46 protein-coding genes and 2 tRNA genes (1 of these 48 running past the window's edge) are annotated in these 57,671 nt (G+C 60.9%); 25 read left to right on the top strand and 23 right to left on the bottom strand.

The annotated features are described in order from the left end of the window. Positions 1 to 576 precede the first annotated feature (576 nt). Both ASD50_RS06390 and ASD50_RS06395 read right to left on the bottom strand, forming a co-directional pair. Positions 577 to 786 (bottom strand): DUF1737 domain-containing protein, encoded by a 210-nt coding sequence (locus ASD50_RS06390; RefSeq protein WP_056237635.1) that lies wholly within the window; start codon positions 784 to 786, stop codon positions 577 to 579. A 43-nt stretch (positions 787 to 829) separates the two neighbouring features. Further along, entirely contained in the window at positions 830 to 1,729 is a 900-nt protein-coding gene (locus ASD50_RS06395) for an HpcH/HpaI aldolase/citrate lyase family protein (protein WP_082549539.1), read from the bottom strand. Between the two features lie 93 nt (positions 1,730 to 1,822). On the opposite strand from ASD50_RS06395, the gene ASD50_RS06400 reads away from it, so the two are divergent. Then, a complete protein-coding gene (locus ASD50_RS06400) occupies positions 1,823 to 2,992 on the top strand; it encodes an NAD(P)/FAD-dependent oxidoreductase (RefSeq protein ID WP_056237638.1) in 1,170 nt (389 codons plus the stop codon). Positions 2,993 to 3,005: 13 nt separating this feature from the next. Here ASD50_RS06400 and ASD50_RS06405 read toward each other — a convergent pair whose 3' ends face one another. Continuing rightward, positions 3,006 to 3,428, bottom strand: coding sequence for a metallopeptidase family protein (locus ASD50_RS06405; RefSeq protein WP_056237643.1), 423 nt, complete (start codon positions 3,426 to 3,428; stop codon positions 3,006 to 3,008). Between the two features lie 184 nt (positions 3,429 to 3,612). Here ASD50_RS06405 and ASD50_RS23785 point away from each other — a divergent pair, with 184 nt between their 5' ends. From ASD50_RS23785 to ASD50_RS06420, 3 genes are read left to right on the top strand one after another with little or no spacing between them, the layout of a single operon-like run. Beyond that, positions 3,613 to 4,668 (top strand): ImuA family protein, encoded by a 1,056-nt coding sequence (locus ASD50_RS23785; RefSeq protein WP_056237646.1) that lies wholly within the window; start codon positions 3,613 to 3,615, stop codon positions 4,666 to 4,668. Further along, positions 4,610 to 6,058: a DNA polymerase Y family protein gene (locus ASD50_RS06415; RefSeq protein ID WP_056237648.1), complete on the top strand. Its 1,449-nt coding sequence runs from the start codon at positions 4,610 to 4,612 to the stop codon at positions 6,056 to 6,058. The genes ASD50_RS23785 and ASD50_RS06415 overlap by 59 nt, the downstream gene beginning before the upstream one ends. Beyond that, positions 6,055 to 9,420, top strand: coding sequence for an error-prone DNA polymerase (locus tag ASD50_RS06420; RefSeq protein ID WP_056237652.1), 3,366 nt, complete (start codon positions 6,055 to 6,057; stop codon positions 9,418 to 9,420). The genes ASD50_RS06415 and ASD50_RS06420 overlap by 4 nt, the downstream gene beginning before the upstream one ends. A 10-nt stretch (positions 9,421 to 9,430) precedes the next feature. Here the strand turns inward: ASD50_RS06420 and ASD50_RS06425 are convergent, their stop codons facing one another. The 4 genes from ASD50_RS06425 to ASD50_RS06440 form a co-directional block, all read right to left on the bottom strand. Then, positions 9,431 to 9,637, bottom strand: a complete 207-nt coding sequence (locus tag ASD50_RS06425; protein WP_056237657.1) for a Trm112 family protein — start codon at positions 9,635 to 9,637, stop codon at positions 9,431 to 9,433. Between the two features lie 13 nt (positions 9,638 to 9,650). Next, positions 9,651 to 10,322, bottom strand: a complete 672-nt coding sequence (locus ASD50_RS06430; protein WP_056237660.1) for an LON peptidase substrate-binding domain-containing protein — start codon at positions 10,320 to 10,322, stop codon at positions 9,651 to 9,653. Positions 10,323 to 10,468: 146 nt separating this feature from the next. After that, positions 10,469 to 11,449 carry a thioredoxin gene (gene trxA, locus ASD50_RS06435; RefSeq protein WP_056237662.1) on the bottom strand — a complete coding sequence of 327 codons (981 nt, stop codon included), beginning with the start codon at positions 11,447 to 11,449 and terminating at the stop codon, positions 10,469 to 10,471. A 78-nt stretch (positions 11,450 to 11,527) separates the two neighbouring features. Beyond that, a complete protein-coding gene (locus ASD50_RS06440; RefSeq protein WP_056237664.1) occupies positions 11,528 to 12,025 on the bottom strand; it encodes a prolyl-tRNA synthetase associated domain-containing protein in 498 nt (165 codons plus the stop codon). Between the two features lie 209 nt (positions 12,026 to 12,234). On the opposite strand from ASD50_RS06440, the gene ASD50_RS06445 reads away from it, so the two are divergent. After that, a tRNA-Gly gene (locus tag ASD50_RS06445) sits at positions 12,235 to 12,309 on the top strand. 91 nt (positions 12,310 to 12,400) lie between these two features. On the opposite strand, the gene ASD50_RS06450 is transcribed toward ASD50_RS06445, so the two are convergent. Next, complete coding sequence (locus tag ASD50_RS06450; RefSeq protein ID WP_056237666.1) at positions 12,401 to 13,873, bottom strand: aminotransferase class V-fold PLP-dependent enzyme; 1,473 nt, start codon at positions 13,871 to 13,873, stop codon at positions 12,401 to 12,403. 102 nt (positions 13,874 to 13,975) lie between these two features. Between ASD50_RS06450 and ASD50_RS06455 the strand changes: the two genes are divergently transcribed. The 9 genes from ASD50_RS06455 to ASD50_RS06495 all read left to right on the top strand — a co-directional run bounded on the left by ASD50_RS06455 (position 13,976) and on the right by ASD50_RS06495 (position 24,222). Continuing rightward, a complete protein-coding gene (locus ASD50_RS06455; RefSeq protein ID WP_056237670.1) occupies positions 13,976 to 14,446 on the top strand; it encodes an Lrp/AsnC family transcriptional regulator in 471 nt (156 codons plus the stop codon). A gap of 641 nt (positions 14,447 to 15,087) precedes the next feature. Beyond that, positions 15,088 to 18,306, top strand: coding sequence for a helicase-related protein (locus ASD50_RS06460; protein WP_056237674.1), 3,219 nt, complete (start codon positions 15,088 to 15,090; stop codon positions 18,304 to 18,306). 39 nt (positions 18,307 to 18,345) lie between these two features. Continuing rightward, on the top strand, positions 18,346 to 18,729 hold the full coding sequence (locus ASD50_RS06465) for an RNA-binding S4 domain-containing protein (protein WP_056237677.1): 384 nt from the start codon (positions 18,346 to 18,348) through the stop codon (positions 18,727 to 18,729). Between the two features lie 154 nt (positions 18,730 to 18,883). Then, complete coding sequence (fdxA, locus tag ASD50_RS06470; protein WP_056238703.1) at positions 18,884 to 19,222, top strand: ferredoxin FdxA; 339 nt, start codon at positions 18,884 to 18,886, stop codon at positions 19,220 to 19,222. Positions 19,223 to 19,578: 356 nt separating this feature from the next. Next, entirely contained in the window at positions 19,579 to 20,160 is a 582-nt protein-coding gene (locus tag ASD50_RS06475; RefSeq protein WP_056237683.1) for a CarD family transcriptional regulator, read from the top strand. 318 nt (positions 20,161 to 20,478) lie between these two features. Continuing rightward, the gene (gene alr, locus ASD50_RS06480; RefSeq protein WP_056237686.1) at positions 20,479 to 21,612 is read left to right on the top strand and encodes an alanine racemase; all 1,134 of its coding nucleotides are present in this window, start codon (positions 20,479 to 20,481) and stop codon (positions 21,610 to 21,612) included. A 339-nt stretch (positions 21,613 to 21,951) separates the two neighbouring features. After that, a complete protein-coding gene (rnk, locus tag ASD50_RS06485) occupies positions 21,952 to 22,371 on the top strand; it encodes a nucleoside diphosphate kinase regulator (protein ID WP_056237690.1) in 420 nt (139 codons plus the stop codon). Positions 22,372 to 22,386: 15 nt separating this feature from the next. Further along, positions 22,387 to 22,947 (top strand): hypothetical protein, encoded by a 561-nt coding sequence (locus ASD50_RS06490; protein WP_056237693.1) that lies wholly within the window; start codon positions 22,387 to 22,389, stop codon positions 22,945 to 22,947. Positions 22,948 to 22,968: 21 nt separating this feature from the next. Further along, positions 22,969 to 24,222 (top strand): D-amino acid dehydrogenase, encoded by a 1,254-nt coding sequence (locus ASD50_RS06495; protein WP_056237696.1) that lies wholly within the window; start codon positions 22,969 to 22,971, stop codon positions 24,220 to 24,222. Positions 24,223 to 24,285: 63 nt separating this feature from the next. Here the strand turns inward: ASD50_RS06495 and msrB are convergent, their stop codons facing one another. From msrB to ASD50_RS06520, 5 genes are all read right to left on the bottom strand, one after another. Continuing rightward, on the bottom strand, positions 24,286 to 24,687 hold the full coding sequence (msrB, locus tag ASD50_RS06500) for a peptide-methionine (R)-S-oxide reductase MsrB (protein ID WP_056237703.1): 402 nt from the start codon (positions 24,685 to 24,687) through the stop codon (positions 24,286 to 24,288). 83 nt (positions 24,688 to 24,770) lie between these two features. Beyond that, positions 24,771 to 25,961 carry a vWA domain-containing protein gene (locus tag ASD50_RS06505; RefSeq protein ID WP_056237706.1) on the bottom strand — a complete coding sequence of 397 codons (1,191 nt, stop codon included), beginning with the start codon at positions 25,959 to 25,961 and terminating at the stop codon, positions 24,771 to 24,773. Between the two features lie 486 nt (positions 25,962 to 26,447). Then, entirely contained in the window at positions 26,448 to 26,894 is a 447-nt protein-coding gene (locus ASD50_RS06510; protein ID WP_056237711.1) for a GNAT family N-acetyltransferase, read from the bottom strand. Positions 26,895 to 28,268: 1,374 nt separating this feature from the next. Next, positions 28,269 to 29,375, bottom strand: a complete 1,107-nt coding sequence (locus ASD50_RS06515; RefSeq protein WP_056237713.1) for a CobW family GTP-binding protein — start codon at positions 29,373 to 29,375, stop codon at positions 28,269 to 28,271. 11 nt (positions 29,376 to 29,386) lie between these two features. Beyond that, positions 29,387 to 30,502 (bottom strand): D-alanyl-D-alanine carboxypeptidase family protein, encoded by a 1,116-nt coding sequence (locus tag ASD50_RS06520; protein ID WP_056237717.1) that lies wholly within the window; start codon positions 30,500 to 30,502, stop codon positions 29,387 to 29,389. A gap of 203 nt (positions 30,503 to 30,705) precedes the next feature. Here ASD50_RS06520 and ASD50_RS06525 point away from each other — a divergent pair, with 203 nt between their 5' ends. Then, positions 30,706 to 31,869: a M20 aminoacylase family protein gene (locus ASD50_RS06525; protein WP_056237720.1), complete on the top strand. Its 1,164-nt coding sequence runs from the start codon at positions 30,706 to 30,708 to the stop codon at positions 31,867 to 31,869. A gap of 101 nt (positions 31,870 to 31,970) precedes the next feature. Beyond that, positions 31,971 to 32,047 (top strand) — tRNA-Arg (locus tag ASD50_RS06530). Between the two features lie 424 nt (positions 32,048 to 32,471). Here ASD50_RS06530 and ASD50_RS06535 read toward each other — a convergent pair. Further along, a complete protein-coding gene (locus ASD50_RS06535; RefSeq protein ID WP_056237723.1) occupies positions 32,472 to 33,920 on the bottom strand; it encodes a recombinase family protein in 1,449 nt (482 codons plus the stop codon). A 126-nt stretch (positions 33,921 to 34,046) separates the two neighbouring features. Beyond that, a complete protein-coding gene (gene ribD, locus ASD50_RS22330; RefSeq protein WP_082549514.1) occupies positions 34,047 to 34,955 on the bottom strand; it encodes a bifunctional diaminohydroxyphosphoribosylaminopyrimidine deaminase/5-amino-6-(5-phosphoribosylamino)uracil reductase RibD in 909 nt (302 codons plus the stop codon). A 778-nt stretch (positions 34,956 to 35,733) separates the two neighbouring features. On the opposite strand from ribD, the gene ASD50_RS06540 reads away from it, so the two are divergent. Then, positions 35,734 to 36,771, top strand: coding sequence for a sugar-binding transcriptional regulator (locus ASD50_RS06540; protein ID WP_056237728.1), 1,038 nt, complete (start codon positions 35,734 to 35,736; stop codon positions 36,769 to 36,771). 8 nt (positions 36,772 to 36,779) lie between these two features. On the opposite strand, the gene ASD50_RS06545 is transcribed toward ASD50_RS06540, so the two are convergent. The 5 genes from ASD50_RS06545 to ASD50_RS06565 form a co-directional block, all read right to left on the bottom strand. Then, complete coding sequence (locus ASD50_RS06545) at positions 36,780 to 38,324, bottom strand: FGGY-family carbohydrate kinase (protein ID WP_056237733.1); 1,545 nt, start codon at positions 38,322 to 38,324, stop codon at positions 36,780 to 36,782. Between the two features lie 52 nt (positions 38,325 to 38,376). Next, the gene (locus ASD50_RS06550) at positions 38,377 to 39,351 is read right to left on the bottom strand and encodes an ABC transporter permease (protein WP_162251991.1); all 975 of its coding nucleotides are present in this window, start codon (positions 39,349 to 39,351) and stop codon (positions 38,377 to 38,379) included. A 122-nt stretch (positions 39,352 to 39,473) separates the two neighbouring features. Then, a complete protein-coding gene (locus ASD50_RS06555) occupies positions 39,474 to 40,988 on the bottom strand; it encodes a sugar ABC transporter ATP-binding protein (RefSeq protein ID WP_056237743.1) in 1,515 nt (504 codons plus the stop codon). 216 nt (positions 40,989 to 41,204) lie between these two features. Then, a complete protein-coding gene (locus ASD50_RS06560) occupies positions 41,205 to 42,194 on the bottom strand; it encodes a sugar ABC transporter substrate-binding protein (RefSeq protein ID WP_056237747.1) in 990 nt (329 codons plus the stop codon). 79 nt (positions 42,195 to 42,273) lie between these two features. Continuing rightward, complete coding sequence (locus ASD50_RS06565) at positions 42,274 to 42,888, bottom strand: glucose-6-phosphate isomerase family protein (RefSeq protein ID WP_082549516.1); 615 nt, start codon at positions 42,886 to 42,888, stop codon at positions 42,274 to 42,276. Between the two features lie 562 nt (positions 42,889 to 43,450). On the opposite strand from ASD50_RS06565, the gene ASD50_RS06570 reads away from it, so the two are divergent. Then, on the top strand, positions 43,451 to 45,562 hold the full coding sequence (locus tag ASD50_RS06570; RefSeq protein WP_056237757.1) for a TonB-dependent receptor domain-containing protein: 2,112 nt from the start codon (positions 43,451 to 43,453) through the stop codon (positions 45,560 to 45,562). A 138-nt stretch (positions 45,563 to 45,700) separates the two neighbouring features. Beyond that, positions 45,701 to 47,431 (top strand): ABC transporter ATP-binding protein/permease, encoded by a 1,731-nt coding sequence (locus ASD50_RS06575; RefSeq protein WP_056237760.1) that lies wholly within the window; start codon positions 45,701 to 45,703, stop codon positions 47,429 to 47,431. A 182-nt stretch (positions 47,432 to 47,613) separates the two neighbouring features. Here the strand turns inward: ASD50_RS06575 and ASD50_RS23790 are convergent, their stop codons facing one another. The 3 genes from ASD50_RS23790 to ASD50_RS06590 form a co-directional block, all read right to left on the bottom strand. Then, a complete protein-coding gene (locus ASD50_RS23790) occupies positions 47,614 to 48,015 on the bottom strand; it encodes a hypothetical protein (protein ID WP_244484450.1) in 402 nt (133 codons plus the stop codon). A gap of 405 nt (positions 48,016 to 48,420) precedes the next feature. Next, positions 48,421 to 49,935, bottom strand: a complete 1,515-nt coding sequence (locus tag ASD50_RS06585) for a malonate--CoA ligase (RefSeq protein WP_056237768.1) — start codon at positions 49,933 to 49,935, stop codon at positions 48,421 to 48,423. Further along, on the bottom strand, positions 49,932 to 51,254 hold the full coding sequence (locus tag ASD50_RS06590; protein WP_244484451.1) for a malonyl-CoA decarboxylase: 1,323 nt from the start codon (positions 51,252 to 51,254) through the stop codon (positions 49,932 to 49,934). Before ASD50_RS06590 ends, ASD50_RS06585 begins: the two co-directional genes overlap by 4 nt. Before the next feature lie 567 nt (positions 51,255 to 51,821). Between ASD50_RS06590 and ASD50_RS06595 the strand changes: the two genes are divergently transcribed. From ASD50_RS06595 to ASD50_RS06620, 6 genes are all read left to right on the top strand, one after another. Beyond that, entirely contained in the window at positions 51,822 to 52,550 is a 729-nt protein-coding gene (locus tag ASD50_RS06595; protein WP_244484452.1) for an ABC transporter ATP-binding protein, read from the top strand. Next, on the top strand, positions 52,550 to 53,443 hold the full coding sequence (locus ASD50_RS06600) for a branched-chain amino acid ABC transporter permease (protein ID WP_056237774.1): 894 nt from the start codon (positions 52,550 to 52,552) through the stop codon (positions 53,441 to 53,443). Before ASD50_RS06595 ends, ASD50_RS06600 begins: the two co-directional genes overlap by 1 nt. After that, the gene (locus ASD50_RS06605) at positions 53,440 to 54,516 is read left to right on the top strand and encodes a branched-chain amino acid ABC transporter permease (RefSeq protein ID WP_056237780.1); all 1,077 of its coding nucleotides are present in this window, start codon (positions 53,440 to 53,442) and stop codon (positions 54,514 to 54,516) included. Before ASD50_RS06600 ends, ASD50_RS06605 begins: the two co-directional genes overlap by 4 nt. 49 nt (positions 54,517 to 54,565) lie before the next feature. Beyond that, a complete protein-coding gene (locus ASD50_RS06610) occupies positions 54,566 to 55,759 on the top strand; it encodes an ABC transporter substrate-binding protein (RefSeq protein ID WP_056237785.1) in 1,194 nt (397 codons plus the stop codon). A gap of 155 nt (positions 55,760 to 55,914) precedes the next feature. Beyond that, on the top strand, positions 55,915 to 56,619 hold the full coding sequence (locus tag ASD50_RS06615; RefSeq protein ID WP_056237787.1) for an ABC transporter ATP-binding protein: 705 nt from the start codon (positions 55,915 to 55,917) through the stop codon (positions 56,617 to 56,619). Positions 56,620 to 56,638: 19 nt separating this feature from the next. Beyond that, positions 56,639 to 57,671 carry the 5' portion of an amidohydrolase family protein gene (locus ASD50_RS06620; protein ID WP_056237791.1) on the top strand. It continues 230 nt past the right edge of the window, so 1,033 of the gene's 1,263 nt are visible here — the first part of the coding sequence; its start codon is at positions 56,639 to 56,641; its stop codon lies beyond the right edge, outside the window.

A 57,671-nucleotide genomic window follows, 5' to 3' on the forward strand; every position in this document is an offset into this window, starting at 1 on the left:
CACCCCCCTCTGGCCTGCCGGCCATCTCCCCCTCAAGGGGGGAGATCGGCAGCTTCAAGCTACAGCCTCCTCTGTCATTTCAGTGCCGGATGAAAGCATGGCAATCTTGGTAATCTCCCCCCCTTGAGGGGGAGATGGCCGGTAGGCCAGAGGGGGGTGTTGGTCCTGCGAGGTTGGGCTCAATAGTGGACAAATCCGCTCGCATCGCCTCAATAACCCCTTGATCCCGCTCACTTCCCAAAAAACTCCCGACTCCACTTATCCACCTCCTCCGCACCTTGCCCCATACTCATGCCATCGCCCTTGCGGGAGACCTGGTGCGCACCGGGTATCAGGGAAGGGCGTCGGTGCCGGATTGGTCGCATGACGGTGTGCGGCTGAAGCGGGCCGCATTGGACGGCAGCGCCCCCTCAGGGAGGCAAGACCACCGGACGGGCGGCCGCAAGGCCGCACTACTTACCTAAACGAGCGACCGAACGGCCGCCCATCCTCCCGACCTGTGCTTCAACGGCAAAGGTCAGTTCTTTGACAATGGCCAGACGCGAAAGCGGGTGTGGCAATGAATAGCTACGCCCCTTACCAATCGCTGAGCTTGGTCTCTCCGGCCACGTAGTCCTGGCCATCGATGTCCTTCACCACGGCCTGGCCGCAGCGCATGATTTTTTCCTTCTTGTCATAGGCATAGGTCGGCGAACCATAGAGGTGCCAGCCCTTGTTCAGCGCCGCTGTCACCTTGTGGCAGAAAGTGGCGTCGTCGATGGCGGTAAGGAAACGGTAGAGTCTCATGTCTTTTCCCTGATGGAAATGGATAGGGACGTCGCTGCGATGATCATGCGCCGATGCCGGCGGCTTTCGCCAGCAGTTTTTCGGCCTGTGCAAGATGCAGCCGTTCGATCATCCTGCCGCCCAGCACGACCACGCCCTTGCCGGCATTTTCGGGCAAGGCGAAGGTTTCGGCAATTGCCTTGGCTTCCACCAGCGCAGCGGCGGAAGGCGAAAAGGCCGCGTTGGCCGCTTCGATCTGCGCCGGATGGATGACCGTCTTGCCGTCAAAGCCCATGGCCGCCGCTTCCCCGCATTCGCGGGCGAAGCCGACGGCATCGCTGAAATGGTTGAACACGCCATCGACGACGTCGATCCCGCCGGCACGGGCCGCCAGCACGATCTGCATCAGCCACGGCACCAGATAGCGCCGGTCGGGCATGGCCTGGATGCCGGTTTCCTTGACCAGATCGTTCGTTCCGGCAACGAAACAGCTCAACCGCGAGGCGGGGTCGCGGCCAAGCTCGGCGATGGCTCCGATGTTCATCAGCGCCTTCGGCGTTTCGACCATCGCCCACAGCTTGACCTCGTCCGGCGCGAAGGCATCGTCGAGGGCATCGCCGGCTTCAAGGATATCGCGGGCGGTATCGACCTTGGGCAACAGGATGGCATCCGGCTCGCAGGCGGCAGCGGCGGCAAGGTCGTCGGACCCCCACTGGCCGCTCAATGCGTTGATGCGCACCACCATTTCGCAACGGCGCTCAGGCCGATTGGCCAGGATGCCGGCAAGCTTTTCGCGCGCCGCCACCTTCTCGGAAGGAAGCACCGCATCCTCCAGGTCGATGATCACGGCATCGCAGGCGAGCGTGGCGATCTTGGCCAGCGCCTTGTCATTCGAGGCGGGAACGTAAAGAACGGAACGGCGCGGACGGATCGGGTTCTCAATCATAGTAGGGTTTTGGGACATCTGGTCTTCTTGCCCGGCAAAGCTGGCCCTTGCAAGAGCTTGCAGCAAAGTGGCGAAAGCTGTTTCATCAGTGGCATAAACGGGTCCAGCGGCATGGCGAACTACGATATAGTGATCATCGGCGGCGCAATCGTCGGTGCCTCGCTGGCCTATTATCTCCGCGACGAGGGCTTTTCCGGCTCCATCGCGCTTGTCGAGCGCGATCCGCAATTCACCCATTCGGCGACGACGCTTTCGGCGGCCTCCATCCGCCAGCAGTTTTCGATCCCCGAAAACATCCGCCTGTCGCAGTTCACGCTGAAGCTGTTCCGGCGGCTGAAGGAAGAATTCGGCCCCGATGCCGAGATCGATTTCCACGAAGGCGGCTATCTCATCCTCGCCAGCGAAACCGGCCTGCCCGTGCTCAAGGCCAATCATGACACGCAGGTCGCCGAAGGCGCCGAGATCGTGCTGGAAGATGCGGCGGCGCTGACGAGCCGTTTTTCGTGGCTGTCAGGCGAGGGCATCAGCGGCGGCGCCTATGGCGTGAGCGGCGAAGGCTGGTTCGACGCCCATGCCTACCTGCACCTGTTCCGCAAGGCGCTGCGCAACAGGAAGGTCGATTTCATCACCGCTTCCGTCACCGCGATCGCCCGGCAAGGCAACCGCGTAACCGGGGTGACGCTGGACAATGGTGAAACCTTGGAAGCAGGCATCGTCGTCAACGCGGCTGGGCCGAATGCCGGCAAGGTCGCGGCATTGGCCGGGCTGGAACTGCCGGTCGAGCCGCGCAAGCGCAACGTCTTCGTGTTCGAGGCGCGCGACCGTTTCGCCGACATGCCGTTGATCGTCGATCCAAGCGGCATCTGGTGGCGGCCGGAGGGCTCGGTCTACATCACCGGCGGGGCGGAATCGGAAGACGGCGAGCAGGCGGCCGATCCGTCCGACTTCGAGCCGGAATGGGGCCTGTTCGAAAACGAGATCTGGCCGGTGCTGGCCACCCGCGTGCCGGCCTTCGAGGCGATCAAGATGACCCGCGCCTGGGCCGGCCACTACGACTACAACACGCTCGACCAGAATGCGGTCATCGGCCCGCATCCGGAAGTCGGCAACTTCATTTTCGCCAACGGCTTTTCCGGTCACGGCCTGCAGCAGGCGCCGGCAGTCGGCAAGGCTCTCGCGGAACTGATCATCACGGGCAGCTATCGCACGCTCGACTGCTCGGCCTTCGCCTATCAGCGAGTCGCGGAAGGCCGGGCGTTCCGGGAACTGAACGTGATTTAGGGCTTTGGAGGCGCTATCCCGCAGCCGTTTCGATGCGCTCCATGTCGTCATCCGAAAGGCCGAAATGATGGCCGACCTCGTGGATAAGGACGTGGTTGACGATATCGCCCAACGCTTCCTCGTTCTCGGCCCAGTAGTCGAGGATGGCGCGCCGGTAAAGCGTGACGCGGTTCGGGCCTTCGCCGGTCGCCGGGTTCCAGCGTTCGGCGATGCCGCGCCCCTCGAACAGGCCAAGCAGGTCGAACGGCGTCTCGAGCGACAGGTCGTCCATGATCTCGTCGGTCGGGAACTCAGCGATCTGGATGACGATCTCGCCGGTCAGCTTGCGGAATTCTTCCGGCAGGTGCGCGTAAGCCTCCAGCGCCAGCAACTCCAGCTCTTCGATGGAAGGCGAAAGCTCGCCGTGCCAGTTGCGGGTCTTGTAGATGCGGGCCATTCTGTATCCTTTGCCCGGGGCATATAGGCTTTTGCGTGGCACTCGGCAAACGGCAACCTCGCCCACGGACATGGCCCTTCCGACTTCAGAGGAATAAATTCCGCACCGCCCTGCTTGACTCTTTCTCCAAGCTCTGGAATCCATAAGAACATAACAAGAACAATTGCTCTGGAAATGGATCGTCATGACGGCAAGCGTCACGGCGCGGGAAACCGTTTTTTCCCTGCGCCACCAGATAGCCAGGATTGAAGGAACGCTGCCGGATCGCTTCGATGCTCCGGCCGGCGCACCTTGCAGCATATCCGGCCCCACCGATCAGATTCTTGTACGGCGAAGCGGTTCGGCGGGCGGCGAAGCCCTGTTAACAACCGGCGTAGCGAGCCTTGATGACACATTGGGCGGCGGGCTTTTGAAAGCCGCGCTGACCGAAATCCATGGCCCTGAAACACGCGATGCCGGTGCTGTTGCAGGCTTCGCCCTGGCGCTCTTGGGCAGGCTGGTCAATTGCGATCCGGCTGCTGGCCCCGCGCTATGGATCGGCACGGCGCAAGCCTGGCAGGAGGGCGGCTTTCCCTACGCCAGGGGCTTGCAAGACCTGTTCGACATCGTTCCGCAAAGCCTCCTCTTTTGCGAGGTGCCCAAGCTAACCGATGCTCTTTGGGTGGCAGAGGAAGCAGCACGGCTCACCACGCTCTCGGCAGTGGTGTTGGAAATCCGCGGCAATCCGCAGCGTCTCGACCTCACCGCAAGCCGCAGGCTTCACGCCAGAGCGCAGCAAGCCGCAAAGCCGGTTCTCTTGCTGCGCCAGGCAGCATTGGCGGAGCCGACGGCCGCTCCCATCCGGCTGATTGTCGAGCCGGCGGTTTCGGCATTGCGCAGCACGCTGGCTGGCCCTCTCGATGGATCGATCGGCCGGCCGGCCTTTGCGGTTTCGGTGAGCAAGAGCCGTACGGGCCGATGGGGAAAATTCATATTGGAGTGGAACCCCGATGAACACTCATTCGACGAGAGATGCGGCGATGAAAGATACGCTACCGAAAGATCCGGCGTTAGGATGCGGCACGGGAAAAGGGCAGAGAATTCTGTCTCTGTGGTTTCCCTACCTCGCTGCGGAGCGGATATGGCGGCAGCGCCTGGGGCGCGCCTGGCGGTCTCGACCACTGGTCCCGCACCCGCCACTGGTGCTCAGCCATCGTCAACAGAACGCTCAACGCATCGCCGCGCTCGACGAGCAGGCTGAGGCGCTTGGGCTGAAGCGCGGTATGGGATTGGCCGATGCGCGTGCCATGCACCCCACGATCGATGTGGTTGAAGCTGACCCCCAAGCAGAACTCAGCCTGCTCGAAGGTCTGGCCGACTGGTGCGACCGTTACACCCCGCTGGTGTCCCTTGACGGCCAGGACGGCTTGTTTCTCGACATCACCGGCTGCGCGCACCTGTTCGGCGGCGAGCGTGCGATGCTGGAGGATATGTCCTCGCGCTTCTTCCAGCAGGGCTTTGATGTCCGCATCGGCATTGCCTCGACAGCCGGCACTGCCTGGGCGGCAGCACGCTTTGCAAGTGAACGCATCGTTGCCTCCGGTGGCGAAGCAACCTTGCTAGCCCCCTTGCCGTTATCTGCCCTGCGCATCGAGCCTGCAATCCGCACCAGTCTGGAGAGCGTCGGTCTATGGAGCGTCGGGGCAATCATGGCCCTGCCGCGCGCACCGCTCATGCGCCGCTTCGGCTCGAAGCTTCTTCTGCATCTGGACAGGGCGCTGGGGCGTCTGGAGGAACCGATATCTCCGCGCATGCCGGTCCCAACTCTCTCCGCCGAACGCCATCTCGCCGAGCCGGTTATGCTGACCGAGGACATAGAGCTATTGGTGAAAGCTCTCGCTGCAACGTTGCGAGCCGATCTGGAACGACGTGGCGAAGGCGCGCGTGAGTTCGAGCTTTTGCTGTTCCGGGTGGATGGCGCGATCACGCGGTTAAGGATGCGCACATCGCAACCGGTTCGGGAACCGCAACTGGTTCACAAGCTATTCCACGAAAGGCTGATCGCGGTCGGTGATGGCTTTGACGCCGGTTACGGTTTCGACCTTGTGCGGCTGTGCATCCTGACAAGCGCCGCATATGAAACCAGCCAGATCGACCTTGCGGGGGAAATACAAGACGAGGCTGCGAGCATTGCCATGTTCACGGACCGGATCAACGCAAGGTTAGGGCAAGGCACCATTCTGCAAGCCATTACAGTGGCGAGCCACTGTCCTGAGCAAGCGGTGGCAATGGTTCCTTTCGAAGCGTCCGGAAAATCGGCAGCCGGGTCGCGTAGCCCCGCAATGCCCCATCTTCCCTCGTTGCAACGCCCCATCCGTCTTTTCCGCGCCCCCGAGCCGATTGACGTGCCGGCCACTGAAATGCCGGAAGGCCCGCCACGGCAGTTCCGCTGGCGACGCGCCCTGCATAAAGTCGCCCGCGCCGAAGGGCCGGAACGCATCGCTTCGGAATGGTGGCTTCGGGAAGCACCGACGCGCGACTACTTCCGGATCGAGGATGTCGACGGCCGCCGCTACTGGCTCTATCGCCAAGGTCTCTATGATGGCGTTGAACCTACGCCGCGCTGGTTCATGCATGGGATATTCGCATGAACGCACGCGTCACCCCTGCCTATATCGAGTTCGGTGTCCAATCGAATTTCTCATTCCTGCGCGGCGCCTCGAGGCCCGAGGAACTGGTGCTGGCGTCCTGCCTTCTCGGCCATGCCGGCATGGGTCTCGCCGACCGCAATACGGTCGCCGGCGTGGTGCGTGCATGGAACCAGTCGAAACATATAAAGCTGACGCCTGACACGAAAGAAATCCAATATCCCTACCATCCGGGCTGCAGGCTGGTCTTTACTGACGGCACCCCCGACATTCTCGCTTATCCACGGGATCGCAAGGGATGGGGCCATCTGTGCCGCATGCTGACCCAAGCCAATCTGCGTGAGGAAGCTGAAAAGGGCGCCACACTTCTTCGTCTGGACGACCTGCTGGAATGGGGCGGGCACATGTCGCTTGCTGTCCTGCCGGAACTGGTCACGGCGACGGACGACCTTGCCTTGCTGCAACGGCTGAAGGAGTGCTTCGGCAAGGCGCTACGGCTGGCTGTCGCACCCGACTATCGGGGAAATGATCGCTTCCGTATCGAACAGGCAGCCGCCGTCGCCACTGCCGCCAAACTGCCGTTGATGGCGACGAACGACGTGCTCTATCACGCGCCGGAGCGTCGCTCCCTGCAGGACGTGATCACCGCGATCCGGCTGAACACGCCCGTCACCGAGGCGGGATTGGAACTTGAAGCCAATGCCGAGCGTCACCTGAAGCTGCCGGGAGAAATGGCGAGGCTTTTCCGTCGGCACCCGCAGGCGCTGGCCGAAACGCTGCGCTTTGCTGGAGAACTGTCCTTTTCGCTGGCTCAACTTCAATACAATTACCCCGACGAGCCCACGCAATCAGGCCTCGGGCCACAGGAAGAATTGGAGAGACTGGCATGGGAGGGTGCGGCCAGGCGCTTTCCAACGGGAACCGAAGTCGACGTACAAAAACGCATCCGGGAGGAACTGGCCCTCATCAAGCGGCTGAATTACGCGCGCTATTTCCTGACCGTTCACGACATCGTCCAGTTTGCGCGCAGCAAGGACATCCTCTGCCAAGGCCGCGGCTCCGCCGCCAACTCGGTCGTCTGCTACTGCATCGGCATTACCGAGGTGGGGCCAAGGGAAATCAATTCCCTGTTCGAGCGCTTCATTTCCGAGGAAAGAAATGAACCACCGGACATCGACGTCGATTTCGAGCATGAACGGCGTGAAGAAGTCATGCAGTATATCTATTCGAAATACAGCGCCAAGCGCACGGCGCTGGCCGCCGCCGTCGTCAGCTATCGGGGGCGCTCGGCGCTTCGCGAAGTGGCCAAGGCGATGGGCCTGTCGGAAGATGTACGCAGCGCCTTGTCCGGATCCATCTGGGGCTGGTATTCCGCCACGCTCGGCGAAAGAGAAACCAAGGCAGGCGGCCTTGACCAGGCGGATCCTTTGACCAGGCACGTCCTCACCCATGCCAATCAGATCATGGGCTTTCCCCGCCATCTGTCCCAGCATGTCGGCGGCTTCGTCATCACCAGGGACCGGCTCGACGAGATCGTACCCATCGTCAAGACGGCGATGGATGAACGCAAGATGGTTGAATGGGACAAGGATGATCTGGATGCCGTGAAGATCCTGAAAGTGGATGTTCTGGCGCTCGGCATGCTCTCCTGCCTGAAGCGCACCTTCAAGCTCCTGAACCAGCACTATGATACAAGGGACGAAAAGAGCGGACGTCCCATTGTCGATCTCGATACGATCCCCAAGGAGGATGCCCGGGTCTACGATATGATCTGCCGTGCCGACACGCTGGGCGTGTTCCAGATCGAATCCCGGGCCCAGATGTCGATGCTGCCGCGCCTCAAGCCGAGAGAATTCTACGATCTCGTCATTGAGGTTGCGATCGTGCGCCCCGGCCCGATCCAGGGTGACATGGTGCATCCCTATCTGCGGCGGCGAGAAGAAAAAGAGAAAGTCGAGTACCCAAAACCCGAACTCGAACAGATCCTTGGCAAGACAAAAGGTGTGCCGCTTTTCCAGGAGCAGGCGATGCGGCTTGCGGTGGTCGCCGGCGGCTTCAAGCCGGGCGAAGCCGACGAACTGCGCCGGGCAATGGCGACATTCAAGCGCAATGGCACGATAGAAAAATACAGAAGCCGGATGATCAGCGGGATGATGGCGCGCGGCTACGAGCAGGAGTTTGCCGAGCGCTGTTTCAAGCAGATCGAGGGCTTCGGCGATTACGGTTTTCCCGAAAGCCATGCCGCTTCCTTCGCGCTGTTGGTCTATGCCTCCTGCTGGTTCAAGACCTTCTATCCGGATGTGTTCTGCGCCGCGATCCTGAATTCGCAGCCAATGGGTTTTTACCAACCGGCCCAGCTCGCGCGCGATGCAAGCGACCATGGCGTCGAGATCCGCGAGGTCGATATCAATTTTTCCCGCTGGGATTGCCTACTTGAAAAAGCTCCGTTCGACCCTGGGCGCATTCTCAAGCGCCATGCCGAAATGCGCGGGGTTATCCGCACCTGCCATGCCGTCCGCCTCGGCTTCCGGCAGATCAAAGGCCTTTCGCTGGATCGCATGGAAATCTTTTGCGCGAGGCGTGGCGAAGGGTACCAATCGGTGCGCGATGTCTGGCTGCGTTCCGGCCTTGATGTCGATGAGATCGAGAAGCTGGCCGAGGCAGATGCCTTCCGCTCCATTGGCCTCGACCGCCGGTCGGCACTTTGGGCGGTGCGGGCGTTGGATCGCAAAAGCGCCGTCGAAAAGCTGCCGCTGTTCGATCGGCCGACTGTGAACCTGCCCGACCTGGAGCCCAAGGCGACCTTGCCCGAAATGCCTTTGGGCCAACATGTCATCCATGACTACCGGTCTCTCGGCCTGTCGTTGAAGGCTCATCCGGTCGCCTTCGTACGCAAGCAACTGAACGAGGCAGGCGTCACGCCGAACGCTGTCCTGACATCCGTTCCCGACGGCCGGCGCGTCTCAGTTGCAGGGCTCGTGCTGGTGCGTCAGAGACCGGGCAAGGGCAACGCCATTTTCCTGACTCTGGAAGATGAAGACGCCGTCGCCAACGTCATCGTCTGGCCACGCATATTCGACCGCTATCGACCCGTCATCATGGGCTCGCGCTTCGTGCGCGTTACCGGCAAACTTCAATCGGAATCGGACGTCATCCATATCGTTGCCGACCGCATCGATGATCTCTCACCCTGGCTGGCGACACTGCTGGAAGAAAACCGGAAGACGTCGTTTCCTTCAAACGCAGCCCTGCCTTGGAAGAAACGTCAAGGTGAACCGGATCGAAACGTTCCACCTCACCGGGATCGCGAAGCGATGGCTCGCAAGGCGCGAAACGTCATGCCGAAAGGACGAAACTTCCAATGACGCATCGCGTTTACTTTTTCTCGAGCGAAACCGAACGCGCCTCCGAAGGCAGCATGATCGGAATACCGTCCCTGACCGGATAGGCAAGCTGCGCCAGCCTGGACACCAGTTCGCTGCGCTCCGGGTCCCAGCTCAACGGTCCCTTGGTCAGAGGGCAGGCAAGCAGTTCCAAAAGCTTGGGATCGACCTGCGATTTGCGTTCGCTACGTTCCGCCATGCGATCCTCCAGCCTATTGCAGGCTTGATCCAAATTCCTCATTGTCGCGAGCCAGCGCCATTTCGGTGATGGCAATCAGCGTCTCGGCCCGCGTCTTCAGGTCCGCAGCCTCAAGCAGCGCCTGTTTTTCTGCCGGTCCGTAGGGCGCCATCATCGACAGTGCATTGACCAAAATCGCATCGCCGGCGCGACTGACGCTTTCCCAATCGGCCTCGAGATCATTGGCCTGCAGGTAGGCTCGAAAGGCCTTGAGTAGTGCAGGACGGTTCACCTCGCTCGCTGCCCGGTCCTCGTCGAGATCGGCAAGGAAGGGCGTGACCCGACACTGGCGAAACGGCGTCTTCACGACAAGCTCGTGCACTATCCTGAAGCGGCACACTCCTTGCAGCGCAATCAGATAGCGGCCATCGCCACTTTCGGCGAGAGAGGTGAGACGCCCGAAACAGCCGACGCTGCAGAGCTCTGGCGTTGCTTCATCGCGAAGCGCCCCGTCAAGACGAGGTTGTATAAGACCTACCAACCGGTCGGAGGCGATGGCGTGGTCGATCATCTGCAGGTAGCGCGGCTCGAAGATGTTGAGCGGCAACCTGCCGCCTGGCAGCAGCAACACGCCTTCCAGCGGAAACACGGGAACGGTATGCGGCAAATCCGCTTCGCTCCGATAACGTGCGTTTCCTACCTGCATGTCGTGTCTCCGCTGTGCGCTTACGCCAGCGCCTTGCCATTTGGCTCAATCTGGTGCGCCAGCGCCGGATGTATCCGAACACCAGCAAATCATCAGACGAGGCGAAAATACAATCCCGCCTCAGGTTTGCCCCATGCAGGGCCAGCCTAGGAGAAAAGCAGCGATGACAGCTTCCGCCGCGCCGACAAGGTCGCTTCGTCGGCCATGCCCCAGGCTTCAAAGAATTGCAGTAACTGGGCCCGCGCTCCGTCGTCATTCCAGGTCCGGTCAGCCTTGACGATGGCAAGCAGGCTATCGGCCGCCTTGTCCCGGTCACCCTTCGCATTCTGGATCATGGCGAGATCAAAGCGTGCCTGATGATCCTTCGGGTTTTGCTCCAGCCGCCTTTCCAGTTCCGCCGGATTACCAAGATTGGCAGCCTGGGCCGCCAACGTCATTTTCGCCCGCAAGGCAGCAAGCTCGGGCGCATCGCGCTTGTCTTCCGGCGCACGCTCCAGAACGGCCTCTGCGCCCATAGCATCGCCAGCCTCGAAAAGCAGATCGCCCAACGCGGCAATGGCTTCAACTGTTTCGGGCGCCTGTTGGAGCACGGCATCATAGATGTCTGCTGCGGTTTGCAGATCACCCGAACTGCGTGCTTCTGCAGCGGCGGCAAGCGCCTCGGCTATCCCTGCCTTTCCGTCGTCACCTTTGCCGCCGACTTTGTCGATGAAGTCACGGATCTGGCTTTCAGGAATAGCACCCATGAACCCGTCGACTGGTTGCCCATCCTTGAAGGCAATGATCGCTGGAATCGACTGGATGCCAAGCTGGCCGGCAACTGAGGGGTGCTCGTCGATGTTCATCTTGACAAGCTTGACCTTGCCACCAGCGGCCTTGACCGCTTTTTCCAACAGCGGAGTGAGTTGCTTGCAAGGGCCGCACCAAGGTGCCCAGAAGTCCACCAATACCGGTTGCTTGCGCGATTCCTGGATCACGTCGGCGGAAAAACTTGCCGTCGTTGCATCCTTGATCACATCGAGCGCGCCATCGGCGGGCACAACCCCGGCAGCTTCGTTGCCATCGCTCCCATATCGCACCGTAGTTGCGTACTGATTGGCGCCGCCGAATGGGTTGCTATCACTCATCTTTCCACCTTATCGGTCAGTCCGTGCAGCAGATGTAGTCCGCCGCACCGGAAGATTTTTTCGTTCCAAATGTGGCGATCAAGCCGAGACTTTCAAGATAACAGGATCGTGCCCGGTTGCCTTGATGAAATTGACCAGATCGTCCGCTGCGATCGACGTTGTCGCCTCATTGGTCAATGGATGCGCATTGATAATGGCATTCTCCATCAGGGCTTTGTCCAGCACCACCTTGACCTTGCATCCTGCATCGTTGAGGAGCCCGAACACCGTAACCCCGCCTGGAACCACGCCGAGCAACTCCATCAGCTTCTCCGGCTTGCCGAAAGAAACGCGGCTGGCCCCGCCAATCAAGTGGTGGACTTGCTTGAGGTCGACCTCCGCCTCCTCCTCGAGGGTGACAAGAAAGAAATTATCCTTCTTGTCCTTCAAAAACAGGTTCTTTGTATGGCCGCCGGCGATCTCGCCACGCAACGCTTGCGAATCGGCCACGGTAAACAGCGCGGGATGGCGCTTGGTGGTGACGGCGATACCCAGTTGCGCAAGAAAGGCAAGAAGATCGGATTCAGTCTTCGGCATGGCGAACCTTCCCTGAGAACGCAGAACGCCGTTTACGGCCAAGCTGCACGGCAACACAAGATGCGATGCCCGCTATTGAGTGGTGCAGTTGCGAATCCATGCAACGGTCCAAAATTCGTTCATTCCGGCCAAAAAGGCGGCGATTTCCCTGTTGCAATCGCCGTGCTCTTCGGCCATATAGGCGCGGCTTGCGGCTCAAGGCCGTGCGAGCGGGTGTAGCTCAGGGGTAGAGCACAACCTTGCCAAGGTTGGGGTCGAGCGTTCGAATCGCTTCACCCGCTCCAATGTTTCAAGCATCGAAAAGCCGCGGAACTCCGCGGCTTTTTCGCTTTTCGGAACTCGATACCTCAACCTGTCGACAGAGGGTTCAGTCCGTCAAGCTGCCGCGGGAAAGAAAATCGCCCGACTGGCGTCGCAATCGTACATCGCCGAATATCGGTCCGCTGTGCGAGCGAGTTCGATTACCGAGTTGAGGATGAATTCCACCTTTTCGTCCGGCAAAAGGACACTGAAGTTGAGACGGGTGAACCCCGGTTTCCGGATTTCCCGGCCAGCCAGGATGTCCTGCCGCATCAGGTCCGATTCCGCCGCGTCAATCGAGAGCAGCCTGTGCACATAAGGTCCAGCGCAGGCGCAGCCACCACGCGCCTGGATGCCAAAACGGTCACTCAGCATACGCGTTACCAATTGCTGGTGGACGTAGCCACCACGGCCATCTTTCACCTTGAACGAGAATATCGGCAGCTTCGGCGCACCCGGCAGCCCCAGCAGTTCAATTTCGTCTATGCCTTGCCAGGCAGCGGTTGCACGGTTCACGAGTTCGTCGTTTCGGCGCTGCATGTTTTGCTGCCCGATGGCATCCTTGACCAGAAAGGTAAGTGCAGCCCGGATATCTCCGACCACGTTCGGTGTCCCTGCCTCCTCGCGCGCCTCAAGGCTGTTGCTGTAGTCGTGCACTGTGGGCGACACGAATTTGACCGTGCCGCCGCCCGGCCAACAGGGCTTGGTGGTCACCACGGCGTCGCGCCGCACGATCAGCACGCCGGAAGCTCCGGGGCCACCGATGAACTTGTGCGGCGAGACCACGACGGCATCGATTTCAACGCCTTCTGCTGGCGACATCGCGATTGGCAGGTAAGGACCGGCACCTGCGTAGTCCCAGACGATCTTTGCGCCGGCTGCCTTTGCCTTGCGCGTCACCGTCGCGACGTCAGTGATAATGCCGGTTACGTTGGATGCTGCCGAAAATGCGCACACGACGCTGTCAAATTCGGACACGCCGCGCAGCGCAGCATCGAGTTCGTCAAGATCCGGTCCGCCGAGCGCACCCTCGGCAATCTCAACTATCTCGGCGCCACTTTCGCGCCAAGGCAGGATGTTGGAATGATGCTCATAAGGGCCGATTATGACACGTGCCCGTTTGCCCGCGGCTCCTGAGGCGTTGACGCCAAGCAAAGTGACGAGACGATTCAAGCCAGCGGTCGCACCGGGCCCGGCAAAGATCACCGCGTGTTCATCTGTTGCCCCGCAACAGTCACCAATTGCCTTACGCGCCTCGCGACGTAGCCTGGTGACAACGCCGCCGCAATAGGAGGCCTCGGTGTGGCTATTTGCATAAAATGGCAAAACTTCCCGCAATATGAACTCTTCGATCTGCATCAAGGCGCGGCCGGAAGCGACATAGTCGGCATAGACTAGGGGCTTGTTTCCGAATGGGCCTTCGATCTCCGCGTCGTTTCCGATCAAGCCGGACCGTAGATCGTCCAGTACGCCGGGAACCGCCAAGCGGGCCCTGAATTTCTGGATCAGGGTAGGTTTGGATGCATTTTCGGATACGGCCGTGAGCATGGGAGACCTCCATTGGTGATCTCAGAATAGCTCCGACACCGCATTGAAAATGCACCTAAGATTTGCAATCTTGAGCTAGTTTTCGTTCATGTGATAGGTCATATGGATAATATTGATGGAATTGACCTCAAAATCCTGACATGCCTGCAAAAGGACGGCGGTCTTTCCCAGCGAGATCTCGCCGAGCGGGTCGGCCTGTCTCAAAACGCCTGCTGGCGACGGCTACAGAAACTTATGGGCGAGGGCGTGATCAAAGGCACGCACGCTCGGATCGACCTCTCAGCGCTCGGCTTCAAACTTACGGTCTTTGTCATGGTTCGCACGCGCCATCATTCGAAGGAGTGGGCCGACAGCTTTCGCAAGCACGTGGAGCATTTGCCCGAGGTCACCGACTTCTACAGGATAGGCGGAGATTGGGACTACCTGATCAAGGTCGTAACCCGCGACATGGGCGGCTATGACGGGTTCTATCAGAAACTCATCACCAATTTCGACCTTGCCACGGTAACGGGTTTTTTTTCGATGGAGGCCATCATCGAAAACCGCGCCGCGGATCTCAGCCGTTTGCGGTAAGTTGGCGCTTGTATCGATCCGGCACATAAAGGTTAAGAACCGTAGCGGATTTCAGGCGAAAGAGGCCGGGCGGATTGTGGATAGCCAGTGGATAACCTGTTCGGCATACAAGATGTTGTAGTGAACAAACCAAGAAAATCCACTCAACGCCGATTCGTCGCCGATTCGTTCCGGCTTTGGTCCGAGTATTAACAAGGCACGGCTGAATCAGCCCGTATTTGGTTACTGTGCATTAAGAAATGTCCAGCTTTTTCATGTCTTTGCCGGGGCAGCGGATATTCCCGCCTATCTCTTTCGAACATCTGTGCGGAAACATTAACCGATACCGAAGCCCGCGCATGAAATCATAGTAGGCAGATTCAGCATCTGGTGCATGAAACCTTCCAGCTCGCCATATCTAGCCATGAACAAACCATGAATTCGGCAGAGTCAGTGATTCGTCGCCGATTCGTTCCAGACTCGTTCCATAAGTTAATCTACATCATGGAAATCCGCTTGGGCTGCGCCTTTTGCGCTTCCTGTGGAACATTGCGACTTTCCCAGAGGCGCGGAAATGCCTATGTGTCGGCTGGGTTGGAGACGACCCTTGTTCGCCCCTTCCGAACGGCGCGGCACACTGGCCAGAGAGACGTTCCGAGCCGATGAATATCCAGCCGAAAAATCATGACCCGCTGATCCTCTCCGGGCGCGACGTGACCGCGGTTCTCGGGCCGACCAACACCGGCAAGACCCATCTCGCCATAGAGCGGATGGTGTCGCATGAGAGCGGTATCATAGGCCTGCCGCTGCGTCTGCTGGCGCGCGAGGTCTACGGGCGGTTGTGCGAGAAGGTCGGCGCCACCAAGGTGGCACTGGTCACCGGCGAGGAGAAGATCCAGCCTGCCGGCGCGCGCTACATCGTATGCACCGTCGAAGCGATGCCGCGCGAAACCGATGCAGCGTTCGTGGCCATCGATGAGGTACAACTCGCCGGCGATCTTGAGCGCGGCCACATCTTCACCGACCGCATCCTTCATCTGCGCGGCCGGCAGGAGACACTGCTGCTTGGCGCCGCCACCATGCACGGCATCCTGCAAAAACTGCTCAAGGGTGTTTCGGTGGTGACCCGGCCGCGGCTTTCGCATCTTGCTTATGCAGGATCGAAGAAGCTCACCCGTCTGCCCCGGCGTTCTGCGATCGTCGCATTTTCGGCCGACGAGGTCTATGCCATCGCCGAACTGATCCGCCGCCAGCAGGGCGGAGCCGCCGTAGTTCTGGGGGCGCTCAGCCCGCGCACCCGCAACGCGCAAGTAGCGCTCTACCAATCCGGCGACGTGGACTATCTGGTCGCTACCGACGCCATTGGCATGGGCCTCAACCTCGATGTCGATCATGTCGCCTTTGCCCAGAGTCGCAAGTTCGACGGCTACCAGTTCCGCCAGTTGACCGCCGCTGAGCTTGGCCAGATTGCCGGGCGCGCCGGGCGCCATCTGCGTGATGGCACTTTCGGCGTCACCGGTCAGGTCGATCCGTTCGAAGACGACCTGATCCAGAAGATGGAAAGCCATGACTTCGAGCCGGTTAAGGTGCTGCAGTGGCGCACCCCGAATTTCGACCACGCCAGCCTTGAGGCGTTGAAGCGGTCGATCGAGACCAATGCTCCTGTGGAGGGGCTGACACGCGCGTTGCCGGCGGTCGATGCCCAGGCGCTTGAACATCTCTCACGCGACGAGGAAATCCGTGCACTCGCAAGCGGGCGCGAGCGGGTTGCGTTGCTGTGGGAAGCCTGCGCCCTGCCAGACTATCGCCGCATCGCGCCGGCCCAGCACGCCGACCTCATTGCGTCGATCTATATGGACCTGGTCAAGCGCGGCCACGTCGATGAGAATTACATGGCCGAACAGGTTCGCCGCGCCGACACGACGGAAGGTGACATCGACACGCTATCGCACCGCATCGCGCAGATCCGCACCTGGACCTTTGTCTCCAACCGGCCCGGCTGGCTTGCCGATCAGGCACACTGGCAGGAAAAGACGCGCGAAATCGAAGACAGATTGTCGGATGCGCTGCATGAGCGGTTGACGAAACGCTTTGTAGACCGCAGGACTTCCGTCCTCATGCGCCGCCTTAGAGAAAACACTATGTCCGAAGCTGAAATAAGCCCTACCGGAACGGTCCTCGTCGAGGGGCACCATGTCGGTGAACTGCAAGGGTTCCGCTTTACCGCCGATCAAAGTGCTGGCGGCGAGGATGCCAAGGCCGTGAGCCAGGCAGCTCAAAAGGCGCTTGCCGCTGAATTCGAGGCGCGCGCCGAACGCTTTGCCGCTTCGGGCAACAGCGACATCGCCCTGGGTTCGGACGGAACATTGCGCTGGATCGGCGCTCCCGTCGGCACCCTGGTCGCCGGTGAAGATGCGCTGAAGCCACGCTTGGTGCTTCTGGCCGACGAACAGTTGACCGGCCCTGCGCGAGACAAGGTCGCCGCGCGCGCCGAACGGTTCGTAAGCTTCCAGATAGAGACCCTTTTGAAGCCGCTTATCGACCTGAAGGCTGCCGAGCAAATATCGGGCATTGCCCGCGGCATCGCCTTCCAGCTTGTCGAGCACTTCGGCATGATCAACCGCCGCGACATTGCCGAGGACATGCGTTCGCTCGACCAGGAAGGGCGCGCTGCTCTGCGCCGTCTGGGTGTACGCTTCGGTGCCTATCACGTCTTTGTGCCGGCCCTCGTCAAACCGGCGCCGGCAGGATTGGTGACATTGTTGTGGTCGCTGAAAAACGACGGCAAGGACAAGCCGGGCTTTGGCGATGTGGTCAACGCACTCGCCACCGGTCGCACCTCGGTGGTGGTCGACGCCTCTTTCGACAAGGCGTTTTACAGACTGGCTGGCTACCGCAATCTTGGCCGCCGTGCCGTCCGCGTCGATATCCTCGAGCGCCTCGCCGATCTGATCCGGCCAACCACCAACTGGAAGCCCGGCCTCGGCCAGCGCCCGGATGGGGCTTATGACGGCAACGCCTTCCTGGTGACTCCACCGATGATGTCGATCCTTGGTGCAACTGCCGAAGACATGGAAGAAATTCTGAAAGGTTTGGGTTACCGGGCCGAGCCCAAGCCCGCCGCTGAGGTCAAGGCAAGGCTGGAAGCCGAAGACGAGGCAGTTCGACGCGCCGCCGAGGCCAAGGCGGCGGCGGCAACAGCCAATGACGGAGCGGAGGGCGAGGTCGCTACAGCGGCTGTCGACAGCAGCGCAACGTCATCTGAAGTTGCCGAGGATGAGGTCGCATTGGAGCAGGCCACCGCAAATGCGCCTGAAGGCGGATCGGAGATCGCCGATGAAGTAGCGGTCCAGTCTGCCGCCGAGCAGTCTATCTCTGAAATCGCAGCGCCGGCTGAAGCTGATGGCGCCACGGTGGTGGCTGAAGCCGCGCCGACGGGCGATGTGGGGAACGCCACCGAAGCTGAAGAGCCGAAGCCGATCCTGCTATGGCGTCAGGCCCGGTTTGAGAGACATCGCGGTGGCCAGCGGCAGGATCAGCGCCAACGCGGCGCTCAGGGGCGACATCAGAAAGTCGCCGGTGCCGAAGCCGGGCCGGAAAATCAGGGCGAGGCTAAGGGCGGCAGTGGCGAACGCCGCCGCTTTGACCGCGATCGCTTCAAAAACGGCAAGCCGCAAGGGGAGGGCCGACCGGAGCACCGGGGCGGCAAATCGCAGGGTCAACGCCAGGAAAGGCGCGACGGGCAGCCCGATTGGAAAGCAGGCAAGAGCGGCGGCAAACCGCATTTCCAATCCAAGCCGCGCGAGGAAAGGCCTGTCCGCATCGATCCGGATTCACCCTTTGCCAAGCTTGCCGCACTGCGGGACCAGTTGAAGAAATAGCGGGGCCGTATGCAAGGTCGTGACGGTTCGAACTGATCCATGGTCGTCGAAGGTCGTCAGCGTATCGACAAATGGCTTTTCTTTGCGCGAGCGGTGAAGTCGCGCACGCTGGCGGCAAAGCTGGTGCTTGGCGGACGCGTGCGCATCAATCGCGACAAAGCAGCGCAGGCCTCCGACACTGTGAAGCCCGGTGACGTGCTGACCATCACCCTCGACCGCAGAATCCTGATCTGGAAGGTGCTCGATGCCGGGTCGCGGCGCGGACCGGCGGAGGAAGCGCGCAAACTCTATGAAGACCTGTCGCCGCCGCCTGCGCCATCGGATGGCGTTCCCGATGCCCTGCAACCGGTTCGCGACATCGGCAGCGGCCGGCCGACCAAGAAAGCGCGACGCCAAACCGACAGGCTGCATGGCAAGGATTGAATATCCGGATACCGGCGTATCCGCGTTGGTTTCATTTCATTCTGAGCCAAAATCAGCAACGTAGCTGGCCTTGCAAGCGGCCGGCAAAGGCGTTACCTCACCCTCGGAAGATCCGCCTGATGACGGGCAAACGCGGGCATTCCCGGAGCCGCCGATGACTTATGTCGTGACCGACAACTGCATTAAATGCAAGTACATGGACTGCGTCGAGGTCTGCCCGGTGGACTGCTTCTACGAAGGCGAAAACATGCTCGTCATCCATCCTGACGAGTGCATCGACTGCGGCGTTTGTGAACCTGAGTGCCCCGCCGACGCGATCAAGCCCGACACCGAGCCCGGTCTCGACAACTGGCTCCTGCTCAACGCGGAATATGCGGACAAGTGGCCCAACATCTCTGCCAAGAAAGACGCTCCGGCAGACGCCAAGGAGTTCGACGGAGAGACCGGTAAGCTAGAGAAGTATTTTTCGCCTGAGCCGGGCGAAGGCAACTGAGCTTTGGGCACATCGCAGCGACGCGAAAAGTTCGTTTGACCGGCCTTGTGCAGTTGCGATAGCCGCCTGTTGCCGTTAGCGTGTGCAGCAAATTCTTGATTCTTCCGACTTTTTGTGTTATCTATCCAGCAACATGCCGGTGACACAACGTCGATTGATGGCGCACACGCCCCAAATCACTGAAAGGTGAATCTAACAATCCGGACCAGAGCAATCTGGACGATAGGGTCGCTTTGGTGCGGTCCAGGGGTCCTTGCTTTCCCGGTAGTCTCATCTGTCGCGCGGCGATGCCGGTTCATCCGGCCAAACATGTTCGGCCGGCTTGTTGTCGGCCACAACAAGGAGTCTAGGGCGTAATGGCAACCAGCATCCCGCAGAAGAAGTCTGCCCCCGCACGTCACGGTTTCAAGACCGGAGAGTTCATCGTTTATCCGGCGCATGGTGTGGGCCAGATCGTATCGATCGATGAGCAGGAAGTGGCGGGACACAAACTGGAATTGTTTGTAATCGATTTCCAGAAGGACAAGATGCGGCTCAAGGTGCCGGTCGCCAAGGCGACTTCCATCGGCATGCGCAAGCTGTCCGAAACCGACTATGTCGATCGTGCATTGAAGGTTGTGCAGGGTCGCGCCCGCGTCAAGCGCACCATGTGGTCGCGCCGCGCCCAGGAATACGACGCGAAGATCAATTCCGGCGACCTGATCTCGATCTCCGAAGTGGTGCGCGACCTCTATCGCGCGGATAACCAGCCGGAGCAGTCTTACTCCGAACGTCAGCTTTACGAAGCAGCGCTTGACCGCATGGCGCGTGAGATTGCCGCGGTCAATCGCATGTCGGAAACCGAAGCGGTCCGCCTCATTGAGGTGAACCTTAACAAGGGTCCGAAGCGCGGCGCCAAGGCTGACAACGAGGAAACCGAGCAGGAAGAAGCTGCCTGATCTGACCGCTTGAGCAGTCACAAAAACCCGGCCCGTGCGGCCGGGTTTTTTGTTTCTGGGCAGATGTGTGGTTTGCACGACGGTTCGGCCTGCAACTGGGTGAGGCACGACAAGAAATGCTCACGATCTTCACCGCGCGACGGGCGCTGGAACGTCGCCAAGCTATTTCCATGCGAAATTCGATCTTTCCGTAGCCAACTATGGCCAGCTTCTTCGAGAAAGCACTGCCTTTTCGAAGGGATCGTGCGTTCGATAGATGTTATAAAGCCCCAGACGCAATTGAACATTGAATGCAACAGAAGTTCGAGGGTCGGGCGTATGAACAAGGTCTCCCTTGAGCATCGGGCAGTAGCGCTGGATCCGGCAGCGGCGGGTGCGATCCTTACCATCGATCTTGAGGCTGTACGCGAGAACTATCGCCGCCTGAGGGCAAGGCTTGACGCAGCGCGCTGCGCCGGCGTGGTCAAGGCCGACGGCTATGGTCTGGGCGCGGTACAGATAGCGCAGGCGCTGATGGCGGAAGGTTGCGATACTTTCTTCGTGGCGCATGTTGGCGAAGGCATTTCATTGCGCGATGCGATCGGCCCGAAACCCACGATCTACGTACTGAATGGAATCCCGCCAGGCGCCGAACGGGACGCGACCGGCTCCAACCTATGCGCTGTGATCAACAGCCTCGACCAGCTTTCAGCATGGAGCAAAGCCGCGCGAGACATAGGCCATGAATTGCCGGCGGCAATCCAGGTAGATAGCGGCATGTCGCGGCTCGGCATGGCCGCATCCGAGGTTTTGGCCTTGGCCGCCGATCCACAGGCGTTCGCAAACATTGAAGTAACGCTCGTGATGAGCCATCTCGCCTGCGCCGACGAGCCTGCGCATCCGGCCAACAAAGCACAGCGGATTGAGTTCGACCGCCTGCGCGCCATGCTGCCGCCGGTACCCGCGTCATTGGCCAATTCGTCGGGCATTTTCCTGGGCAATGGGTTCCATCATCAACTCGCGCGTCCGGGAGCTGCGCTCTACGGCATCAACCCAACGCCCGGACTTGAAAACCCGATGCTGCCGGTGGTCCGCCTGCAGGCAAAGGTGATCCAGACCCGTTCCGTGGCCGCCGGAGCAGGCGTTGGATACGGGCACACCGCCGTCACCGGGCGCAATTCCGCTCTGGCAACGATCTCGTTGGGATATGCCGACGGATGGCGCCGTCGCGCGGCTGCGTCGGCCTATTTTGACGGTGTCCGCCTGCCGTTCATCGGACGCGTCTCGATGGACTCCATCATCCTTGATATTTCCGCCCTTCCAGAGGGCCGTTTGCGGCCTGGCGACATGGTGGAAATGATAGGGCCATCGCAAACACTGGACGAAGTCGCCGGCTTTTCCGGCACCATCGGCTACGAAGTCCTGACCAGTCTCGGGCATCGTTTCCATCGCCGGTACGTCGGTGTCGAGTGAGCGGTTTGGACACGCTTGACAACCAGCCTCTTTCCAGCAAGGCTTGTAAGATGAGCAATCTTGCCCACATACCGACCTGTTTCCGGGTGTGTCCGATCGCGGGAGCGTAGCCCCGGCCCGGCCGTATTCGGCCGCGCGTAGCGGGGCATTTTCAACAAATTGAGAACCGAAGCGCTCTCGCACGCTGCGAAGCGCACGTTCAGCACGCAACCGCCGCTTCAAGCTTTTGAAGCTGCGCATGGCTTTAGCCGAGACCACATATCCGACAACCATGCGACAGGGCGACCGGCAGCGCGCCCGTAAAACCCGCTCTGCCAAACTCAAAAAAGGTTCAATCACATGCGCGAAGCAACCAGGCATCGTGAGCAACTCGACATCATCGTCAGCGCCGTCGACCATGACCGGCTGACCAGCCTTGCGCGTACGGCGCTCGACCGCCTGCCGGACATGGCGGACGAACTTTTGTCGGAAATGGATCGCGCCACCATCGCCAGCGCCGACGCCATGCCGGCCGGCGTGGTACGCATGGGCTCCACCGTTACCTTCCGCAACGGCGGCGAGGACACCAAGCGGATCACCCTCGTCTATCCGGGGCAGGCCGATATCGCTGAAAACAAGATCTCCATCCTTACCCCGCTGGGCACTGCGTTGATCGGGCTGGCCGCCGGGCAATCGGTCGTCTGGAAAACGCGCGACGGCAAGGAACGCGTCCTCGACATCGCCGAAGTCGAGCCGCCCTCGCTCGACGCCCAGTCGTGACATCGGGAGAGTGAAATGGCCCATGTAACCTGCCGGCTGACCAGCAAGGACTTCTCCATCCTGGAGGTCATGCTGGAAAGGCGCATCGCTTCGGGCGAAGCAATCCTGCCTTTGCTGAAATGCAAGGTCGCCAACGCCAGCGTTGTTCAGGTCGATTTGGTCGAAGCCAATATCGCAACGATCAACAGCCGGGTGATGTTCCGCGTCAATGGCGGCAAGGAAGACGTGCGGACGCTGGTGCAGAGCGACATTCGCGACATGGTGGGCGTCGGCCTGCCCATAACCACCATGCGCGGGCTTGCATTGCTTGGCCTTGCCGAGGGGCAGTCGGCGCTGATCGAACGCTCCACCGGCGAAACCGAATTGATCCTGCTTGAAAAGGTGCTTTACCAGCCGGAGGCCGCCCGGCGGCAATTCGCTCCAAAACGCCACATGCCGACGACGACCGCGCCGTCCCGTCGCCCCGCGCTGCGGCTGGTCCACAGTGCTCCAGCTAATGTCACACCTCTTGGCGAAAGGCCCGAAATCCGGCAGAGAGGGCCATATGATGACGACCCCGGCCCTTCCGCGGCTTGAACGGGGACCAAGGAGCATGAAATGAAGGTACTGGTGCTGGGCGGTGGCGTGATTGGCGTCACCACTGCCTATTTTCTGGCCGAGGCCGGTCATGAGGTGACGGTCATCGACCGCCAGCAGGGGCCAGCGCTTGAGACCAGCTTTGCCAATGCGGGCGAAGTCTCGCCCGGCTACTCCTCGCCATGGGCGGGACCGGGCGTCCCGGTCAAGGCGGTCAAGTGGCTGCTGATGAAATACGGCCCGCTCGTGGTGCGCCCGGCCTTCGATCCGCATATGTGGTCGTGGCTGATCCGCATGCTGAGGAATTGCACCGAAGCGCGCTATGCCCGCAACAAGGCGCGCATGGTGCCGATTGCGGAATACAGCCGCGACACGCTGAAGGCGCTGCGTTCTTCCACCAACATCGCCTATGACGAGCGCACCAAGGGCACGCTGCAACTGTTCCGCACCCAGAAGCAGCTCGACGGCATCGGCGGCGACGTCGAGATCCTCAAGCAGTACGGCGTGCCGTTCGAAGTGCTCGATCCCGATGGCTGCATTGCCGCCGAACCAGGGCTTGGCGCCGTGCGCGACAAGTTTGTTGGCGGTTTGAGGCTTCCCGGCGACGAGACCGGCGACTGCCAGATGTTCACGACCAGATTGGCCGAGATCGCCACGGCCGGCGGCGTCCGGTTCGAGTTCGGCGTGACGTTGAACGGCATTTCGGTCGAGAACGGCCGCGTGACCGGCGTCGCCACCAGCGCCGGCAACCGCACCGCCGACGCCTACGTCATGGCGATGGGTTCCTATTCGCCGATCTGGATGCGCAAGATCGGCCAGTCGATCCCGATCTATCCGGTCAAGGGCTATTCGATCACCGTGCCGATCGTCAAAGCGGATGCCGCGCCTGTCTCGACCATCATGGACGAGACCTACAAGGTGGCGATCACCCGGCTTGGCGACCGTATCCGTGTCGGCGGCACGGCGGAAATCTCGGGCTATGACCTGAGACTGCACGAAGGCCGGCGCAAGACGCTCGAACATTCCGTCAGCGACCTGTTTCCCGGTGCGGGCGATGTCGGGGCGGCAACCTTCTGGTCCGGCTTGCGCCCGATGACGCCGGATGGGCCGCCGATCATCGGCAAGTCCAAATTCGACAATCTCTTCCTGAACACGGGGCACGGAACGCTGGGTTGGACCATGGCCTGCGGCTCGGCCAAGGTGCTTGCCGACATCATGTCCGGGCGCAAGCCGGACATCGATACCAGTGAGCTTGGTCCAAGCCGCTACGCCTGACATTTTTGTTGGAGCATCGGAGCAACCCGAAAACCGGCTCCACTTTTCGGTCCGCTGCTCTCCTCACGCCGGCTGGAAGTTCAGCGCAACGCCGTTGATGCAGTAGCGCAGTCCGGTCGGCGGCGGGCCGTCCGGGAAGACATGGCCGAGGTGGCTGCCGCAGGTGGCGCAGTGCACTTCGGTACGGACCATGCCGTAGCTGCGGTCGGTCGTGGTCTCGACCGATTCCGGCACCGGGTCGTTGAAGCTTGGCCAGCCGGTGCCGCTCTCGAACTTGAGCGTCGATTCAAACAGCTTCGTATCGCAGCCGGCGCAGGTGAAGGCTCCCGCGCGGTGTTCATGCAGCAGCGCGCAGCTGCCGGGGCGCTCGGTGCCGTGGTTGCGCATGACGACATATTGCTCCGGGGTGAGGCGGGCGCGCCATTCAGCGTCGGTGCGGGTCACGGGATAGGTGTGGCTTTCCATGTCGGTCTCCTGCCTTCGCGGCCAAAGTTCTCGCCGTCTCTTCGTCCAAAGATAGGCATTCGTTACGCGGCTGCCCAGCGCGTTCAGTGCTTGCGCGACAATTCCCGCGTCGCGGATTCAAGTCCGGCGAGCGTAAGCGGGAACATGCGGTTGCCGAAGATGTCGCGCATCAGGCCGATCGAATGCGTATAGGCCCAATGCTTCTCGGAGGTGGGGTTGAGCCAGATCGCATTCGGCCACTGGGCAAGCACGCGAGAGAGCCACGCCGCGCCTGATTCCTCGTTCCAGTGCTCGACCGAACCGCCCGGCTGGACAATCTCGTAAGGGCTCATCGAGGCGTCGCCGACAAACACAACCTTGTAGTCCGACCCGTATTTGCGGATCAGGTCAAAGGTGGAGATTGTTTCCGAGCGCCGCCGCCGATTGTCCTTCCACACGCCCTCGTAGAGGCAATTGTGGAAGTAGAAATATTCGAGCTGGCGAAATTCCGCCCGCGCCGCTGAAAACAGCTCCTCGACGGTCTTGATATGGTCGTCCATCGAGCCGCCGACATCGAAGAACATCAAGAGCTTGACGGCGTTGCGCCGTTCCGGCCGCGTCCTGACGTCGAGATAGCCATGCTCGGCGGTGGCATGGATGGTGCCGGAAAGATCGAACTCTTCTTCCGCGCCGTCGCGCACCCAGCGCCGCAACCGCTTCAAAGCCACCTTGATGTTGCGCGTGCCAAGCTCGACGCTGTCGTCGAAATTGCGGAACTCGCGCTTGTCCCACACCTTGACGGCGCGCCGGTTGCGGCTGCCGTCCTGGCCGATGCGCACGCCCTTGGGATTGTAGCCATAGGCCCCGAAAGGCGAGGTGCCGGCGGTAGCGATCCATTTCGAACCGCCCTGGTGGCGCCCCTTCTGTTCCTCCAGCCGCTTCTTCAGCGTTTCCATCAGTCTGTCGAAGCCGCCCATCGCCTCGATCAGCTTCTTCTCCTCGTCGCTGAGATGCTTTTCGGCGAGCTTGCGCAGCCATTCCTCGGGAATTTCCGCCACATCTACCGGGGTTTCGCCGGACAGTGCTTCGATGCCTTTGAAGACATGGGCAAAGACGCGGTCGAATCGGTCGATATGGCGCTCGTCCTTCACCAGCGCCGAACGGGCGAGGTAGTAAAAGCCCTCCACGTCGTAGTCGACGAGCCCTGCCTCCAGCCCTTCCAGCAGCGAAAGATACTCCCGCAAGGAAACGGGAACCTTGGCGGCTTTCAATTCGAGGAAGAAGGGAATGAACATCGATTTATAAAATTCTCATTTTGTCGCTCACTCTATCTTAGAGCAGAAACCGCTATCGTGGACATATGGGATTGCAGCCTATTGAGCAGCTGATGCGGTCGGTGGCTTGCTTCGATGCAAGCTGGTGGAACGACGACAGGCGCAATTGGTGCGCCTATTGTGGGATTCCGACGAGGCGAAAGTCCGGCCAAGGTAATCCGCAGCCCCTTACTCTTGGCACGCGAGACCACGTTATTCCCAAGGCACACCGTGGCGGCTATCTGACAATTCCAGCTTGCCGAGCATGCAATGTCGCCAAAGGTAAGATGTCCTTGCCGGAATATCTCGACAGCGAGCATTTCAGGACTCGTAGGAAAAACAGGCACAAGCATCAATGGCCGCTGCATTTGCTTTGGGCTGTCACAGGCGTTGCGGCACTAAAGTGCTCATCTGCACTTTTGGCAAAATCCGTGTCTTCGAATCCGGCTAAAATCTCTGTGCCTGCCACTACAGAAGATCGTATTCGATGAAACCCGTCCTTCGTGCAACGTGATCGTAGAGACGGCGTGCGGTGGCGTTGGTTTCGTGCGTCATCCAGTAGACATTGGTGACGCCGGTCTTGGCCGCCTCGTTGCGCACCGCTTCGATCAACGCCGCGCCGACGCCCTTGCCGCGCGCTGCCGGGGCGGAGAACAGGTCCTGCAAGTAGCAGTTGTTGACCAGCGACCAGCCTGAGCGGTGATAGAGGTAGTGCGTCAGTCCGACCGCCTTGCCGTCGAGGAGGGCGATGAAGCCCTTGGGCTCGAACTCGCCGGGCGCGAACAGACGCTCCCAGGTCTTGGCGTAGACCTCGTCCGGCAGTTTGGTTTCGTAGAAAGTCAGGTAGTCGGTCCATAGCCGGCGCCAGTCGGCATGATCGGATTGCTCGAGCGGGCGGATGGTGATGTCGGCCATGTCTGTCTGCTCCCTGTTGCAAGCTTCGGAAGTTAGCGACTGGTTGCCCGCATGGCGATGGTGCAGGGCCGGTTTGTAGTTGGGCCGACGCGTTTCCTCATCGCCACGCCCGGCTAAAGCCGTCTGGGAGTCTTTTGCCCCGCCCTTAAGCTCCTCGCTAACGCTCGTCGCTGGCGGGGACCCCGGATGGCCAGACGGCTATCGGAGTTCGTGCTTTATGGTTGCCACGCCCGGCTAAAGCCGTCTGGCCATTGTCAAAGAACTGACCTCATCTGAGAGGTCGGGCGTGCTTTATGGTTGCCACGCCCGGCTAAAGCCGTCTGGCCATTGTCAAAGAACTGACCTCATCTGAGAGGTCGGGAGGACGGGCGGCCGTTCGGTCGCTCGTTTAGATAGATAGTGCGGCCTTGCGGCCGCCCGTCCGGTGGTCTTGCCTCCCTGAGGGGGCGCTGCCGTCCAATGCGGCCCGCTKGCTCAGTCGAGGCCCGGACTTGGGGGCTCATCACCCAGCCGCACACCGTCATGCGACCAATCCGGCACCGACGCCCTTCCCTGATACCCGGTGCGCACCAGNGCACACCGTCATGCGACCAATCCGGCACCGACGCCCTTCCCTGATACCCGGTGCGCACCAGGTCTCCCGCAAGGGCGATGGCAGCGAGTATGCGGGAGATGGAGACGGTGGGGATAAGCGGGGTGAAGGATTTTGTGGGGAGGCGTGATTTGTCCACTACGCGATCAGAATCTTCACAAGAACAACACCCCCCTCTGGCCTGCCGGCCATCTCCCCCTCAAGGGGGAGATCGGCAGCTTCAAGCTTACAGCCGCCTCTGTGACCTCAGTACCGGATGAAAGCATGGCAATCGCGTGATCTCCCCCCTTCAGGGGGAGATGGCCGGCAGGCCAGAGGGGGGGTGCCTGACGAGGCACTCGATCGGCAACCGGATCGAGCCTCCTCATCAAAAGGGGAGAGTAAGCGCGCTGGTGCCCAGAGTAGTGCCGCAATGTCACGGAATGGATCCCGGATATTCCTTTCTCGCTCCGCACGAAAGGGAATTCCGGGATGACGAAGTTGGGACGCCTTGCTTCAGCCGGTTACGGGATGACGAAGCGGAGCGGTTGGGCGCTGCTGCCTGCGCTGCGCACCGGCGTTCGCTGGCCTTTCATCGTGCCGCCGGCACGATGACTTCACTGGCGCATAGTGGTTGTTGACCCCCGCAAGAACGGAGATTGGCGCTGACGCCGTTGCCGCTGGGGCGAAACAGCGCCGCTAAAGCGTGTCGCGATCTTTCAGATTCGCTTCACGCGCTTTAGCTCCTTGATTTTATGCATGTCTTTGTCCCGAAACCGGTTCCCGCTTTCGGGAGACATGCACTAGCGGCCGGCGATGGCGAGCGGATTGTTTTCTAGCGCCGCGCGGTCCGGCGTGTCGATGGCCGGCTTGTTGGTGAGGGCCGCGAAAAGCCGCTGGACGTAATCCTGCGGCATGTCCATCGTGATCAGAACCAGCCGGGCGCCACGCCGGTCGTCCGGCCAGGCGGGCAGGCGGGCCGGCGGATGCAGGATTTTCTGGACCCCGTGCACCACCAGCGGCTTCGACGGGTCGTCGGCCAGCTCGATGATGCCCTTCATGCGCAAAAGCTGCTCGCCATGGGTGGAGCGCAACAAGTCGAGAAACATCTCGATGGACGAGAACGGCAAGGGGCCGTCGTGGACCAGCGTATCGGTGCGCACGCGCGAATCATGGCGGTGATGGTGATGCGCGTGATCGTGGTGGCCATGATCATGATGGTCGTGATCATGGTCGTGGTCTTCGGCAGCCTCGCCCAGCCAGCGGCGGACGTCGGCCGACTTGGTGGCAGGGTTGTAGAGGCCGCAGTCGAACAGTTCGGAAATGCCGGCCTTGCCGACATCGAGCAGCGGTGCGCCGGGGTTGAGCTGGCGCAGGCGGGCATGCAACGCTGCCAGTTCGCTTTTGTCGGCAACAAGATCGGTCTTGGTGATGACGATGCGGTCGGCGACCGCCGCCTGCTTCACCGCCTCGACATGGGCATCGAGCGTGGCCGCGCCATTGACGGCATCGACCATCGTAACGACGCCGTCGAGCCGGAACGCCTGCACCAGAACCGGGTGCGCCATGATCGACTGCAGCACAGGTGCGGGATCGGCCAGTCCGGTGGTTTCGATGATGACGCGCGAAAGCCGGCTGATGCGGCCGGTCTGCAAGCGGTCGATCAGTTCGGCCAGCGTGTCGACCAGTTCGCCGCGCACCGTGCAGCACAGGCAGCCGTCGGACAATTCGATGATGCCGTCGGACGCCTGCTCGACCAGAAGGTGGTCGATCGAGACATCGCCGAACTCGTTGATGATGACGGCGGTGTCGACAAGCGCCGGATCTTTCAGGAGACGGTTGAGCAGCGTCGTCTTGCCGGCGCCGAGGAAGCCGGTGATGACCGAGACGGGTATGGGAAAACTGGCCATTTTACCGGTGCTCAGCCGCCTTGCGCGGTGGTTTCGGTGCCGGCCGGCGGCGGCATGTCCGGGCGCCAGCTCGGAACCGGCACGTCGGCATATTCGACCTTGCCGATCATCGCCTTGGGCAACGGGCCGGTTGCTCCGCCCAGCCCGACCGCGACCAGCGTCGGATTGACGAGTTTTTGCCGGAAGACCGACTTCGGCGCATCCTTCTTCTCGGCGGGCGCGGCCTCGGAAAGTTCCGCCGCCGGTTTCTTTTCGCAGATTTCGGCGCGCATGTCGGTAAACGAGGTGGTGTCGCCATAGCTCGGCAGCGCAGCAAGCGTGGTGGAGCCGCCTTGCGTTGCAAAACCGCCGTCGAGCATCTTGGCCACTTTTTCGGCACGCGTGATGCCGGATTGCTCGCCCAGCACCACGGCAACCAGGGTTCGGCCGTTGCGGGTGGCCGAGCCGATCAGGTTGAAGCCCGATTCGCAGACGAAGCCCGTCTTCATGCCGTCGGCGCCGGGGTAGCGGCCGACCAGCAGATTGTAGTTGGGGATGGCCTTCTTGCCGACGGCGAGGCCTTCGATGCCATACCAGGAGGTGTATTGCGGGAAATCCCGGCGCAAGGCGGTGACGAGCATGCCGAGATCATGCGCGGTGATGTACTGGTCCGGCGAAAACAGGCCGTTGGGATTGACGAAATGGCTGTTCACCATGCCGATGCGCGCGGCCTCCGCGTTCATGCGCCGGGCAAATTCGGCCTGCGAGCCGCCAATGTTTTCGCCAATTGCCATGGCGACGTCGTTGGCCGACTTGACCAGCATCATCTTCAAGGCGTTGTCGAGGCGCATGACCTGGCCAGCCTTGAAGCCCATCTTGCTGGGCGGCTGGTTGACGGCGGTCCTGGTCATCTTGATCGGCGAATCCAGTGCAACTTCACCGGCTTCGAGCGCCCGGAAGGTGACGTAAGCGGTCATCAGCTTGGTCAGCGACGCCGGATACCAGCGCTTGAACGCATCCTCATGCTTCAGGACCTGGCCGTTGTTCAGGTCGAACAGAAGGGTGGGATTGGCGAGCGCCGGCGCGGCGGACGCAGCGAGCGCAAGCGCGCCGAACAGTGCGCTTTTCAGGAAATGCGTGCTTGTCATCGTGAAATTCGAAATCGCCTCTTGCCGTAGCCGCCTGCGGCTTTCTAAGATTTCCGCACGGAATTGCCAGCCTGCCGTTGGGGGCCGCCCGGCAGCTTTCGCGCAGTTGCTATTTAGCCTATGTGACATCAACATGGCAAAGGTTGAGCCTTTCACAATTATGGCAGGCCTTGAGGCTTGGCCACCAAGCGAGTGTGACAAACATGCCGATCCTGAACCGCGCCGCCGAACTGCAGGATGAAGTCGCCGGCTGGCGCCGACACCTGCACCAGACGCCCGAGCTGAACTTCGACGTCTTCGAAACGGCGGCCTTCGTCACCGGCAAGCTGAAGGAGTTCGGCTGCGACGACGTGGTGACGGGGTTGGGCAAGACCGGCGTCGTGGGCGTCATCAAGGGCAATCTCGGCAACGGGACGACGATTGGGCTGAGGGCCGACATGGATGCGTTGCCCATCCACGAGATCACCGGCAAGCCCTATGCTTCGACGGTTGCCGGCAAGATGCATGCCTGCGGCCATGACGGGCACACCGCCATGTTGCTCGGCGCCGCCAAGTACCTTGCCGAAACGCGCAACTTCGCCGGCACGGTGGCGGTGATCTTCCAACCGGCGGAAGAAGGCGGCGGCGGCGGCAACGAGATGGTCAAGGACGGGCTGATGGACCGTTTCGGCATCAGCAAGGTGTTCGGCATGCACAACATGCCCGGCTTGCCGGTGGGCCAGTTCGCCATCCGCCCCGGCCCGATCATGGCGGCGACGGCGGAACTCACCATCCGCATCAAGGGACGCGGCGGCCATGCAGCGATGCCTCACGGCACGCTCGATCCGATTGTCATCGGAAGCCAGCTCGTCGGTGCGCTGCAGACGATTGCGTCGCGCAATGTCGATCCGGTCGAGGCAGTGGTGGTGTCGATAACCAAGTTCCACGCGGGCGACGCCTATAACGTCATTCCCGAACAGGCGGAGCTGGCCGGCACGGTGCGCACGCTGAAGAAGGAAGTGGCCAAGCTGGCCGAGGAGCGGGTGCGCGCGATCTGCGCAGGCGTGGCGGCGACGTACGGTGTGACGGTCGAACTCGATTTCGACGCCAATTATCCGGTGACCTTCAATCACCCGGGCGAGACCGCCTTTGCCAGCGACATCGCCGCAAGCGTCGCCGGCGAGAGCCAGGTACATCGCGCCATGCCGCCGGTGATGGGCGGCGAGGACTTTTCCTACATGCTGGAAGCGCGGCCCGGTGCCTTCATCTTCATCGGCAACGGCGCCACCGCCGGTCTGCACCATCCGGCCTATGACTTCAACGACGAGGCGATCGCGCATGGCGTGAGCTATTGGGTGAAGCTGACGGAGACGGCGCTGGCGGCGTGAGGCGCGGCCGGCGGCAGGGTTCTATTTTGCAGGCGGGCCGGATTTTTCGGCCGGCTTTGACTTGGCGAAGCGGCTGCAAGCCGCTATGTGTCTGCCCGAGTGGTCCCGTAGCTCAGTAGGATAGAGCGGCAGATTCCTAATCTGTAGGTCACAGGTTCGATTCCTGTCGGGATCACCACTAAGTCATTGTTATTATTGGATATTTTAGAGACTTGAACCACTCTTTTAAGCGAAACCCGTACCAATAGTTTGAAAATGCGCCGTCTCTGTTGAGGAGATTCTCACATTTCCGCGCGTAACCATCATGGCGCTCTTTTAGAGACGGAATTCGAAAAACATTCCGGTCGTTTAGGAAAGAACTATTGGTCTAGAGTTTGTGTGACTGTCCCATCACCACTCAGTCAGTCCGTTTGGCAGCTTTCGGCACGACGGTTGAAAGGCCTCGTCATTTCCGAAGCTTAGTGGTCGGTTGCGCCAATCTGTTGGACAAGAGACGCGCTTTGGGGCTGGGTTTTGGGCCAAATTGGTGGATCGTCTCTTTCGGGTACGGAGCGTGCCCAATAGATTTCAGCGTTGATGGTTGGACAGTTGCCTGGATCTGCTTAGTTGCTGGCCTGGATGGCGAACTGCTGGCGCTGATCGGCCCACAGGATCGGAAGATCGTCCCGTGCCAGCGCGCGAACGGTGAGGTCGACTGGCTGGCGGCCACGTAGGATGGCGTCGGTTATCTTCGGCGCGAGGAAGGCGAGGGGAAGGATACGGCTGACATCGGCAACATGAATGCGGGTGGTGTTTGCCACATCGGCAATGGTGCGACCGGAGCCATCAGTCAGCATGCCGAGCAGGAGATGGGCCTTTGCCAATAGGTCGATGAGACTGTCGTCAGGTTTTTGGCGGGCGTAGGGACCTTCCAGAACAAGCTTGGACTCAAAACCCCTGCGCCGGAGCGTAAACGGTATTGGGAGTGTCACCGATTGTTGTTCCTGCCCGTCATGGTGGTTGTCATCGATATCATGGCTCGCTTCGAACACAGCATGGGGATTGACCTCCAACACCATGGCGCCGGGCCTGATGCAGATCGATCGAAACAGGGTCTTCAGCATCTTGGCGCACTCAACATGGGATGCTGCTGGTAGCGCTTCACGAAGTTGGGTTGCCTTGGCAATCACGGTTTCAATGCGGACTGACGGCGATAGTGTGCTGGCCCATTTTGACAAGCGGACCTCATCGCGAAGGATCACGTCCAGTTGATGAAGAACGGTTTGTTCCAGTTCCTCAGCTGGCAGCCGCCATCCTGTCGGATCGGTTCGTCTTCCGGTCTCAAGGCGGTGGGAGACATAATAGCGAAAGCGTTTTTCACCTTTGGTGGTGAACACCGGACTTAACCGATCGCCGGTTTCATCAAAGAGCAGGCCGGTCAGCAGATGCAGGCTTTGGCTGCGGTTTCTGCTTTTGCGATGAGGCGCCTGGGCCTTCAAAATTGCCTGAGCCATGGCGAAGGTCTCATCGTCAATGATGGGTTGATGCTCACCATCGTAAATCTTGTCTCTGTGTCTGGCCTTACCGATGTAAACTGGATTGGCCAGCAGGTGATAAAGCATGCCGCGCGAGTAGATTGTCCGCTGCTGTGGGTCCGATGTTGACGCCCCGGCCTCGTCGCGGTCACCCGAGTTCAGTTCGTCCAGCAGGAGAAAGACGGATTTGAGTTCGAGATAGCGGCTGAAGATCGATCGAACCTTCCTTTCAGCTTCGGGGTCAATGACCAGCTTTTTGTCAATTGCCCGATAGCCGAACGGCACTGAACCACCCATCCACATACCCTTCTTGCGGGAGGCGGCAACTTTGTCTCGGATGCGCTCTGCCGTGACCTCCCGTTCGAACTGGGCAAAGGACAACAAGACATTGAGTGTTAGCCTGCCCATGGAGGTGGTAGTGTTGAACTGCTGCGTTACAGACACAAATGATACGTCATTGGCATCGAAGACCTCGACGATCCTGGAGAAGTCCATCAGAGACCGGGTCAGTCGATCGATCTTGTAGACTACGACCATCTTTCTCGCCGACATATCGCCCTTGCCATGTCCGGCAACCGATTGATCGCGTGATGTACAGGCTACTGTGAAATGATGATCTGAACAGATGTGATACGCCGGATTTAACTGCTGGCCGAGCGGCAGTTACCAAGGGCGCTGGGGATGTGGGCAAACATTCGGACAGAGTGTTTCATGGCGATCCACATAGGGGAACGATTCTCGTGCTTTTGATCCATGAACTTGCTCAGCGACTGGCATGACTCGCGCGGATAGAACCAACTCCCGTGCATGTGATTTTGACGATACGACCAGTACGCGAGTAAGGCCCAGCCGGCCACACGCGTCCAATTCGCCATCCATCATTGTAATAAGATCGTGGGGTGCTGCGGACAATACACGGACCAAGCGATCCTGGCCGATCATTCTCAAAGTTGTATTGATCCAATTCAAAGCCAATTGCTCATCGTCTCTTGCCGTCTTTACCACCAATGTCGCGTCGCAGGTTCGTATCGTCTCGGCCATTTGACGAGCGTCGTCACAATCCAATCCACCCGCATTCGCCATTACGGCTAGGGGTCGGCCCGTTCGTGTAAGATGGAAAAAGCCAGCTAACGTATCCAAAGCCTCTTGCTCGAGGCATCCACAGTCTACGCGTACACCGGCTTGTCGTAATTCCGAAACACCACGGCCACTAACGCGCGGATCAGGGTCTGTCGCTACTGCGATTACGACCCGATTAACGCCCGAAGCCACCAGGGCGTTACTGCAAGGCGGCGTTTCGCCGTGGTGACAACAGGGTTCAAGCGTCACATAAGCGGTGGCGCCATTGGCCTCGTGATTGATGCAACTAAGTGCATTTGCTTCGGCATGAGGACGCCCACCAGGACCAGTCGCGCCTTCAGCGATCACTACATTTTCCCGGACAATAACACAGCCGACTGGCGGGTTAGGCGCGGTCGTTCCTTGGGCCCCGTTTGCGAGTCGAATAGCGCGAGCCATGAAGTGAAGATCGACATCGTCCCATTGCGTCTGCTCGGCTACACAGGCGGGCATTGCTATTCCTCAATCCATTGTTTCCACGATTGCAGTGCGTTGAGCTTCGCACGGCTCTTGTCTGGCCAGCTTACGGTATGCTCACGCTATGCTACGGGCAATATGGGAGTTTTCTAAAATGAAAAAATGATTCATGTGAGTTGAATGTTTAGAGGGTTATTGGCAGTTGTTAATAGAAATCGGCAAGGAGATGAGAAGCCATATGCGCATCGTCTGATTGGCCCCATTCACTTCCTAAATTTCTCGATCATAACCAGACGGCAAGTAATCGGCGCCAGGTCGGACAGTTCCGTTTTTTCGATCGGCTTAAAAGTCCCAATATGACGAGGGCCTTCTTTCAAAACTTGATTAAGGTGGCGTCGACCTGCATCGTGTTCATGAACCCGGTGACGAGGCGTTGGACACCTTCTCGCTTGCCAAGTTTGACCCGCCAGCTCTTGATGGCGCTTGAAGAGCATGCCCCACTGTCGAATGAAGGCCATTCCGACACTTTGCTAGCGACAAACCGATCGACATCGCCTCTCGTACGCTTCGAAAAGCTATCGAGTTTTCCGCTTTGACCCGGTTGATATACCGCTTCTGAACATGCTGTCCGTCAATCACGCCCTCAATTCTGAGCCATAGGCGCTGATCCCGGACACGCCAGCTACTCAACTAGCGTAATCATCTCGTGAATCCGGCATTCGAAGCGATTGCCTTGCCTCAGCATAACCGGTTGACAGAACGGGCCTAATTTCGGATCAGACGTTCTATCCCATCGCAACTCCCGGATAAGCCAATGCAAAGTCCGTTGTCGGTGCTCATGTCGGTAGCGCCAGAGATGGCGGAGTTGGTCGAGCGACGCTACACCGTGCTGCGTGCCGTGGCGGCAGGCGAACCGGTCGGTCGCCGTATCCTGTCCGACCGGCTGGGCTGGTCCGAGCGCATCACCAGATCGGAAGTCGAGATTCTTCGGGAGATCGGACTGGCCGAGTTGGGCGGGTCTGGCGTGTCATTATCTGCAGCCGGCCGCCAAATCCTTGCCGATCTTGCACAGATCGTTTCGGAACTTCAGCAATTGCGCAGCCTGCAGCGCAGGCTGGCCGCGGAGTTCTCCTTGCGACGCGTATTCATCGTTCCGGGCGATTCCGAGACGGAGGTGGTTGCGCGCGATGCCTTGGCGCGGGCGGCTGGCGAGGCCATTCTGGAAGTTCTCGGTCCTGAGGATGTGGTTGCCGTCAGCGGGGGATCTACGCTGGCAGACGTGGCACGACATCTTTTCAGCCACAAGGATTACCCCGGTGTTACGATCGCTCCGACCGGCGGCGGACTGGGGGATGCGCTGGAAACGGAAGCCAACACTGTCGTTGCCCAATTTGCCCGGGCGCTGGGCGCAAAGTACCGCCTGTTGCATCTGCCAAGCGACCTTGGTGAACAATCGGTCAGCATCCTGCTCGACGCGCAGCCTGCCATCCGTGAGATTTTCGATTTCATCCGTTCGGCGACCGTCGTGGTGCAAGGTGTCGGAACGCTAAAAAGCGTTGCCGCGCGCCGTAAGTTTCCCACCGCACGGATCAAGACCCTTGAACAGCGTGGGGCCGTCAGCGAGTCCCTCGGCTACTTCTTCGACATCAAAGGTAAGGTGGTGGAAGCAGCGGGTGGGGTCGGGATGCGGCTGGAGGATTTGAGTCATGCAGCCCATGTGATCGCAGTCGGCGGCGGCACGTCAAAAGCGGCGGCGATAAGATCACTTCTCAACACTGGTTTGCAGCACATTCTGGTCACCGACGAAGCGACGGCGCGCGCCATTCTCTCCGACGAGAGCGTTTCGCGATGAACATGCCGTCAAGACGTTGACGCCGATGCCTGTTCGATATGCCGGCAATACTGCCGGTAGTGTTCGCCGTAGCGTTCGCTCTCGCGCGGCTCGTAGTCGGTATAGCCGAGGATGATGGGCACGACCCATTCGGCTGCTTTCGCGGCAGAAATGGCGGCCCCACGGGCGGAGCCCAGCACCGTCGAGTTGGCTCGGACCGTTTGACCCATGACATCCGCATAGATCTGCATGATGGCAGGGAACCTGGCCATTCCCCCGGTTATGCGAATCTCGTGGATAGGCCCGGCCTGGCGATGGAGGTCATAAGCATAACGCATGCCCATCGCTCCTGCCTCCAGCATGGCCCGGTAGATTTCGACCGGCGTGGTTGTCGTCTTGATGTTGGCAACAATGCCGCCAAGGTCCGCTTGTCCCAGAGGCGTCCTGCAGCCGTTCCACCAGTCCATCACCTGGATCGGGCTTGGGCTAACTGACCCTTCAAGCTCTTGGACAAGTGTTTCAAGAACTGCTTCGGGGCTGGATCTGCCGCCAAAGGCCAGCATTCTCGATAGCCACGCCAGCATATCCCCGCTGGCCGCCTGACCAGTAGAGTAGTCGTATAGCCCGTCCACGGCGCCGCCATAGACCAGGCTTTCGATCCCTGCCACCGGCGTCGGTTGTGCCGACAGGCTCATGTGGCAGGTCGACGTCCCTGCTGCGGCGACCAATATGCCGGGCGTGCTGACGTCCGAACCCAGCACAGCCGCCTCGGCGTCAACCATGGCGACCCCCACGAGCGCTGCAGAGCCGATGCCTGTCACGTCCTGCCAGCGTCGCGTCAGCGGACCCGCCGAAGTGCCAAGCGGATGGGGCGGCGCCAGCTTGTCGAGCCAACTTCCAAGTCCGGGCTGTATTGCTTCGAGGCTGCCTGCTTCCGGATAGCCGCCGAAATCCGGCTGCCAATGGTTCTTGCATCCGGCATGGCTTGCCGAGCGCGTTTCCCTACCCGTGAGTTGCCACACGATCCAATCACCGGCGTCGATCCAGCGTTCTGTCGCTTGCCACAGCGCGGGGTCTTCAGCCATCGTCTGCCAGGCTTTTGCCAAAGACCATTCGGAACTCGTCTGGTTGTTGTATCGCCCCAGAAAGCTCGGGCGGGCCGCCGCAATCCGCTTTGCGTAGTGATCTGCCGCATGATGCTTCCAGAGCTTGGCGAAAGCGTGCGGCCGACCTGCAAAGGCTGGCGTGTGCAACAATGGAGTGCCATCGAGCAAGGTGGGGAGTATGGTGCAGGATGTGGCCGAAATGCCGATGGGGTGAATTTCGAAGCCAAGGTCGGCTGCGGCCCGAGCCGCCCAGCTCAGCAACTTTTCCGCTGCATGGATGAAGTCGGCAGGGTCCTGGATGGCCGAGTTGGGCGCAAGCTTCATCTGCGGCGCTGTCGTCTCGTCAAGAAAACCTCGTTGATAGCCGACCGTATGCTCGGTGACGCCGCCGCCGGTGTTTAGGTCGATCATGACGACACGGCCGGAACCCGTGCCGAAGTCGAGGCCGAGCGTCGCCGCGCCTGTCATCGTGCCACCGTTAACGTTGCTTTAGACCCGGCCAAGATACGGCAAGTGCAGTTCATTTGAACATTGCCGTAACGCTGGGCATCCGCACGGCTCCCTTGGAGGCGGCGACGGTGATGGCACCAATCATGATGACGCCCATAGCGATGTCCTGAATGTAGTAGGGCCAGCCCAGAAGATTGAAGCCATTGCGAAGCACACCGATGATGAGGGCGCCGACCACAGTGCCGCGCAGGTTTGCCTGTCCGAGGGAAAAAGCCGTCATGCCAAGGAATACGGCGGCCAGACCGTCCATGAGAAAGTGATCGCCTGCCGCCGGCTGGCCTGAGCCGAGACGGGAGGCCATGATGACGCCTGCCAGCCCAGCACAAGCCCCGCAGAAGACCAGAGCAAAGATCTTGTTCCAGCGAACCGAAATGCCGGCAAGCCGGGCGACGTCCTTGTTGTCGCCGATCGTATAGAGGTGCCGACCCGTCGCCGAGCGCTCGAGCAGAATGTAGGAAATGACGACAATTGCCAGCATGATGAGGATCGGAACCGGAATGCCGAACAATGCGCCTCGACCCAATACGGCGAAGCTGTCCGGCAGCCCCCCGTAAACGGCCTGGCCTTGGGTGTACCATTGGTTCAGACCCGTAACGACCGAGATCATCCCCAAGGTGGCGATGAGGCTGGGCAGCCCGACAACTGCAACCAGAATGCCGTTGAGCAGTCCAACGACCGCCCCCACCGCAACGCCGGCTCCAACCGCCGGCCCAACGTCGGTTCCCAGATGAGCGAGCAGGCCGGTGGTCAGGACGCCCGCGAGGCCTGCGACCGCACCCACCGAAAGGTCGAATTCGCCGGAAGCGACGACAACGGTGAGGCCGCTTGCCACCACCACCAGCATGGAAAGCTGAACCAGCACCGTTGACAGATTGCTGACAGTGAGGAAGCGGGGCGTTGTCAGTGCGAGCAGAACGCAGATCACGAGCAATGCCAGCAAGGTACCATACCGGCGGAGCCCTTCGGCCAGGCTCATGTTCGCCATCTGTTGGTTCCGCTGCGGGCCCTTGTCCGATCGGGCCGGCGACTCGGTATCCCGCGCCGCATCGACAGTCTTTGTCATCATCCATCCTCAACCGTTTTACGCCGTCACGGAAGACGGCTTCGTCAAGTTGCCGCGGCCAGAACCGCTGCAGCCTCACGGCTTTCATTTTCGTTCAAGTCAGTTGTCTTGCCGTTCTTGATGACAGTGACGTCATCGCTAATCGCCAGCACTTCTTCGAGATCCGACGAGGCGACGATGATCGATGCGCCATTGTCGGCCAGATTGCGCATGAGCCGGTACACCCCTGCACGTGCGCCAACGTCCAGCCCCTGGGTAGGTTCGTCGAACAGGAAGATGCGGGCAGCGGAGTGCGTGCCGAGCCACCTGCCAACCGAAACCTTCTGCTTGTTGCCGCCACTCAGATGTTCGACCAAGGTGTGGCTGCCCGGGGCGGCAATACCCAGTTCGGAAATGACTTCGTCGCCCAGCCTGGCTTCCCGGCTGCCAATAGAAAATCCGCGGCTCAGGCTGTTCCAGTACGGCATTGCGACGTTCCACGCGATACTGCGACCGGCCAGCAGTGCCTTGGACAACCTGTCTTTGGGAACAAGGGCCATGCCGGCCCTGATAGCTTCGCGCGGGCCCCACCGGTCGACCTTTTGACCTCCGAGGCTGATCTCGCCGCCGGTTTTCGGGTGCAGTCCGAAAATCGCCTCGAGCAATTCGCTCTTGCCGGCACCTACGACGCCGAAAATGCCAAGAACACGGCCGGAGTGCGCTGCAAGGCTCGCACTTTGCACTCGGCCATCCGCAGTGGACAGGTTCTGCACTTCCAAAGCCGGTGCGCCGGCGATCGCGTCGCCTCTTGGCGGCGCCACGGCCTCAACCTCGTTTCCGATCATGTGGCGGACCAGCGCGGTGGCGTTGGTCGAACTCATCGGCCCGGTCCAAACCAGTTCGCCGTCGCGCAGCACGGTTGCCGTGGAAGCCACGGAAAAAATTTCGCTCAGATAGTGCGAGATGAACAGCACGCCGATGCCGCTTTCGGCCAATTGGCGGATAATCGACAACAGATGATCGACATCCGGTTGCGGCAACGCGGCGGTTGGCTCATCAAGGACGAGCAGCCGTGGCCTCAGCGCAAGCGCGCGTACGATCTCGGCAAGCTTTCGCTTGGCCGGATCGAGGGCTCGTACCTCATGGTGCAGATCCAGGTCGAGGCCAAACTCGGCCAGGACCTCTTCAACCTCTCTAAGCATACGTTTACGGTCCAGCAGTCCGAAGCGTGTCTTTTCCCGTCCGAGAAAGACATTCTCCGGGACGGTGAAACCGGGATTGAGACTGCCTTCCTGGCTGACGTAAGCGACGCGGCGGCTGACCGCGGCGTCAGGGTCTCCGGCTCGCAAGGGTTCGCCATCCACCAGAAGCCGACCGCCATCGGGGCGTTCGGCGCCGGCAATTATCTTGACCAAAGTAGATTTGCCGGCGCCGTTTTGACCCAGGAGCGCGTGCACTTCGCCTCTACGGACCGTCAAATTGACGTTGTTGAGCGCACGGACCGGGCCAAACTGCTTGCAAATGTCTTGCGCCTGGAAAATTGCGTCGGAGGCAACAAGGTCTGTTTCCACTGTGCTCATGCCGAAGTGTCCACGCCTGTTGGTCGGCTAGTGTACCGTATTGCGCGGAAGCAATCTCGGTCTCGAAAACCAAAGCGTGTCGCGATCTTTTGCAGCCGCCTTGCACGCTCTGGCTCTGTACGTCGTGCACGTCTCCCGAAACGGGTTCTCGGTTTCGGGAGACGTGCAGTAGACGTTCCTTATGTGAACAACCCTACTTCGCTTTTGTCGAAGGGGTCACTCACATGCCTTCCACGGCAGCTCGCCTTCCGGGGGCACATTCTGCGCCGTGATCAGGCAGGTTGGCAGGTAAACCTGCTTGACCGGTATGACGGTGTCCGGGTCCTTTCCATTGACAACGATGTCAGAGATGTACTGGCCAGTTTGCGAGCCCATCTTCTCGAACGGTTGCGCGACCGTCGCCACGAACGGGCCGCCGTCCCGGATGTACTTCATCGCGGCCGTGTTTCCATCGATGCCGACCACGAACGCATTCTTCAGCCCGGCCTCCTTGATCGCATCGGCTGCGGCCATTGCGGGCTCGTCCCAGCCGGCGAACACGCCGTTGACCTCATCGCCAAAGCGGGTGATGAAATCCTCCATCGCATTCTTGGAATCGGCGTAGAAATTGGTGACATCGATCTGATGATCGGCAAGAACCTTGATGCCGGGTGCCTCGCCCATGACGACGTCGAATTCCTTGCCGCGCTTGCGCACGCCGTGGTGGGAGTTTTCCTTGAAGGCGATCACGCCGCCTTTTCCACCCAGGCGATCGGCCATGTAGGCGTTGATGATCGCGCCCATGGCGAAGTTGTTGGCGGTAATGTCGACGACCACGCCAGGCGTCCAACCGGCATCGATGGTGAACACCGGGATCTTGGCCGCGCTTGCACTATCAAGCGACGCCTGTGAGGCACGCATGTCAACCATCGACAGGATGATTACCGAAGAACCGCGTTGAACTGCATTTTCAAGGAGTTCGGCGGCTGTGGCCGGTGACCCCTTGCCGTCGGATACGTCGACGGTCCAGTTCAAATTGTTTTCCTTGATGTAGCTGTTGAAGCCATCGAGAGCCCGGTGGTCGGCTTGCGCCGCTGCCTTGGACAAAATCCACGAAACCTTCAGTGGCTCGTCAGCGGCGGCCGTACCGGAACCGGTAGCGAGCGCTGCAGGTAGCAATGTGAGAGTGGTTGCGAACGCGATTGCTGTGGTTATTTTCTTATACATCATTCTTCCTCCCTGATTACTATTGGATTCTTTATGCGGTTTAACCTGCTCGCCGATTGCTCAAGCATCATTTGCGCGATCAGATATCTTTTGCATCTATGACTTGCGGGCGACCGTTGCGCTCGACGACCCGCTTGAGAAAGCCGCCTTCTCGAACGACGCGCTCGTAGTCGTGACCTCCATCCGCTGGCCAGTATTTGAAGTAGGCGAATGGATCGTTGCCGACATTGACGGTTCGCTGCGCCCAGCCTGCGGCACAATAGACGATCGTACCCGGCGCCATGGGGACCTCCATGGTATCGCCCTTCGCGTTCTGCATCAGCATGTAGCCTGTGCCGGAGACGGCCAGATAGACCTTCACCGCAGCATCATCGACCTGGTAGTGGCCCTTGCTCATGAAGTATTCGTCACCAATCTTACCTGGAAAAACCACGGTGACGCTGGTGTGCAGTTCGCCTCGCGTTTCCGGCGCGAGGATCTCGTCTGCCCGGTAGATCAGCGGATCAGATTGGTTCAACAATTCCTGCTCCGCGGCGCGGTCAGCATAGCGGCCCGCCATATCGCTGAGGCGGCACGTGACAACGTGCGAAGGCGGCCATAGAGCGCCCGACCTCAAATCGAGCGTTGCCGCCCAGGGCACACTCAGCACCGAGTTCATACTGTCCTTTGACGTCAGAACCGGTTCACTTCGCATCGGTATGCCTCCGTATATGGGACTTATTTTGTCCCGATAGGTATTAAAAACGTCCCATTAACGCGACAGGTAGCAGCAGCCTTGACGCGCGTCAAGGCTGCTTGCGAATAGGGCCGCCAAGGAAGGGCACTTTCGGAACCAGGCTCGCTGTGGCCGCCCCGCCTTTCCCGCATCATGGCCTGACAGGAGGCTGATCTCAGGCCGGCCAGAACATGCCCTTTTTCAACGTATTGTCCGATAGGCGGCATGTTCCCACCGACACTGTTTTTGATCCGGAAGATTGGGGGAGGATGGTGCGTTGTGGTCACTTTCAATGCGCGGTCAGGTCGGCGCGTTGCGATTGCCGAGGTTAGGGCGGAATAAGGGCCTTCGTACGAGACTCAGAACCCAGGAGCATCGTTTCTAATTCATGAGTCAAATAGTCTAGTTTAGAATTATTCTATTTTTCCAATAGGTTGGGTCAGTCAAATTATTCTTGACTCTTATACTCATGTTTAGATATCGAGCCTTGGGACATGTCTTTCGGCCTGTGCGGCTGTGGGAGATTCAAGGAGTGGGGCTCATGATAAAATTCAGCAGGCCAGCACTTTTGATATGCACGGCAATCTCGTTTGCGTTGTCGTCGGCGGCGTTTGCGCAACAGCAAGCAGAGCCCGACAAAGAAAAGCCGACCACGACGAGCGAGGAACCAGCGAAGAAAAAGAGCGCGACCTATCTGTCTCCGATCATTCTGTACGGCGACGGCGTTGGAGATCCGTACAGGACGACTGCTCCGGTCAGCCACGTCACTGCCGACGAGATCGAGCAATTCGGCAACAAGAACATCGATGACGTCATCCGGGCAACTCCGGGTGCGGCCACACGTGACAATGTGCAAAACCCAGGCGTCGCAGTGAATATTCGCGGCATGGAAGGGTCCGGCCGCGTCAACATGATGGTCGATGGCGTGCGGCAGAATTTCCGCTTCACCGGCCATGAAGCGCAGGGCTTCGTCTATGTCGATCCGGCTTTCCTGAGCGGCATCGACATCAGCAGAGGTTACGTTTCAGGTGTAGGCGGCGGCAACGCACTCATGGGTTCGGCCAATTTCCGCACCTATGATGTCGAAGACCTTATCAGCGATGGCAAGAATTATGGCGGCATCGCATCCGTCACCTACGGGACGAACAACGGTGGATGGTCGGAATCCGCTATCGGGGCCTATCGTTTCAACGACACCTTCGCCGTGCTCGGCGGCATCAGCAAGCGCGATCCCGGCAACTACAAGAATGCCGACGGCCAGACCGTCAATTTCACGGAACAGGATCAGATTTCCGGCCTGTTCAAGGCCGAATTCACCCCAAACGAGGAGCACTCGCTCAAGCTCGGCGCCAATCTCTACAACAACGATTTCATGGCGAACTCCTATTACCAGACCATCGGTTCGCGCATCTTCACGGCGAACTACGCCTACACACCAGGTAACGACTGGGTCGATTTGAGGATCAACGCCTACTACAGCGATCTGGAAATGCTGTATGACAGGCCCGCCACGACAGGCTCGAATGCCGGACGCGACATTCGCGATGTCGGCACCGGCTTCGACATCAGCAACACGTCACGCTTTTCGGTCGGCGACGTCGCCGTCAAGATGAACTACGGCCTCGAGTATTTTGCCGACGACTACGATGTCGTGAACAGTACGGCGGTACCGGGTCGCGGCGTGAACGGGCCGGGCAACAGCGCGAACTACAGCCTGTTTTCTTCCACCCAGTTCATCTACGGCATCGCGGATCTGACGCTTGGACTGCGCTACGATCATTCCAGCTTGACCGGAACCGGCTCCATTTCGCCGACAAATCCGTACGGCATGCCGGGCGGCCCATTCACGGTCGACCGCTCCGAGGGCCGCTTCAATCCCAGCATCACGCTGGCGCTGAACCCCGTTCCGTGGTTCCAGCCCTACGTGACCTATGCCCACACGTCACGGCCGCCCACCATCAACGAGGTCTTCGTCGGGGGCCAGCATCCAGGCATGGGACCGCCCCAATTCTTCTTCCACAATCCCTTCCTGTTGCCGGAAAAATCGAGAGGCTGGGAAGTGGGCGCCAACTTCAATTTTGACGATCTCGCGGTTGATGGCGACCGATTGGGCCTGAAGGCGAACTACTTCAACAACCGCATTGAAGATTACGTCGTGGCCAATTTCGACGGCGGAACGCATTTTGCCAACGTGCCCGGCACATCGACAGTGCAGGGCGTGGAAATCCAGGCGGCCTACGATTCAGGCGGCTATTTCGGTAGCCTCGCCTACACATACACCCACTCAGACCTGCCTTCGCAAGTGAACGGCTTCGGGGCGCAGAGCTATCTGCCCGAGCACATGCTCACGGCAACGCTCGGTGCACGATTCCTCGACCAGAAGTTGACCGTCGGCGCACGCACCTATGTCGTCAGCGAAAGCTATATCGGCGAGATCAATGTCGCTCCGGGGGATTCGCCCTACGAACCCAGCTATGGCCTGGTCGACCTGTTCGCCAACTACAAGTTCGACAACGGCCTGGAGATTTCCGCCAACGTTTCGAACCTGCTGGACAAATCCTATTCCCCTGCTCTCAGCACGCCTCCAGGGGGCAGCCCGATCGAAACCGGGTGGGGCCGGACCTTCTTCCTGACGGCCAAGGCAACGTTCTGATTGACCGCAGTCAAAATCCCTCGGGAGGGGTCTCCCGGGGGATTTTGGTTTTCCATCTTGCCCTTGGTCGCCAGCCCGCCTCACTGGCTCCATGCCTACCGTGGCTGACGCTTATTTGTGTATTTGTGAGGAACAGCCATGCTGGTGTTGCGCCACATCATCCGGCTCATGAAGCTCTGCATTCGGGGACCAGGGGGTAAAGTCGGCATAGCATACTATGTCGTCGTGCTGGCGCTGGAATTGGCCGACATCGCGGTCTCGCTGCGCATGATCGCGTGGACAAAAGACTTCTACGACGCGCTCCAGCAGGCAAACGCGCCGGAAGCTCTGCGCCAGATCGGCATTTTCAGCCTCATCGTCCTCGTTGCGGTTGCACTCGGGCTGTCGTCGACCTACTTGCGTAAGCTGCTTGAGATCCGCTGGCGTGGTGCGCTCACCTCGCAAATTCTTGACCGTTGGCTGGAAGGCAAGGCGTATCTGCGTATGAAGCGCGGCGCCGACGGTAGCAACCTCGACAATCCCGACCAGCGCATTGCCGAGGACTGCCGCATCTTTCTTGCCGGCGCGACCATGGACCACGGCTCGGCCAGCGGCATCATTTCGATGTCGCTCGATCTTGTCACCCGCATCGTGGCGCTTTTTTCGTATGTGGCCCTGCTCTGGAGCCTTTCGGCTTTCGCGCTCGACCTTTCCTTTATCGGCATCGACGCCGAGTTGCCACGCTACATGGTCTGGGCCGCCTTTGCCTATGTCGCTCTGTCCAGCGGAATTACCCATCTGCTCGGACGGCCGCTCAAGCAGCTCTACGTGTGGCAGCAACGCCGCGAGGCAGACTATCGCTTCGCGCTTGTCCGCTTGCGCGAGAACGCCGAAGCCGTAGCGCTGTCTGACGGAGAGCCATCCGAACGCAAGGAAATCGACACGCGCTTTACGGGCATTATCGCCAACTGGCGGCAATTGATAAACCGCGAACTGATCCTTTCCCTGTTCACCGCCCCCTATCACCGCACGGTTCTGCGCATCCCCATCTTCCTCGCATTGCCTGTCTTCTTCGCCGGGAACCTCACGTTCGGCAGTCTCATGCAACTAGGATCGGCCTTTTCGAGCGTGGTCACCACGCTGTCGTGGTTTATCTTTGCCTATCGTCCGCTCGCCGAGCTGGCCGCTGCATCCTCGCGGCTTGGACGTTTTCTCGAAGAAATGGACAAACATCCCCAAGGTGGCATTCATGCCACCATCGGGCCGTCGGACAAGCTTGTCATCGCCAACTTGAGCCTATCCACGCCACAAGGGCGTCGGCTTCTCGACGTTCCGGGGCTTGATATCGAACGCGGCGAGACGGTGTGGCTAAAGGGGGCTTCGGGAATCGGCAAGACAACCTTGCTGAAAGCCCTGGCGGCTATCTGGCCATATGGGAGCGGCCGTCTCGTCGTTCCCTCAACCACATCGACTTTCCTGCCGCAACACCCCTACCTCCCGTTAGGCGGCATCGCCGATGCGGTCGCATATCCGCGCAGTGCAGGCGATTTGCCAGACGGCGACATCAAGGCCGCTCTCGCCGCGGCCGGTTTCCCATCGGAACGCATGTCGATGCCGATCGACGGTCTTTCCGGAGGCGAACACCAGCGGCTGGCATTGGCGCGCTTGTTCCTACATCGTCCGGCCTGGATATTTCTCGACGAGGCGATGAGCGCTCTCGATACCAGGGCGGAGAACCATCTTCTCAAACGCCTGCGCCACGATTTGCCCGGCTCCACCTTCGTGATCGTTTCACATCGTTCGCCGGAGGCCATTGGCGGCGTGCGAATTGTCGACCTGGACAGAAGCAAGCCTGCAGGTATTCATGCCGGCACGATGGAGGACGCATGACAATGGAACGCACACCCCCAACTCGCGAACGATTGGACATCGAGCCACTACGGGTATTGGCGACCCTGCCTTCGATGGGGAAGGTTATGGTTGCCAGCAGCGAACGAGGCGTCACTCACGAGAGAATCGGCCCGGTAGAAGCCGTGTCGTCCGAAGGCTTGTTCATCAGAGTTTCCGGGCCTTCACACGATTCCCGGATCGATCCGCGCGAGATCGCAAACATTATTGCCGACCGAAGTGGACGCATGGGCGAGAAAGTCTTTCCCCGCATCGACTTCCAGACGTCCGACGATGCAGTCTTGTTCAGCGTTGTCGGCTTTGAAGGCATTGAACCGTTCGACGCGGCCTTGGCGTCCCTGGGCGCTGGCACGCCGCTCGAAGCTGCCCCAGGCAAACCCGCCGGCGAGCGCGGTGAAGTCGTGGAAAGCGATCCAGGGGCTCTTCCTTTCAGCCGGGCCTCCGCCTCTGGCGAAGCGACGACCATCGGCTTCCATCGGGAAGGCTTCGAACAGCGTTGGCGCGGGCGTATCGAAACCGTCAAACCAGCGATGGGCTTCATCAATATCATCCAGCCGGATTTCCATATGCATCTCAAGGCGGGTGCCGTGACCGGCTGGCGACAGGATGGTGACAGGCTGTTTGCGATAGCGCCTGACGGCTCTCTGCTCGGGCTGTTCGTAGCGCCTGAACCTAGATAGCAACGCCGTCTTGTGTTGTCCGAAGCAGGGCATCGCCAAGCTGCGTCGTAAAAAAGCCCCGGCATCGACCGGGGCTGAGTTGTTTGATGGCTGACGGCACCGAAGAGTTGGTTGCTTCCTGCCCGTGGCTGTCATGCTGATGATCTACAGCACAAATCCACCATACAGACTAACCGGTGAAGCGCAATATATAGGGTGCCTCATAGGGTAACGCCGAATACCCCGTCAGGCGGCGTGGCCGAAAAGCTCCTCTCCCTGACGGGGAAGGATGGGTTGCGACGGACTGGTTGCTCAGCTCGCGTAGAGTCCGGCGAATTCCTCGCGCAGGGCGTTCTTCTGGATCTTGCCCATAGCGTTGCGGGGCAGCGCGTCCTTGACCAGTATCCGCTTCGGGATCTTGAACTTGGCCAGCACGCTTTCGAGCTCGCCGCGGATCGCGGCCTCGTCCACGGCGCGACCGGCGCGCGCCGTCACCACCGCCGTCACCGCCTCGCCGAAATCTGCATGCGGCAGGCCGATCACCGCCGACTCGCCGATCGACGGCAGCGCGTCGAGCGCGTTCTCAACCTCGGCCGGATAGACGTTGAAGCCGCCCGAGATAATCAGGTCCTTGGCGCGGCCGGAGATGGTGAAATAGCCGTCAGGATCGACATAGCCGAGGTCACCGGTGACGAAGAAGCCGTCGGCGCGGAATTCCTGTGCTGTCTTCTCCGGCATGCGCCAATAGCCAGAGAAGACATTCGGCCCCTTGAGCTCGATGACGCCGACCTCGCCCTGCGGTAGCGCCGTCCCCGTCTCCGGATCGGCGATACGCACAGTGATGCCCGGCAGTGCGAAGCCGACAGCGCCCGGGCGCCGCTCGCCATCATAGGGGTTGGAGGTGATCATGTTGGTCTCGGTCATGCCGTAGCGCTCTAGGATGGCGTGGCTGGTGCGTGCGGTGAAGGCGCGGTGCGTCTCGGCCGACAGCGGCGCCGAGCCTGACACGAACAGCCGCATGTGGCTGGCGGCGGCGCGGTCGAAGCGGCCGTCGGCAAGCAGCCGGGTGTAGAAGGTCGGCACGCCCATCATCGTGGTGGCGTGGGGCAGGGCCGCCATCACCGCGTCGATGTCGAACCTCGGCAGGTATATCATCGACGCACCCGACAGCATCACCGTGTTGATGGCGACGAACAGCCCGTGCGTGTGAAAGATAGGCAGGGCGTGCAGGAGCACGTCGCCGGCGCTGAAGCGCCAGCTCTCGACGAGGGCGATCGCGTTGGAGCGCAGGTTCTCGTGGGTGATCATCGCGCCCTTCGAGCGGCCCGTCGTGCCGGAGGTGTAGAGGATCGCGGCGAGGTCGTCAGGGCTGGTCGCGACGGTGGCGAAGGTCGCCGGCATGTCGCGGACCGACTGCTGAAGCGTGCCGGTACCGGCCGCGTCCAGCGTCTCGATGCGACCGGCCGCCGCGCCAAGTATGGCGCGCAGCGTGGCGAGGCTACCCGGCTCGCACACCACCAGGGCAGGCTCGGCGTCGCCGACGAAGTAGCTCACCTCGGCTGGCGTGTAGGCCGGATTGAGCGGCAGGTAGACGGCACCGGCCCGCAGGCATCCGAGATAGAGCCAGACGCTGTCGACATGCTTGCCGGTCTGCACCGCGACCCGGTCGCCCGGTTTCACACCCAGCGACGCCAGAACATTGGCATAGCGCGCCGAGGCCGCCAGCATGTCGGCGTAGGACAGCGACTTGCGGCCATCGGCGTGCAGGAACGGACGCGCCGGATCGGCGATCGCGGCCCGCATGGTGGCGAACAGGTTGCCGTTCATGACTTCATCCCCTCCATAATCGCTGATTCGACCAGCCGTCCGCCGGCCGCAGCGAGCCGGCGCACCGCGGCGGACACGGCAACCGGCTGGCCCGAAGCATAGGCCTCGTGATTGCGCTCAATCTCGTCGAGCTTGTAAAGATAGTTGACCATGATGCCGTGCGACGACGCCATGCCGGCATTGCCGGTGTTGGCCAGGAAATTGATGCGTTCCAGCCGCGCGCCGTTGCCGAGATGGAAGCGGGCGACCGGATCAGGCAAGCGGCCCGAAGCGTCGCGTGGGCCGGTGAGATACCAGGCGGCCAGCGGCGCGAGCTTTTCCTCCAGCGCAGCAGCGGTCTCCGGGTTCTTCCACCAGCCGGACGTGGCTATCGCCTCGATGCCGAGCCGGCCGGTGTCTTGCCTAGCCAGCCAGCGGGCGAACAGAGGCACCGGCGACAGCGTGACGAAGCGGATGAGTTGCGGCAGCTCGTTACGCAGTTCCTCGACCACCTGCTTTATGAGGAAGTTGCCGAACGAGATGCCGCGCAAGCCGGGCTGGCAATCCGAGATGGAGTAGAACACGGCCGTGTCGGCCTGCGCGGCCTGGATCACCTTGCGGTCAGGGCTGAGGATGGCGTCGATCGACGAGGCCGCAGCCTTGGCCAGCGCCACTTCCACGAAGATCAACGGCTCGTCACGCAGGCGCGGATGGAAGAAGGCATAGAGGCGCCGGTCGGGCGGGTCGATGCGCCGCCGCAGGTCGTCCCAGTCCTCGATCTCGTGCACTGCCTCGTAGCGGATGATGCGTTCGAGGATCGCCGCAGGGGTCTCCCAGTCGATACGGCGCAGCTCCAGGAAGCCCCGATTGAACCAGGATCGGAACAGGTGCTGGAAATCCTTGTCGACCGGATCGAGGTCGCGGTTATCCGGCAACAGCGCGAGCAGGTCGGCCCGCATCCCGATAAGCTCGGCCGTGCCGCGCGAGGTCTGATTGAGCAGGCGGAAGAGGTTTTGCCGGCGCGGCTCCGACAGATGGTGCAGGGATTCCGCCGCACGCTCGTCGGGGGCCGAGGCGAAGCGCCGCGCCGCGGCGATCAGCGGCTCCATGTCGGGGCCGAATTCGTCCAGAAGCATGCGGAAGAACGCCGGGCGCGTGGCTGCGTCCATGCTGCGATAACGTTCGAGAATCTCGGAGGCCGTGGCCAGCGCGCCGGCTTCGCCGCGCGACGACAGCAGGCTTGCGCAAAGCGCGGTCAGCTGCTCAACGGGCGTCGCCGCCTGTGGGATGGCGTTGAAATCGACCAGCGCCTTGCCGCGCTCGGTGATGGCAGCCAGCATGTCGCCGAGAAAAGACATCAGAGGCTCCGCTTGCCGCCCTGTTGCATTGACAGTCGCCCGCCTGCGTCAGATTTTATATCCATATAATGAACTCTATATCCAAAATATGACGCTGCGCAAGCTGGGTGTCGGGCGCACGTGGAAGACGGTCGCTCGCGTCGGATGATGGCGTCGCTCGCGTGATGTTCGACGTATCCGAGCCGCGACACATGAGGGCCGGAATCTCGGCAGGTTCACGTGTGCCGTGCCGCCGCAGGCGAATGGGCGCGCCTTTGGTCGCTCCCGGCAAGGGAGGGCGGGGATTTGCAACTGCCATCCAATGCAAACAGGAAAGGTCCATGCCCTTCGGCGAAGCCAACGGAAACCGACCCTGAACAGCGAGAAGTCAGGGTGGGGAACATGGCGGTCTCCGCCACGCCCGGCACATCGTTGAAAAGTCGCGGCAAGGGCCCCGATTCCCGCTTGCGGGCAGGGTAGGCACGTGTTACTTTTTAGGATATAGTATCCGTATAGTGGATATAGACTTCGGTCGGTATCCAGAAAAAAACGAGGGGAGATACGAGGTTCATGGCCACGCAGGGCGCCATCCTTTCGATTGCTGGCCTGTCGGTGTCCTACGGCACGGTGCATGCCGTCCGGCAGCTCGACATGGAGATTTCGGAAGGCGAAACCGTCGTTCTCCTCGGCGCCAACGGCGCCGGCAAGTCGAGCACGCTCAATGCCATTGTCGGGCTTGCGCCGCGCAGTGGCGGCCGGCTGGTCTTCGCCGGCGAGGACATCACGCGCAAGCCGACCGAGGCGATCATCCGCTCCGGCCTCGCGCTGGTCCCGGAAGGCCGGCGGCTGTTCTCCAACATGACAGTGCGCGAGAACCTGCGCCTCGGGGCGGCGGCGCTGTCGACCGTCGAGTTCGACCGGGAGCGGCAGGCGCTGGAGGATATGTTCCCGATCACCCGCCGCCGCGCCCACGAGCAGGCGGGGCTGCTTTCGGGCGGCGAGCAGCAGCAGGTCGCAATCGCGCGCGCGCTTCTGGCGCGGCCGAAGCTTTTGCTGCTCGACGAGCCGTCGCTCGGGCTCGCGCCGATCATCGTCAACACGATCTTCGAGATCATCGCCGAACTGAAGCGGCGCAAGGTGACCATCTTGCTGGTCGAGCAGAACGCCGAGCGGGCGCTGTCGATCGCCGACCGCGCCTATGTGCTGGCCCAGGGCAGGCTCGAGCTTTCGGGCGCCGCCGGCAGCATCAACGCCACCACACTCGAAAAAGCCTATCTCGGCGAGCGGGAACACGCCTAATGCAACTTGCCTTGCAGCAATTCATCAACGCCCTGTCTCTCGGGTCGATCTATGCGCTGGTGGCGCTCGGCGTCGCCATCCTGTTCAGCATCCTGCGCCTGGCGAATTTCGCCCATGGCGAGTTGATGACGACGGCCGGCTTCACCCTCTACATGACGCTTGCCTCCGGCTGGAACTGGGTGCTGGCGGTGATCGCGGCAATAGCAGCTTCCGTTGTTGCCGCGCTGATCCTTGAACGCGTCGCCTATCGGCGCCTGCGCAACGCCCAGCCGCTGACGCTGCTGATGACCTCCTTTGCCGTCTCGGTGGCGCTGCAGAGCATTTTCCTGCTCACCTTCGGCGCGCGGCCCAAGGGCATCGAGCTGCCTGCCTTCGTCGATGCCTCGTTCCGCATCGGCGGCATGCGGGTGCAGTGGCTGGATATCGCCATCATCCTCATCACCGCGGCCATCGTGTTCGGCCTGACGCTGTTCCTGCGCAAGACCGTCATCGGTCTCGCGCTGCGCTCCGCCGCCGACGATTTCCAGACGACGCGGCTGATGGGCGTGAAGGCCAATGCGCTGTTCGTCGGCGCCTTCGTGCTGTCCGGCATGCTGGCCGGAATCGCGGCGCTGTTCTACTTCGCGACCGTGCCCAACGTCGTGCCGAGTTCGGGTTTCGAGCCGATGCTCAAGGGTTTCATCGCCTGCGTCATCGGTGGCCTTGGCAGCCTGCCGGCAGCGATCGTCGGTGGCTTTCTGCTGGCCTTCCTCGAGGTTGGTTCGGACGCGCTCCTATCGGACAATTTCAGTCCTTATCTCGACGCGATCGTCTTCCTCATCGCCATCGTCATCCTGCGCTGGCGTCCGGGCGGAATCTTCGGCGTGCGCCTGACTGCGGAGCAGCGAGTATGAACATGCTTGCCGGAAAATGGTGGAAACAGTCACTCGTCGGCTCGGCGCTGCTGCTTGCCATCGTGCTGGTGATCGTCGCGATCGTTGCTTTGGCCGGTTCGACCACTGACATGCGCATCCTGATGGTGTTCCTGATCAACGTTATCGCCGCGATTTCGCTGCAGACCTATGCCGGCAATTCCGGCAACATCTCCTTTGGCCATGTCGGCTTCATGGCGTTCGGCGCCTACGGCTCGGCGCTGTTTACCGCTGACCCGGCGATCAAGGCGATCGGCATTCCCAATGCGCCGGCGTTCATCCGCGAGGCCGCGATCGGCTTCCTGCCGGCGATGCTGATCGGCACGGCGGTCGCGGTGGTCGTGGCGGCCGCGATCGGGCGCGTCTTCGTCCGGTTGAGCGGGGCCGCCGCCGCGGTGGCGACACTCGGCTTCATGGTCATCATCTACACGCTGCTATCGAATGCCGAGGAGCTGACCCGTGGCTCGAAGGCGTTCAGCGGCATCCCCGAATACACCACGCTTGGTTGGTGCGTGGCGCTGCTGGCGCTAACCATCGTTGTGGCCCGGCTGCTGCGCGATTCCAATACCGGGCTCGGGTTGCGCGCCTGCGCCGACGATCCGATCGCCGGCCAGGCTGCCGGCGTCGATATCCTCAACAGCCGCTACGTGATGTGGGTGGCGAGCGCCGCCGGCGCGGCAATTGCGGGCGCGCTCTATGCGCACTACATCGGCGCCATCCTGCCCAAGGCGTTCCATTTCGAGCTGACCTTCGTGCTGGTCACCATGGTCATCGTCGGGGGCCGCTCGATCACCGGTGCGGTGGCCGGCGCCGCCCTCATCACCATCCTGGCAGAAGTGCTGCGCCGCCTGGAGAATGGCTTCTCGATAGGCAGCATCAATCTCAGCGAGGCACCGGGGCTGACCACGGCCGTGCTCGCGCTGCTGATCGTCGCGACGCTGACGATCAGGCCGCAGGGACTGGTCAGTCGCTGGGAGGTCGAGGAGCTGCTTCATCGCTGGCAGTTTCGCCAGAAAGAGCATGCGTCCGTTCGGGCGGAGGAGAATCACGTCTGACTAGAAAGTGCATTCATTCGTCTACACAAAAACGCAAGGGGAACCGACAATGAAGTATAGCACCGCATCCATAATCAAACGGGCCGGCATCGGTCTTGCCGCCGCCACGGCCATGATGGCGTGGTCGCTCGCCGCTCACGCCGAGGACACCTACAAGATTGGCTGGGCGTCCGACAAATCCAACTACCTGTCCTTCGTCGACGAGCCGCTGGCCAAGGGCATGGAGGTCGCCATCGACGAGATCAACGCCAAGGGCGGTATCGGTGGCAAGATGAAGATCGAGCTCGACCGGCGCGACATGAAGTCGGACCCGATGCTCGGCGCCACCGTCGTCCAGGAGCTGATCGCCGCTGGCGCCAAGTTCATCGTCACCACCTGCGATACCGACGTCTCGCTGCCGGGTGCGCAGATGGCGGCCAAGGCCTCGCTGCCGGTGATGAGCAGTTGCGGCGCGGACGCCGCCGGACCGAGCCAGGTGCCGGACGGCTTCGGCTTCCTCAACGTCCCGGGCAGCCTGACGCAAGGGGCGTTCCTGGCCGAATACGCCGCCGCCAAGGGCTACAAGAAGGCCTTCACGCTGAAGTCCAAGAGCGAGGGCTACACCCACACGCTCGCCAACGCCTTCGAGGAGCGCTTCAAGGAACTCGGCGGTGAGATCGTCGGCCAAGCCTTCTACACGCTCGGCGACAGCTCGTATCGCGTCACCGCAACGAAGATGGTCGATTCCGATGCCGACGTCATCATGTCCAACGCCTTTCCGTCGGACAGCACAGCCTTCCTCAAGGACATGGAGCGGCTGGGCAACACCAAGCCGCTGCTTTTGGTCGATGGCAACGACACGCCGGTGATCTTTGACGCCGGCAAGCAACTCGCCCTGTCGGTGATGGCAACCTATGGCGGCGACCGTTCGCCTGGCTCGACCTTCTCGAAGTTCGAGGAGGAATATCGCGCGAAGTTCGGTGCCGATCCGGACTCGCTGCAGACCGCGCTCGGCTATGATCTGGTGATTGCCGTCGCCGCAGCAGTGGAAGCGGCTGGTAGCACGGACGGGCCTGCGGTTCGCGATGCGCTGCACAATCTGGACAACGTCCACGGCGCCACCGGCCTGATCACCTACAAGGACAGCCCCATCGGCAAGGGCATCCCGAAGAAGGACTACGCGTTGGTGAAGTTCGACCTCGACAACAAGAAGTTCATCACCCTGTCGACCGGCTTCCCGGAAAAGTTTCCTCCGGTGAAGTGACGCATTGCGGGCGAGGGGCTTTGCGGCTCCATCGTCCGCTATCCCACGTCGGGCATTGCCGGAATACCTAGTAGCGGCAATGCTCCAGTTTCGCATTTCACGCAGTTCGCCGGGTTTTCCCGCCGGAACTGCCTGGGTCCAACGGTATCATAAAGATGCATCTTCAAGCCAATGACGTCGTCATGAAGTTCAAGGGGGTGACAGCCCTCGACGGTGTCGACATGGAACTTCGCAAGGGTGAGATCGTCGGCCTGATCGGGCCGAACGGCTCCGGCAAGACGACGTTCCTGAACGTCCTGTCGGGTGTTTTCACGCCGACGAATGGCAATTTTCGCATGGGTGACCGGCAATGGTCGAAGGTGTCGCTGCGCGAAGCCGCGCGGCTTGGCATCCGCCGCACCTTCCAGAACATCCGCCTGTTCCCGTCCTTCACGGTCATGGAGACGGTTGAAGTCGCCTCGGCCTGGCTGGACAAGGGCGACCGGCGGGAGAATGCTCAGATCGCGCTCGACGCGCTGAATTTCGGCCAGTATCGCGACCGCATCGCCTCGGAACTGTCCTACGGCATGCAGCGACGGCTGGAGATCGCCCGGGCGATCGCCGGCAGGCTGGAGTTCCTGCTGGTCGATGAGCCGACGGCCGGGCTGAACCACGGCGAGTCCCAGGACATCGTCGAGGTGCTGCAGCGCATCCGTGGCCAACGTGGCTGCGGCATCGTGCTCATCGACCACGACCTCAATGTCATCATGAATGTGTGTGACCGCGTCATCGTGCTGGCAGAGGGCAAGATCATTTCGTCGGGAACACCGCAGCAGGTGCGCAGCGATCCAAAGGTCATCGCCGCCTATCTCGGGTCGTGAAAATTAGGGAGAGACTTCAATGAGCGACCAATCGCAAGCCAGCGGTCCCTCGCAACTCGACCTGCTTATCACCGATAGCCGCCTGCTCGACCGTGACGGGCGCTTCGACATCGGTATCGCCGGCGGCAGGATCGTCGAGATCGGCCAGGTGTCCACCTCGTCCGCCGCGCGCCGCATCGATGCGAAGGGCGGGCTGGTGACGACGAGCTTCGTCGACCCGCATTTCCACCTCGACAAGGTTCTGTCGCGCGACTATGTCGGCGCGCTGACCTATAGCGAGGCATTCGCCCGGGCACGCGAGGCGAAGGCCAATTTCACCGTTGCCGACGTCGAGGCGCGCGTCTGCAAGGCCCTCGACCTCGCGGTGGCGCAGGGGTTGGGCGCGATCCGCTCGCAGGTAGACGTCGACTTCGCCACAGGCCTGGTCTCACTCGAAGGCGTGATGCGGGCGCGCGAGCGCTTCAGCGGCCTGATCGACGTCGAGGTCGTCGCCTTCCCGCAGGAAGGCATCGTCACCGATCCCAAGGCGCCGGATCTTCTCAGGGAAGCGCTGCGCATGGGCATCAGGCTGGTCGGCGGCCTGCCGGAGTTCGAGGCCAATGTCGAGGACCAGAAGACCCATGTCAGGACGATCCTCGACATTGCCGAGGAATTCGACGCCCACATCGACATGCATTGCGACTACACCGACCTGCCGCATTTCAAGACGCTGGAGATGCTGGCCGACATGGTGATCGAGCGCGGCCTGCAGGGTCGTGCGACGGCCGACCATTGCTGCGCGCTGGCGGTCTATCCCGACGACGAGGCGGCACGCGTCATCGACAAGGTCGTGCAGGCCGGCATCAGCGTCATTATCCTTCCGATCGCCAACCTGCAGATGCTCGGCGGCAACGGCATCACCCCGGTCAATCGCGGCTCTTCGCGCGCCAGGGAGTTGCTGGCCGCCGGCGTCAATGTCAGCGCAGGCGCCGACAACATGTACGACATCTGGTTCCGCTTCAACCGCATGGACCCGGTGGACACCGCTTATATGACCTGTCTCAGCACCGGCA

Origin of the sequence: Mesorhizobium sp. Root552 (assembly GCF_001427285.1) — a bacterium.
Classification (GTDB): Bacteria; Pseudomonadota; Alphaproteobacteria; order Rhizobiales; family Rhizobiaceae; genus Mesorhizobium.

What these genes read in the sequence shown, in the direction of transcription:
- ASD50_RS06390 (WP_056237635.1), bottom strand. Translation starts at nt 786, where the DNA reads ATGAGACTCTACCGTTTCCTTACCGCCATCGACGACGCCACTTTCTGC.
- ASD50_RS06505 (WP_056237706.1), bottom strand. Translation starts at nt 25,961, where the DNA reads ATGTTCATTCCCTTCTTCCTCGAATTGAAAGCCGCCAAGGTTCCCGTT.
- ASD50_RS06535 (WP_056237723.1), bottom strand. Translation starts at nt 33,920, where the DNA reads ATGGTCGTAGTCTACAAGATCGATCGACTGACCCGGTCTCTGATGGAC.
- ASD50_RS06595 (WP_244484452.1), top strand. Translation starts at nt 51,822, where the DNA reads ATGGCCACGCAGGGCGCCATCCTTTCGATTGCTGGCCTGTCGGTGTCC.
- ASD50_RS06600 (WP_056237774.1), top strand. Translation starts at nt 52,550, where the DNA reads ATGCAACTTGCCTTGCAGCAATTCATCAACGCCCTGTCTCTCGGGTCG.
- ASD50_RS06395 (WP_082549539.1), bottom strand. Translation starts at nt 1,729, where the DNA reads ATGTCCCAAAACCCTACTATGATTGAGAACCCGATCCGTCCGCGCCGT.
- ASD50_RS23790 (WP_244484450.1), bottom strand. Translation starts at nt 48,015, where the DNA reads ATGGAAATCCGGCTGGATGATATTGATGAAGCCCATCGCTGGTTTGAC.
- ASD50_RS06515 (WP_056237713.1), bottom strand. Translation starts at nt 29,375, where the DNA reads ATGGCCAGTTTTCCCATACCCGTCTCGGTCATCACCGGCTTCCTCGGC.
- alr (WP_056237686.1), top strand. Translation starts at nt 20,479, where the DNA reads ATGAACAAGGTCTCCCTTGAGCATCGGGCAGTAGCGCTGGATCCGGCA.
- ASD50_RS06520 (WP_056237717.1), bottom strand. Translation starts at nt 30,502, where the DNA reads ATGACAAGCACGCATTTCCTGAAAAGCGCACTGTTCGGCGCGCTTGCG.
- ASD50_RS06605 (WP_056237780.1), top strand. Translation starts at nt 53,440, where the DNA reads ATGAACATGCTTGCCGGAAAATGGTGGAAACAGTCACTCGTCGGCTCG.
- ASD50_RS06495 (WP_056237696.1), top strand. Translation starts at nt 22,969, where the DNA reads ATGAAGGTACTGGTGCTGGGCGGTGGCGTGATTGGCGTCACCACTGCC.
- ASD50_RS23785 (WP_056237646.1), top strand. Translation starts at nt 3,613, where the DNA reads ATGACGGCAAGCGTCACGGCGCGGGAAACCGTTTTTTCCCTGCGCCAC.
- ASD50_RS06405 (WP_056237643.1), bottom strand. Translation starts at nt 3,428, where the DNA reads ATGGCCCGCATCTACAAGACCCGCAACTGGCACGGCGAGCTTTCGCCT.
- ASD50_RS06420 (WP_056237652.1), top strand. Translation starts at nt 6,055, where the DNA reads ATGAACGCACGCGTCACCCCTGCCTATATCGAGTTCGGTGTCCAATCG.
- ASD50_RS06615 (WP_056237787.1), top strand. Translation starts at nt 55,915, where the DNA reads ATGCATCTTCAAGCCAATGACGTCGTCATGAAGTTCAAGGGGGTGACA.
- ASD50_RS06440 (WP_056237664.1), bottom strand. Translation starts at nt 12,025, where the DNA reads ATGCCGAAGACTGAATCCGATCTTCTTGCCTTTCTTGCGCAACTGGGT.
- ASD50_RS06545 (WP_056237733.1), bottom strand. Translation starts at nt 38,324, where the DNA reads ATGACAGGCGCGGCGACGCTCGGCCTCGACTTCGGCACGGGTTCCGGC.
- ASD50_RS06540 (WP_056237728.1), top strand. Translation starts at nt 35,734, where the DNA reads ATGCAAAGTCCGTTGTCGGTGCTCATGTCGGTAGCGCCAGAGATGGCG.
- ASD50_RS06575 (WP_056237760.1), top strand. Translation starts at nt 45,701, where the DNA reads ATGCTGGTGTTGCGCCACATCATCCGGCTCATGAAGCTCTGCATTCGG.
- ASD50_RS06450 (WP_056237666.1), bottom strand. Translation starts at nt 13,873, where the DNA reads ATGCTCACGGCCGTATCCGAAAATGCATCCAAACCTACCCTGATCCAG.
- ASD50_RS06590 (WP_244484451.1), bottom strand. Translation starts at nt 51,254, where the DNA reads ATGCTGGCTGCCATCACCGAGCGCGGCAAGGCGCTGGTCGATTTCAAC.
- ASD50_RS06455 (WP_056237670.1), top strand. Translation starts at nt 13,976, where the DNA reads ATGGATAATATTGATGGAATTGACCTCAAAATCCTGACATGCCTGCAA.
- ASD50_RS06490 (WP_056237693.1), top strand. Translation starts at nt 22,387, where the DNA reads ATGGCCCATGTAACCTGCCGGCTGACCAGCAAGGACTTCTCCATCCTG.
- ASD50_RS06560 (WP_056237747.1), bottom strand. Translation starts at nt 42,194, where the DNA reads ATGTATAAGAAAATAACCACAGCAATCGCGTTCGCAACCACTCTCACA.
- ASD50_RS06460 (WP_056237674.1), top strand. Translation starts at nt 15,088, where the DNA reads ATGAATATCCAGCCGAAAAATCATGACCCGCTGATCCTCTCCGGGCGC.
- fdxA (WP_056238703.1), top strand. Translation starts at nt 18,884, where the DNA reads ATGACTTATGTCGTGACCGACAACTGCATTAAATGCAAGTACATGGAC.
- msrB (WP_056237703.1), bottom strand. Translation starts at nt 24,687, where the DNA reads ATGGAAAGCCACACCTATCCCGTGACCCGCACCGACGCTGAATGGCGC.
- ASD50_RS06585 (WP_056237768.1), bottom strand. Translation starts at nt 49,935, where the DNA reads ATGAACGGCAACCTGTTCGCCACCATGCGGGCCGCGATCGCCGATCCG.
- ASD50_RS06610 (WP_056237785.1), top strand. Translation starts at nt 54,566, where the DNA reads ATGAAGTATAGCACCGCATCCATAATCAAACGGGCCGGCATCGGTCTT.
- ASD50_RS06550 (WP_162251991.1), bottom strand. Translation starts at nt 39,351, where the DNA reads ATGGCGAACATGAGCCTGGCCGAAGGGCTCCGCCGGTATGGTACCTTG.
- ASD50_RS06425 (WP_056237657.1), bottom strand. Translation starts at nt 9,637, where the DNA reads ATGGCGGAACGTAGCGAACGCAAATCGCAGGTCGATCCCAAGCTTTTG.
- trxA (WP_056237662.1), bottom strand. Translation starts at nt 11,449, where the DNA reads ATGAGTGATAGCAACCCATTCGGCGGCGCCAATCAGTACGCAACTACG.
- ASD50_RS06555 (WP_056237743.1), bottom strand. Translation starts at nt 40,988, where the DNA reads ATGAGCACAGTGGAAACAGACCTTGTTGCCTCCGACGCAATTTTCCAG.
- ASD50_RS06570 (WP_056237757.1), top strand. Translation starts at nt 43,451, where the DNA reads ATGATAAAATTCAGCAGGCCAGCACTTTTGATATGCACGGCAATCTCG.
- ASD50_RS06525 (WP_056237720.1), top strand. Translation starts at nt 30,706, where the DNA reads ATGCCGATCCTGAACCGCGCCGCCGAACTGCAGGATGAAGTCGCCGGC.
- ASD50_RS06430 (WP_056237660.1), bottom strand. Translation starts at nt 10,322, where the DNA reads ATGCAGGTAGGAAACGCACGTTATCGGAGCGAAGCGGATTTGCCGCAT.
- ASD50_RS06475 (WP_056237683.1), top strand. Translation starts at nt 19,579, where the DNA reads ATGGCAACCAGCATCCCGCAGAAGAAGTCTGCCCCCGCACGTCACGGT.
- ASD50_RS06510 (WP_056237711.1), bottom strand. Translation starts at nt 26,894, where the DNA reads ATGGCCGACATCACCATCCGCCCGCTCGAGCAATCCGATCATGCCGAC.
- ribD (WP_082549514.1), bottom strand. Translation starts at nt 34,955, where the DNA reads ATGCCCGCCTGTGTAGCCGAGCAGACGCAATGGGACGATGTCGATCTT.
- rnk (WP_056237690.1), top strand. Translation starts at nt 21,952, where the DNA reads ATGCGCGAAGCAACCAGGCATCGTGAGCAACTCGACATCATCGTCAGC.
- ASD50_RS06565 (WP_082549516.1), bottom strand. Translation starts at nt 42,888, where the DNA reads ATGCGAAGTGAACCGGTTCTGACGTCAAAGGACAGTATGAACTCGGTG.
- ASD50_RS06465 (WP_056237677.1), top strand. Translation starts at nt 18,346, where the DNA reads ATGGTCGTCGAAGGTCGTCAGCGTATCGACAAATGGCTTTTCTTTGCG.
- ASD50_RS06400 (WP_056237638.1), top strand. Translation starts at nt 1,823, where the DNA reads ATGGCGAACTACGATATAGTGATCATCGGCGGCGCAATCGTCGGTGCC.